At 69.1% G+C, this 54,473-nt stretch carries 57 protein-coding genes, 2 tRNA genes and 1 pseudogene (2 of these 60 cut by a window edge); 39 read left to right on the top strand and 21 right to left on the bottom strand.

Features of this window, described 5'->3' with window-relative positions:
- Positions 1 to 1,720, top strand: partial view of a thioredoxin domain-containing protein gene (locus P1K31_RS04080; RefSeq protein WP_276305004.1) — the 3' portion only. 380 nt of this gene lie to the left of the window's left edge; the window shows 1,720 of its 2,100 coding nt (coding positions 381-2,100); its start codon lies beyond the left edge, outside the window; it ends in the stop codon at positions 1,718 to 1,720.
- A 24-nt stretch (positions 1,721 to 1,744) separates the two neighbouring features.
- On the opposite strand, the gene P1K31_RS04075 is transcribed toward P1K31_RS04080, so the two are convergent.
- The 3 genes from P1K31_RS04075 to P1K31_RS04065 form a co-directional block, all read right to left on the bottom strand.
- A complete protein-coding gene (locus P1K31_RS04075; protein WP_276305003.1) occupies positions 1,745 to 1,993 on the bottom strand; it encodes a DUF8015 family protein in 249 nt (82 codons plus the stop codon).
- A gap of 49 nt (positions 1,994 to 2,042) precedes the next feature.
- Positions 2,043 to 2,420 carry a thioredoxin family protein gene (locus P1K31_RS04070; protein WP_276305002.1) on the bottom strand — a complete coding sequence of 126 codons (378 nt, stop codon included), beginning with the start codon at positions 2,418 to 2,420 and terminating at the stop codon, positions 2,043 to 2,045.
- 120 nt (positions 2,421 to 2,540) lie between these two features.
- Positions 2,541 to 2,978 (bottom strand): DUF488 family protein, N3 subclade, encoded by a 438-nt coding sequence (locus P1K31_RS04065; RefSeq protein ID WP_276305001.1) that lies wholly within the window; start codon positions 2,976 to 2,978, stop codon positions 2,541 to 2,543.
- Between the two features lie 101 nt (positions 2,979 to 3,079).
- Between P1K31_RS04065 and P1K31_RS04060 the strand changes: the two genes are divergently transcribed.
- Positions 3,080 to 4,069 (top strand): PLP-dependent cysteine synthase family protein, encoded by a 990-nt coding sequence (locus P1K31_RS04060; protein WP_276305000.1) that lies wholly within the window; start codon positions 3,080 to 3,082, stop codon positions 4,067 to 4,069.
- A gap of 42 nt (positions 4,070 to 4,111) precedes the next feature.
- Here P1K31_RS04060 and P1K31_RS04055 read toward each other — a convergent pair whose 3' ends face one another.
- Positions 4,112 to 4,597, bottom strand: a complete 486-nt coding sequence (locus tag P1K31_RS04055; RefSeq protein ID WP_276304999.1) for an acyl-CoA thioesterase — start codon at positions 4,595 to 4,597, stop codon at positions 4,112 to 4,114.
- Between the two features lie 283 nt (positions 4,598 to 4,880).
- Between P1K31_RS04055 and P1K31_RS04050 the strand changes: the two genes are divergently transcribed.
- From P1K31_RS04050 to purM, 5 genes are all read left to right on the top strand, one after another.
- A complete protein-coding gene (locus P1K31_RS04050) occupies positions 4,881 to 5,132 on the top strand; it encodes a HalOD1 output domain-containing protein (RefSeq protein WP_276304998.1) in 252 nt (83 codons plus the stop codon).
- A 72-nt stretch (positions 5,133 to 5,204) separates the two neighbouring features.
- Positions 5,205 to 6,692, top strand: coding sequence for a TraB/GumN family protein (locus P1K31_RS04045; protein ID WP_276304997.1), 1,488 nt, complete (start codon positions 5,205 to 5,207; stop codon positions 6,690 to 6,692).
- 1 nt (position 6,693) lies between these two features.
- Positions 6,694 to 7,308 (top strand): zinc metalloprotease, encoded by a 615-nt coding sequence (locus tag P1K31_RS04040; RefSeq protein WP_276304996.1) that lies wholly within the window; start codon positions 6,694 to 6,696, stop codon positions 7,306 to 7,308.
- A 42-nt stretch (positions 7,309 to 7,350) separates the two neighbouring features.
- Positions 7,351 to 7,719 (top strand): hypothetical protein, encoded by a 369-nt coding sequence (locus tag P1K31_RS04035; RefSeq protein WP_276304995.1) that lies wholly within the window; start codon positions 7,351 to 7,353, stop codon positions 7,717 to 7,719.
- Between the two features lie 69 nt (positions 7,720 to 7,788).
- Positions 7,789 to 8,808 carry a phosphoribosylformylglycinamidine cyclo-ligase gene (gene purM, locus P1K31_RS04030; RefSeq protein ID WP_276304994.1) on the top strand — a complete coding sequence of 340 codons (1,020 nt, stop codon included), beginning with the start codon at positions 7,789 to 7,791 and terminating at the stop codon, positions 8,806 to 8,808.
- A 25-nt stretch (positions 8,809 to 8,833) separates the two neighbouring features.
- Here the strand turns inward: purM and P1K31_RS04025 are convergent, their stop codons facing one another.
- The 3 genes from P1K31_RS04025 to P1K31_RS04015 form a co-directional block, all read right to left on the bottom strand.
- Positions 8,834 to 9,268, bottom strand: a complete 435-nt coding sequence (locus P1K31_RS04025) for a universal stress protein (RefSeq protein WP_276304993.1) — start codon at positions 9,266 to 9,268, stop codon at positions 8,834 to 8,836.
- Between the two features lie 107 nt (positions 9,269 to 9,375).
- Positions 9,376 to 10,092: an archaeal proteasome endopeptidase complex subunit beta gene (psmB, locus tag P1K31_RS04020; protein WP_276304992.1), complete on the bottom strand. Its 717-nt coding sequence runs from the start codon at positions 10,090 to 10,092 to the stop codon at positions 9,376 to 9,378.
- Between the two features lie 44 nt (positions 10,093 to 10,136).
- The gene (locus P1K31_RS04015) at positions 10,137 to 10,334 is read right to left on the bottom strand and encodes a hypothetical protein (protein ID WP_368410830.1); all 198 of its coding nucleotides are present in this window, start codon (positions 10,332 to 10,334) and stop codon (positions 10,137 to 10,139) included.
- Between the two features lie 272 nt (positions 10,335 to 10,606).
- On the opposite strand from P1K31_RS04015, the gene P1K31_RS04010 reads away from it, so the two are divergent.
- The 4 genes from P1K31_RS04010 to P1K31_RS03995 all read left to right on the top strand — a co-directional run bounded on the left by P1K31_RS04010 (position 10,607) and on the right by P1K31_RS03995 (position 13,254).
- A complete protein-coding gene (locus tag P1K31_RS04010; protein WP_276304991.1) occupies positions 10,607 to 10,972 on the top strand; it encodes a DUF555 domain-containing protein in 366 nt (121 codons plus the stop codon).
- Between the two features lie 60 nt (positions 10,973 to 11,032).
- The gene (locus tag P1K31_RS04005; protein WP_276304990.1) at positions 11,033 to 11,578 is read left to right on the top strand and encodes a CBS domain-containing protein; all 546 of its coding nucleotides are present in this window, start codon (positions 11,033 to 11,035) and stop codon (positions 11,576 to 11,578) included.
- Positions 11,579 to 11,746: 168 nt separating this feature from the next.
- Positions 11,747 to 12,382 (top strand): HTH domain-containing protein, encoded by a 636-nt coding sequence (locus tag P1K31_RS04000; protein ID WP_276304989.1) that lies wholly within the window; start codon positions 11,747 to 11,749, stop codon positions 12,380 to 12,382.
- A 122-nt stretch (positions 12,383 to 12,504) separates the two neighbouring features.
- A complete protein-coding gene (locus P1K31_RS03995; protein WP_276304988.1) occupies positions 12,505 to 13,254 on the top strand; it encodes an MBL fold metallo-hydrolase in 750 nt (249 codons plus the stop codon).
- A gap of 84 nt (positions 13,255 to 13,338) precedes the next feature.
- On the opposite strand, the gene P1K31_RS03990 is transcribed toward P1K31_RS03995, so the two are convergent.
- The 3 genes from P1K31_RS03990 to P1K31_RS03980 form a co-directional block, all read right to left on the bottom strand.
- Positions 13,339 to 13,584 (bottom strand): hypothetical protein, encoded by a 246-nt coding sequence (locus P1K31_RS03990; protein WP_276304987.1) that lies wholly within the window; start codon positions 13,582 to 13,584, stop codon positions 13,339 to 13,341.
- A 69-nt stretch (positions 13,585 to 13,653) separates the two neighbouring features.
- On the bottom strand, positions 13,654 to 14,760 hold the full coding sequence (locus P1K31_RS03985; RefSeq protein WP_276304986.1) for a DNA topoisomerase IV subunit A: 1,107 nt from the start codon (positions 14,758 to 14,760) through the stop codon (positions 13,654 to 13,656).
- A 3-nt stretch (positions 14,761 to 14,763) separates the two neighbouring features.
- Positions 14,764 to 17,151, bottom strand: a complete 2,388-nt coding sequence (locus P1K31_RS03980; protein WP_276304985.1) for a DNA topoisomerase VI subunit B — start codon at positions 17,149 to 17,151, stop codon at positions 14,764 to 14,766.
- A gap of 169 nt (positions 17,152 to 17,320) precedes the next feature.
- On the opposite strand from P1K31_RS03980, the gene gyrB reads away from it, so the two are divergent.
- The 11 genes from gyrB (at position 17,321) to P1K31_RS03925 (ending at position 31,152) form a co-directional block, all read left to right on the top strand.
- On the top strand, positions 17,321 to 19,237 hold the full coding sequence (gene gyrB / locus P1K31_RS03975; RefSeq protein WP_276304984.1) for a DNA topoisomerase (ATP-hydrolyzing) subunit B: 1,917 nt from the start codon (positions 17,321 to 17,323) through the stop codon (positions 19,235 to 19,237).
- Positions 19,238 to 19,322: 85 nt separating this feature from the next.
- Positions 19,323 to 21,812 carry a DNA gyrase subunit A gene (gene gyrA, locus P1K31_RS03970; protein WP_276304983.1) on the top strand — a complete coding sequence of 830 codons (2,490 nt, stop codon included), beginning with the start codon at positions 19,323 to 19,325 and terminating at the stop codon, positions 21,810 to 21,812.
- A 62-nt stretch (positions 21,813 to 21,874) separates the two neighbouring features.
- Complete coding sequence (locus P1K31_RS03965; RefSeq protein ID WP_276304982.1) at positions 21,875 to 22,333, top strand: DUF5793 family protein; 459 nt, start codon at positions 21,875 to 21,877, stop codon at positions 22,331 to 22,333.
- A gap of 405 nt (positions 22,334 to 22,738) precedes the next feature.
- On the top strand, positions 22,739 to 24,106 hold the full coding sequence (locus P1K31_RS03960) for a phosphohexomutase domain-containing protein (protein WP_276304981.1): 1,368 nt from the start codon (positions 22,739 to 22,741) through the stop codon (positions 24,104 to 24,106).
- A 151-nt stretch (positions 24,107 to 24,257) separates the two neighbouring features.
- Entirely contained in the window at positions 24,258 to 25,367 is a 1,110-nt protein-coding gene (locus tag P1K31_RS03955; RefSeq protein ID WP_276304980.1) for a BMP family lipoprotein, read from the top strand.
- Between the two features lie 39 nt (positions 25,368 to 25,406).
- Positions 25,407 to 26,996, top strand: a complete 1,590-nt coding sequence (locus tag P1K31_RS03950; RefSeq protein WP_276304979.1) for an ABC transporter ATP-binding protein — start codon at positions 25,407 to 25,409, stop codon at positions 26,994 to 26,996.
- Positions 26,993 to 28,300 carry an ABC transporter permease gene (locus tag P1K31_RS03945; protein ID WP_276304978.1) on the top strand — a complete coding sequence of 436 codons (1,308 nt, stop codon included), beginning with the start codon at positions 26,993 to 26,995 and terminating at the stop codon, positions 28,298 to 28,300. Before P1K31_RS03950 ends, P1K31_RS03945 begins: the two co-directional genes overlap by 4 nt.
- Positions 28,275 to 29,339: an ABC transporter permease gene (locus P1K31_RS03940; RefSeq protein ID WP_379793835.1), complete on the top strand. Its 1,065-nt coding sequence runs from the start codon at positions 28,275 to 28,277 to the stop codon at positions 29,337 to 29,339. Before P1K31_RS03945 ends, P1K31_RS03940 begins: the two co-directional genes overlap by 26 nt.
- A gap of 80 nt (positions 29,340 to 29,419) precedes the next feature.
- A complete protein-coding gene (cdd, locus tag P1K31_RS03935; RefSeq protein WP_276304976.1) occupies positions 29,420 to 29,827 on the top strand; it encodes a cytidine deaminase in 408 nt (135 codons plus the stop codon).
- A 46-nt stretch (positions 29,828 to 29,873) separates the two neighbouring features.
- Positions 29,874 to 30,680, top strand: a complete 807-nt coding sequence (locus P1K31_RS03930; protein WP_276304975.1) for a nucleoside phosphorylase — start codon at positions 29,874 to 29,876, stop codon at positions 30,678 to 30,680.
- A gap of 46 nt (positions 30,681 to 30,726) precedes the next feature.
- The gene (locus P1K31_RS03925; protein ID WP_276304974.1) at positions 30,727 to 31,152 is read left to right on the top strand and encodes a rhodanese-like domain-containing protein; all 426 of its coding nucleotides are present in this window, start codon (positions 30,727 to 30,729) and stop codon (positions 31,150 to 31,152) included.
- 457 nt (positions 31,153 to 31,609) lie between these two features.
- Here P1K31_RS03925 and P1K31_RS03920 read toward each other — a convergent pair whose 3' ends face one another.
- Both P1K31_RS03920 and P1K31_RS03915 read right to left on the bottom strand, forming a co-directional pair.
- Positions 31,610 to 32,788, bottom strand: a complete 1,179-nt coding sequence (locus P1K31_RS03920; RefSeq protein WP_276304973.1) for an NAD(P)/FAD-dependent oxidoreductase — start codon at positions 32,786 to 32,788, stop codon at positions 31,610 to 31,612.
- Positions 32,789 to 32,932: 144 nt separating this feature from the next.
- Positions 32,933 to 33,472: an HTH domain-containing protein gene (locus P1K31_RS03915; protein WP_276304972.1), complete on the bottom strand. Its 540-nt coding sequence runs from the start codon at positions 33,470 to 33,472 to the stop codon at positions 32,933 to 32,935.
- 90 nt (positions 33,473 to 33,562) lie between these two features.
- Here P1K31_RS03915 and P1K31_RS03910 point away from each other — a divergent pair, with 90 nt between their 5' ends.
- Entirely contained in the window at positions 33,563 to 34,477 is a 915-nt protein-coding gene (locus P1K31_RS03910) for an NAD-dependent epimerase/dehydratase family protein (protein WP_276304971.1), read from the top strand.
- Between the two features lie 28 nt (positions 34,478 to 34,505).
- Here the strand turns inward: P1K31_RS03910 and P1K31_RS03905 are convergent, their stop codons facing one another.
- Positions 34,506 to 35,789, bottom strand: coding sequence for a TIGR00341 family protein (locus P1K31_RS03905; RefSeq protein ID WP_276304970.1), 1,284 nt, complete (start codon positions 35,787 to 35,789; stop codon positions 34,506 to 34,508).
- Between the two features lie 157 nt (positions 35,790 to 35,946).
- On the opposite strand from P1K31_RS03905, the gene rocF reads away from it, so the two are divergent.
- The 9 genes and pseudogenes from rocF to P1K31_RS03860 all read left to right on the top strand — a co-directional run bounded on the left by rocF (position 35,947) and on the right by P1K31_RS03860 (position 41,986).
- Positions 35,947 to 36,849: an arginase gene (gene rocF / locus P1K31_RS03900; protein ID WP_276304969.1), complete on the top strand. Its 903-nt coding sequence runs from the start codon at positions 35,947 to 35,949 to the stop codon at positions 36,847 to 36,849.
- Between the two features lie 114 nt (positions 36,850 to 36,963).
- Entirely contained in the window at positions 36,964 to 37,614 is a 651-nt protein-coding gene (locus P1K31_RS03895; RefSeq protein ID WP_276304968.1) for a class I SAM-dependent methyltransferase, read from the top strand.
- A gap of 202 nt (positions 37,615 to 37,816) precedes the next feature.
- Entirely contained in the window at positions 37,817 to 38,182 is a 366-nt protein-coding gene (locus P1K31_RS03890) for a hypothetical protein (RefSeq protein WP_276304967.1), read from the top strand.
- Positions 38,183 to 38,193: 11 nt separating this feature from the next.
- A complete protein-coding gene (locus P1K31_RS03885) occupies positions 38,194 to 39,732 on the top strand; it encodes an alpha,alpha-trehalose-phosphate synthase (UDP-forming) (protein ID WP_276304966.1) in 1,539 nt (512 codons plus the stop codon).
- The gene (otsB, locus tag P1K31_RS03880; RefSeq protein WP_276304965.1) at positions 39,729 to 40,637 is read left to right on the top strand and encodes a trehalose-phosphatase; all 909 of its coding nucleotides are present in this window, start codon (positions 39,729 to 39,731) and stop codon (positions 40,635 to 40,637) included. Before P1K31_RS03885 ends, otsB begins: the two co-directional genes overlap by 4 nt.
- Positions 40,638 to 40,708: 71 nt before the next feature.
- Positions 40,709 to 40,779 (top strand) — tRNA-Gly (locus tag P1K31_RS03875).
- A gap of 103 nt (positions 40,780 to 40,882) precedes the next feature.
- Positions 40,883 to 40,966 (top strand): annotated as a pseudogene (locus P1K31_RS22030) (hypothetical protein); the annotation flags it as partial.
- Positions 40,967 to 41,209: 243 nt separating this feature from the next.
- A complete protein-coding gene (locus P1K31_RS03865) occupies positions 41,210 to 41,614 on the top strand; it encodes a CBS domain-containing protein (RefSeq protein ID WP_276304963.1) in 405 nt (134 codons plus the stop codon).
- Between the two features lie 87 nt (positions 41,615 to 41,701).
- The gene (locus tag P1K31_RS03860) at positions 41,702 to 41,986 is read left to right on the top strand and encodes a translation initiation factor eIF-1A (protein ID WP_276304962.1); all 285 of its coding nucleotides are present in this window, start codon (positions 41,702 to 41,704) and stop codon (positions 41,984 to 41,986) included.
- A gap of 172 nt (positions 41,987 to 42,158) precedes the next feature.
- On the opposite strand, the gene P1K31_RS03855 is transcribed toward P1K31_RS03860, so the two are convergent.
- From P1K31_RS03855 to P1K31_RS03840, 4 genes are all read right to left on the bottom strand, one after another.
- Positions 42,159 to 42,461 (bottom strand): hypothetical protein, encoded by a 303-nt coding sequence (locus P1K31_RS03855; protein WP_276304961.1) that lies wholly within the window; start codon positions 42,459 to 42,461, stop codon positions 42,159 to 42,161.
- A gap of 304 nt (positions 42,462 to 42,765) precedes the next feature.
- Positions 42,766 to 44,037 carry an MFS transporter gene (locus P1K31_RS03850; RefSeq protein ID WP_276304960.1) on the bottom strand — a complete coding sequence of 424 codons (1,272 nt, stop codon included), beginning with the start codon at positions 44,035 to 44,037 and terminating at the stop codon, positions 42,766 to 42,768.
- A 352-nt stretch (positions 44,038 to 44,389) separates the two neighbouring features.
- On the bottom strand, positions 44,390 to 45,202 hold the full coding sequence (locus P1K31_RS03845; protein WP_276304959.1) for an HD domain-containing protein: 813 nt from the start codon (positions 45,200 to 45,202) through the stop codon (positions 44,390 to 44,392).
- 78 nt (positions 45,203 to 45,280) lie between these two features.
- A complete protein-coding gene (locus P1K31_RS03840; RefSeq protein ID WP_276304958.1) occupies positions 45,281 to 45,760 on the bottom strand; it encodes a redoxin domain-containing protein in 480 nt (159 codons plus the stop codon).
- 93 nt (positions 45,761 to 45,853) lie between these two features.
- Here P1K31_RS03840 and P1K31_RS03835 point away from each other — a divergent pair, with 93 nt between their 5' ends.
- From P1K31_RS03835 to P1K31_RS03820, 4 genes are all read left to right on the top strand, one after another.
- Positions 45,854 to 46,177 carry a twin-arginine translocase TatA/TatE family subunit gene (locus P1K31_RS03835; protein WP_276304957.1) on the top strand — a complete coding sequence of 108 codons (324 nt, stop codon included), beginning with the start codon at positions 45,854 to 45,856 and terminating at the stop codon, positions 46,175 to 46,177.
- Between the two features lie 28 nt (positions 46,178 to 46,205).
- Positions 46,206 to 46,278: transfer RNA gene (locus P1K31_RS03830), tRNA-Arg, on the top strand.
- 538 nt (positions 46,279 to 46,816) lie between these two features.
- Complete coding sequence (locus tag P1K31_RS03825) at positions 46,817 to 47,503, top strand: helix-turn-helix domain-containing protein (protein ID WP_276304956.1); 687 nt, start codon at positions 46,817 to 46,819, stop codon at positions 47,501 to 47,503.
- 95 nt (positions 47,504 to 47,598) lie between these two features.
- Entirely contained in the window at positions 47,599 to 47,739 is a 141-nt protein-coding gene (locus P1K31_RS03820; protein WP_276304955.1) for a hypothetical protein, read from the top strand.
- 21 nt (positions 47,740 to 47,760) lie between these two features.
- On the opposite strand, the gene P1K31_RS03815 is transcribed toward P1K31_RS03820, so the two are convergent.
- From P1K31_RS03815 to P1K31_RS03800, 4 genes are all read right to left on the bottom strand, one after another.
- Positions 47,761 to 48,069, bottom strand: coding sequence for a HalOD1 output domain-containing protein (locus P1K31_RS03815; protein WP_276304954.1), 309 nt, complete (start codon positions 48,067 to 48,069; stop codon positions 47,761 to 47,763).
- Positions 48,070 to 48,312: 243 nt separating this feature from the next.
- Positions 48,313 to 49,350, bottom strand: a complete 1,038-nt coding sequence (locus tag P1K31_RS03810) for an MBL fold metallo-hydrolase (protein ID WP_276304953.1) — start codon at positions 49,348 to 49,350, stop codon at positions 48,313 to 48,315.
- Positions 49,347 to 49,634, bottom strand: a complete 288-nt coding sequence (locus P1K31_RS03805; RefSeq protein ID WP_276304952.1) for a ubiquitin-like small modifier protein 1 — start codon at positions 49,632 to 49,634, stop codon at positions 49,347 to 49,349. Before P1K31_RS03805 ends, P1K31_RS03810 begins: the two co-directional genes overlap by 4 nt.
- 1,149 nt (positions 49,635 to 50,783) lie before the next feature.
- Complete coding sequence (locus tag P1K31_RS03800; RefSeq protein WP_379793832.1) at positions 50,784 to 52,787, bottom strand: DEAD/DEAH box helicase; 2,004 nt, start codon at positions 52,785 to 52,787, stop codon at positions 50,784 to 50,786.
- Between the two features lie 176 nt (positions 52,788 to 52,963).
- On the opposite strand from P1K31_RS03800, the gene P1K31_RS03795 reads away from it, so the two are divergent.
- The 3 genes from P1K31_RS03795 to ppc form a co-directional block, all read left to right on the top strand.
- Positions 52,964 to 53,422: a 6-pyruvoyl trahydropterin synthase family protein gene (locus tag P1K31_RS03795; RefSeq protein ID WP_276304950.1), complete on the top strand. Its 459-nt coding sequence runs from the start codon at positions 52,964 to 52,966 to the stop codon at positions 53,420 to 53,422.
- A gap of 3 nt (positions 53,423 to 53,425) precedes the next feature.
- Entirely contained in the window at positions 53,426 to 54,202 is a 777-nt protein-coding gene (locus tag P1K31_RS03790) for a 7-carboxy-7-deazaguanine synthase QueE (RefSeq protein WP_276304949.1), read from the top strand.
- 223 nt (positions 54,203 to 54,425) lie between these two features.
- A protein-coding gene (ppc, locus tag P1K31_RS03785; protein ID WP_276304948.1) for a phosphoenolpyruvate carboxylase crosses the window boundary here: on the top strand, positions 54,426 to 54,473 show its 5' end (the start). It continues 2,640 nt past the right edge of the window; only the first 48 of its 2,688 coding nucleotides appear in the window; the start codon lies at positions 54,426 to 54,428; its stop codon lies off the right edge, out of view.

The following is a 54,473-nucleotide window of genomic DNA, read 5'->3' as shown; positions in this document are numbered from 1 at the left end:
CCCGAAGGAGCCACAGCGGGGGATGCCCGGCTTCCGCGGACTGCTCTCCGACATCGCCGGGTCGTGGTCCGACCCCGACGACCGCCGCGAGATGGAGACGCGCGCCGACCAGTGGACGCGCGCCATCGAGGACGAACTCGAATCCGTCCCCGATCAGCCGGGCGAGGCCCCCGGAACGGACTACCTGGACCGGGTCGCGGAGGCGACCGTCCGCGCCGCCGACCGCGAACACGGCGGGTTCGGACGGGGACAGAAGTTCCCCCAGACCGGTCGGATCCACCTGCTCCTGCGGGCGTACGATCGCACGGGGCGGGACGCCTACCGCGCGGTCGTGGAGGAGACGCTCTCGGCGATGGCCAACCGCGGGCTGTACGACCACGTCGGCGGCGGCTTCCACCGCTACACGACCGACCGCTCCTGGACGGTGCCCCACTTCGAGAAGATGCTCTACGACCAGGCCGAACTCGTCCGGGCGATGCTCGCGGGCTTCCAGGCGACCGGCAACGCCCGCTACCGCCACGTGGCCGACGAGACGCTCGCGTTCGTCGAGCGCGAACTCCGCCACGAGGGGGGCGGCCTCTTCTCGACGCTCGACGCCCGGAGCGGCGGCGAGGAGGGCACCTTCTACGTCTGGACGCCCGAGGCGGTTCGCGAGGCGGTGGACGACGGGACGGCCGCCGACCTCTTCTGTGCCTACTACGGCGTCACGGAGTCGGGCAACTTCGAGGGAGGGACGACCGTCCTCACGGTCTCCTCCTCGCTCGCCGACCTCGCCGAGGAGTTCGACCTCGACCCGGAGACGGTCGAGGCGAAGCTCGCCGCGGCGCACGACGACGTCTTCGAGGCGCGCGAGCGGCGCGAGCGCCCGCCGCGCGACGAGAAGGTGCTCGCCGGGTGGAACGGACTGATGATCTCCGCGTTCGCGGCGGGGTCGCTCGTCGCTGACGAGGGGTACGCCGACCGCGCCGCCGAGGCGCTCGCGTTCGTCCGCGAGCACCTCTGGGACGCAGACGAGGAGGTCCTCCACCGACGGTACAGGGACGGGGAGGTTGCCATCAGGGGGTATCTCGAGGACTACGCCTTCCTCGGGCGCGGCGCGCTGCACTGCTACGAGGCGACCGGCGAGGTCGAGTACCTCGCGTTCGCGCTCGACCTCGCCCGCGCGATCGAGCAGGAGTTCTGGGACGAGTCGTCGGGGACGCTCTACTTCACGCCCGAGAGCGGCGAGGACCTCGTCGCCCGCCCGCAGGAGCTCACGGACCACTCGACGCCCGCGAGCGCCGGGGTGGCCGCCTCGCTCCTGCTCGCGCTCGACCACTTCGATCCGGGTGAGGGGTTCGCCGACGTCGCCGAGGCGGTCCTCTCGACGCACGGGGACCGGATCCGCGGCGACCCGCTCCAGCACACGGCGCTCGCGCTGGCGGCCGACGAGTACGCGTCGGGACACGTCGAGCTCACCGTCGCCGCCGACGGGTTCCCCCGCGAGTGGCGCGACCGCCTGGCGACCACCTACCTCCCGCGTCGCCTGCTCGCCCCGCGACCGCCGGCCGACGACGGGCTGTCGTCGTGGCTCTCCGAACTCGGGCTCGACGACGCGCCGCCGATCTGGGCGTCGCGCGACGCCGTCGACGGGCCGACGGTCTACCTCTGTGAGGACTTCGCGTGCTCGCCGCCGCAGACGTCGCTCGACGACGCGCTGGCGTGGCGCGGACAGGGGTAGTCGGTCGCGAGTAAGCGGTCGCGATCAGGCGGCCGGCGTCGGCCGCGGGGGGTTGCGAAAGAGGCCGTCGCCGATGGCCAGGACGCCGACGATCGACGCCCCGAGCAGCGCGCGGTGGGGCGATACGGGGAACAGTTGCGCGACGAGGAGCGCCGCCGCGAACGCGACCGGGATGACGGCGAGGAGCGCGTCGTAGCGCGTCAGCGGCGGTCGTCCCTCGGCCGGGTCGTCCGATGCGATTCCGGTGTGCGTGGTGCCGTCGCTCTCCGGCATGAACTCTCACCCGTCGGGAGTATCCCGCCGGCGTCACTAAAAGATTGCGTCAGTCCCGCTCGGAGAGCGCCTCCGCGAGGTAGACGGCCGCCGGCACGTCCGCCGACTCGACGAAGCGGGCGAGTTCCTCGCCGTCGCGCTCGGCGACGACCGTCGGGATGTACTCGACGCCGTACTCCTCGACGCCGGGGCCGACCTTGTTCCCGTCGTCGTCCTTCTCGACGGGGAAGTCCTCGACCCGTTCGTCGGGGACGTCCGCGGCTCGCAGCGCCGCCGCGAAGTCGGGCAGTTGCGCCCGGCAGTCCTTGCACCAGTCGCCGCCCCACACCTTGTAGGTCACGTCGTCCGCCGCGCGGAGCGTCGCGACGGTCTGCTCGTACGCGTCGGCCGACCAGACCGGGTTCGGCGACATCGTCTCTAACCTCATTGCCCCCACTCGGCCGCCCGGGGGCTTAACCGTCCCGCTCGCCCGCCTGTCCCGCTCGTCTGCCCGTCGCTCCTCGTGCGCGTCGACGAGGACCCGCACGCCGCGGTCGCTCGCGCCCGGTCACACCTCCCTCGCGACGATCTCCCGGAGCGCGTGGCGGTGGCAGGCCTTCTTCTCGCCCTCGAAGCAGACGAGCACGACGTCCTCGCCCGACCCGACCCGCTCGGCGAGGTCCTCGATCGCCGCCCGCGCGTTCTCGCTCTCCGCGAGGTGCTCGCGGTAGCGCCGCTCGAAGTCGACGTCCTCCCACGCGGCGTTGTGCGCCCCCTCGTCGCAGAGCCCCCGGGCCTTGAGGTCCTCGTGGCGCGCCTTCACCTCGTCGAGCAGCTCCCCGGGCGGGCCGAGTTCGGGGCGGTTCTCGTCGACCGCCCCGCTGAACCAGCGGGTCGGCCGGCGGACGACCCCGACGAGCGTCTCCTCGCCCGAGAGGTCGACGAGGTCGTGCTGGACGGCGGCGAGGTACGTCTCCGCGAGCGTTCCCGCGTCGCTCCCGCTCATACCCCGATCTCCGCGCTCGGCGGGAAAAACCTGTCGCGGCCGGGCGGCGCGTTCTGCCGGTGTCCGCCACCCCTTTACTCGTCCGACCGGAAGTCACGGACATGGACGACTCCATCCTCGACACCATCGGGTCGCCGCTCGTGCGGGTGGCCTCGCCGCCCGGCGCGACGGTGGCGGCGAAGATCGAGTCGAAGAACCCCGGTGGCTCGGCAAAGGACCGCCCGGCGCTGGCGATGGTCGAGGCCGCGGAGCGCGACGGACGCCTCCGGCCCGGCGACCGCCTCGTGGAACCGACGAGCGGCAACACCGGCATCGGGCTGTCGATGGTGGCCGCCGCGAAGGGCTACGACGTCACGATCGTGATGTCAGAGGACATGTCGCCCGAGCGTCGCCGAATCATGCGCGCCTACGGCGCGGACATCGAACTCGTCGAGGGCGACATCTCGGAGGCGAAGGCGCGCGCGGACGAACTGGAGGCGGCGGAGGGCATGGTCCAGCTGCGCCAGTTCGAGAACGCCGCCAACCCCGAGGCCCACTACCGGACCACCGCGGAGGAGATCGTAGAGCAGGTCGAGGGGCGGCGCGTCGACGCGCTCGTCGCCGGGGTCGGCACGGGCGGTACCCTCTCCGGCACCGGCCGCCGCCTCCGCGAGGCGTTCCCCGAAATGGAGGTCGTCGCGGTCGAACCGGTGGACAACGCCGTCCTCTCGACCGGCGAGGGCGGGCGGGACGGCTTCCAGGGCATGGGGCCGGGGTTCGTCAGCCCGAACCTCGACCTCGACCTGATCGACTCGGTCGAGACGGTGAGCATCGAGGCCGCCGAGGCCGAGTGCCGCCGCCTCGCCCGCGAGGAGGGGATCCTCGTCGGGCAGTCCTCCGGCGCGTCGAACCTCGCCGCCCGGCGGGTCGCCGCCCGACTCGCCGACCCGGAGGCGGACTGCCCGGAGGCACCCGAAGCGCCGACCCCCGACCGGCCCTCCCAGCAGCGTCCCGTCGTCGCGTCGGACGGCGGGGGGGCGGAGTGTCCGCTCGTGATCACCGTGTTCTGGGACAGCGGCGAGCGCTACATGTCCACCGGCATGTTCGACTGAAGACGAGCGGTTCGTCGGCCGCGGTCCCTCGCTCGAGTACGACTACCCCTCCTCCAGCCGATCCACGACCTGCTCCAGTTGCGCCCGCCGCTCCGCGGCGGCCTCCTCGCGCATCGACTCCTCCTCCGCGGTCTCGCAGGCGACCTCGGGGACCGGCGTCGGCCGGCCGTCCTCGTCGAGCGCGACGAAGGTGAAGAACGAACTCGTCGTCGCGCGGTCGGGACTCTCGCTGCGGGGGTTCTCGGCGTGGACGTCCACCTTCACGTCGAGGCTCGTGCGACCGGTTGCGAAGACGTACGCCTCCACGACGACCACCTCGCCCTGTTCGATGGGCGAGATGAAGTCCACGTGGTCCATCGACGCCGTCACGACTTGGTTGCTCGCGAAGCGCATCGCGGCGACGGCCCCGCAGATGTCCATCCAGTTCAGCACCGCGCCGCCGAGCGCGCGGCCGAGGTTGTTCGTGTCGTTCGGCAGCAGGATCTCGGTCATCTCGGTGTACGACGCCGACAACGGTACCGGCTCCATGTCGCCCCCGTGGCGTCCGCGGGTCTTAGGTGCTGGTATCCCGAACGCCCGCGGATAGATACGGTATCAATAAAAACAAGAAATAGAGAATAACTCGAAACTTTATGTGTTAGCAGTGCCAAGCTGTGCCAACCGCCGCGCGAGGCGGCGGGAGCCAGTCGGCCCCCGGTTGCATCCGGGTACAGGGCCCGACGGCGGCGTGTCGTCGGGTCCGTACGACAGTAGAGGCAACCCACTGACCGGCATCCAAGAGCGTATGTCGCAAAATGCCCCCTCACAGACGGTGTACAGTCCAGCAAGCGTGGATATGGCGGTCGACCGTTCGGACCTGTCGGAGTTGCTCGTCTACGCGATGAAAGAGACGCTTGACGCCGACGCGCCGCGGACGCTGTACGACGTCATCGATCCGGACGCGCTCGACTCGCTGTTCGCGCCGCGCTACAACGGCGAACCCCGCGCGCCCGGGGAGGTGATCCTCGACTACGGCGGGCACACCTTCACGGTGGAGAGCACGGGATCCGTCGTCGTCGAGTAGAACGACCGTCCGTCGGCCACTTCTCGTTCGACGGCGATACTGGTATGAAGGCTGAACCGATAGCCAGTAGCAATGAGTGAGCAGGCCCCGGAGCGGGGGTCGGTACGTGTCGTCGGAACGGCCCACGTCTCCGCGGACAGCGTCGAGGAAGTCGAACGCGCCGTCGAGGAGGAACGGCCCGACGTGGTGGCCGTCGAACTCGACGAGGGACGCTACCGCCAACTTCGCGGCGACGGCCCGGACGACCTCGACGCTGGCGATCTCCTTCGGGGGAACACCGTCTTTCAGTTTCTCGCGTACTGGATGCTCTCGTACGTGCAGGCGCGACTGGGCGAGGAATTCGACATCAGCCCCGGCGCGGACATGCTCGCGGGGATCGACGCGGCGGAGCGACTCGGCCTCGGCGTCGCGCTCGTCGACCGCGACATCCAGGTGACGATCCAGCGCTTCTGGGCGCGCCTCTCCGCGTTCGAGAAGCTGAAGCTCGTCGGCGGACTCGCGCTCAACATCACCGACGCGCGGAAGCTCGGCGTCGCGACGGGGCTGTTTCTCGGCGCGCTCGTCGCTATCGTCGCCGAGTCGATCGCCGGGCCGTTTCTCGTCCCGGCCGTCGGTCCCGGCCTGCTGATCGCGCTCGCCGACGCGGCGGTCGTTGCGCTGGGACTCGGCGCGGCGCTGGGCGCGGTGCTCGCGGTCGTGTTCGGCGTCGTCGACGCCGAGCCCGAGGAGGTGGAGGAGTTCGACATGTCCGATCTCACCGACACCGACGTCGTGAGCGCGATGATGGAGGAGTTCCGCCGGTTCTCCCCCGGCGGCGCGGAGGCGCTCATCGACGAGCGCGACGCCTTCATCGCACACCGGCTCGTCTCGCTCCGCGAGCAGGGCCACGACGTGGTCGCCGTCGTCGGCGCGGGCCACCGCGAGGGGATCGAACGCTACCTCGCCCGGCCCGAGACGCTGCCGCCGATGGACTCGCTCGTCGGCACGCAGTCGGGGCGGCGCTTCTCGCTGGCGAAGGTCTTCGGCTACCTGTTCACCCTCGGCTTCCTCGTGTTCTTCGTGCTGCTGGCGATGGCGGGCGTCCAGGACTCGTTCCTGCTCGAACTGTTCGCCGCGTGGTTCCTCGTCAACGGCGCGTTCACGTTCGCGCTGGCGAAGCTCGCCGGGGCCCACTGGACGAGCGCGCTCGTCGGCGGCGCGGTCGCCTGGCTCACGAGCATCAACCCGCTGCTCGCGCCGGGCTGGTTCGCGGGGTACGTCGAACTGCGCTACACGCAGGTCAACGTCACCGACATCGCCACGCTCAACGAGATCCTGAAGGACGAGGAGAGCCCCCTCCGCGATCTCCTCGCGCGGATGCGCGAGGTGCCCCTGTTCCGTCTCATCCTCGTCGTCGCCATGGCGAACGTCGGGAGCTTCATCGGATCGGTGCTCTTCCTCTGGGTCCTCGTGCCGATCCTGTTCAGCGGTCAGGGGTTCGACAGCGCCGGCGAGATCGTCGCCCTCCTGCTCGATGGGGTCAGAAACAGCGTCGACCTCGTACTCCGGGGGGTGCTCTGAGGTGCGCTTCTCGACCCGGGAGGTGGTCGACCTCGGCGCGGCGTGGCTGGCGCTCGGCGTCGCCTTCGCGCTCTTTCTCGACCGGGGCCTGGCGTTCGGCCTGCTGTGGGGCGACCTCGCCGTCGCGCGGGCCGTCGAGCCTCTCCTCGTCAGCATGTTCACCGTCGGCGTGGGCTTTCTCCTGCACGAACTCGCGCACAAGGTGGTCGCGGTGCGCTTCGGTCAGCTCGCGGAGTTTCGGGCGGACTACGGCATGCTCGCGCTCGCCATCGGCGCGGGGCTCGCCGGGTTCCTCTTCGCCGCGCCGGGGGCGGTCTACCACGGCGGGCGGCCGATCACGAAGCGACAGGTCGGCCTCATCGCGCTCGCCGGCCCGGCGACCAACGTCGTCCTCGCGGGCGTGTTCGCGCCGCTGCTCGTCCTCCCCTCGCTCGGGACGGTGGGACAGCTGGGCGTGACCATCAACCTCATCCTCGCGGGGTTCAACATGATTCCCTTCGGCCCGCTCGACGGCCGGAAGGTCCTCGGGTGGAGCACCGTCATCTTCGCCGTCTCGTTCGTGATCTGCGCCGGCCTCGCGGTGCTCGCGCTGCTGTTCGTCGGAACGGGGTTCTAGGGGGAAGGTACTTGTCGATCCAGAATAACGAACCGGACAGGTATGCCCGCCAGACTGCGGGAGACGGCGTTCGACGGCGCGGTCGTCGCGGCGAGCGCCCTGCTGTTCGTCTCGTACGTACTGGGGCTGTTCTCGTCGTACGCCGCGCCGTTCGCCGCGGTCGTGCTCGTCGTCGCCGTGGCCGCCCTCGCCCCGCGCGCCGCGCGGTGGCTCCTCGGTTTCGGGGCGACCCTCGGCGTCTTCCTCGCCGGGTGGGTGGTTCCCCGCCTCGTCGCCGAGCACCCCGCGTTCGGCTGGACGCGCGGGGCGAGCCTCCCGTACGTCGCCGCCGCGCTCAGCGGTCTCGTGCTGTTCGCGCTGTTCGTCGCGTTCCGCCTCGTCGTCTTCGAGCGGCCGGCGCGGCCAACCTGATCCCCCCGCCAGCCTCCGCCTCCACCCCCTTCCGGTGGGCTTTTGTCCGCCCCTCTCGCCCTCTCGCGCATGAGCGAGGACGCCGGTGAGAGCGACGGCGGGAGCGAGAACGGCGAGGAGCGGATGACCTACTCGGGGGCGGGCGTGGACATCGCGGACAGCGAGGCGGCGACGGCGGCGCTCGTCGGCGCGGTCGGCGAGTTCGAGGGCGACTACGCGGGCCTCGTCGACATCGGCGACCGCTACCTCGCGCTCGCCACGGACGGCGTCGGGACGAAACTGCTCGTCGCCGAGGCGCTGGACGACTTCACCACCATCGGCATCGACTGCATCGCGATGAACGTGAACGACCTCGTCGCGGCGGGCGTCGAGCCCGTGGCGTTCGTGGACTACCTCGCGGTGGACGCGCCGGACGACGACGTGGCGGAGCAGGTGGGTCGCGGGCTCGCGGCGGGCGCGGCCGAGGCGGGCGTCGCGCTCGTCGGCGGCGAGACGGCCGTGATGCCCGACGTGATCCGGGGACTCGACCTCGCGGGGACCTGCGCCGGCCTCGCGCCGAAGGACGCGCTCTTCCCCGGCGCGGCCGAGGCGGGCGACGCGCTCGTCGGGTTCCCGGCGAGCGGCGTCCACTCGAACGGCCTCACGCTGGCGCGGAAGGCCGCCGCGAGGAACCACGAGTTCGCGGACCCGTTCCCGCTCGACGAGTCGCGCACGGTGGGGGAGGTGCTGCTCGAACCGACGCGCATCTACGCGGAGCTGCTCGCGCCCCTGCGCGAGCACGGCGCGCACGCCGCCGCCCACGTCACCGGCGGCGGGTGGACGAACCTGCTGCGGATGGGCGAGCGCCGCTACGTCGTCGACGACCCCTTCGACCCGAACCCGGTCTTCGAGTTCGTTCAGAACGAGGGGAACGTGGCCGACGAGGAGATGTACCGGACGTTCAACATGGGTACCGGCTTCGTGGCGGCGCTCGCCCCGGCGGACGCCGAGTCGGTCGCCGAGGCGACCGACGGTCGCGTCGTCGGTCGCGTCGAGGAGGCGGAGGGCGAGGCGGGGGCGGTAGAGATCCGGGGGTTGACGTTGTCGTAGGCGGTTCGTCGGGTGGGCTACCGACCTACCGGACGGTCACGACGGGCACGGGCGATCTGCGGGTGACCTCCTCCGCCACGCTCCCGAGGAGGGCCTTCTTCAGGGTCGACCGGCCGTGCGTGCCGACGACGACCATGTCCGCGTCGTGGTCCGCGGCGTATCGCACGATCGTCTCGTGGACCCGGCCGACGGCGACGGCGGTCCGGATCGTCGCCCCCTCGCGTTCGGCGATCGTCTCCGCCTGATCGAACAGTTCCTCCGCGTGCTCGCGTTCGGCGTCGAGCCAGTCCTCCCACTCGTGGGGGTCGTCGCCCCAGCCGCTCATCGCGGTCGCGTCGCGCTCCCGGTCGACCACGTAGAGGGCGACGATGTCGTCGTCCGGGAACTCGCTCGTGGCGAACGCCAGTCCGCGCTCGGCGAGCAGCGATCCGTCGTAGGCGACGAGAACCCGTCGGGCCATGGTGCACTCCACGCGGGCCGGGGACAAAGGTGAACCTCTACGTACAGCTCGCGATGGAACTCCCGCGGGGATGAAGGAGGGGTCGAGAGGGCGGGGGCGGAGGAGTGTTACAGGACCTCGCCGAAGTCCTTGTGCCCCCGGATCTCGACGCCTTCCCCGGTCACCTCGGCGAGGAAGACGCCGTTGCCCGAGCCGGTGTCGCGCTCGACGGCGGCCTTGACGGCGCTCGCGGCGACCTCCTTCGCCTCGTCGTTGGTCATGTCGTCGCGGTACTCGCGTTCGAGCGTCCCGTAGGCGACCGTCAGGCCGGAGCCGGTGACGGTGTAGTCGTCCTCCATGACGCCGCCCGCCGGGTCGATCGAGTAGACGTGGTGGCCCTCGTCGTCCACGCCCCCGAGGATGGGGTTGATGGCGAAGAAGGGGCCGCCCCGCGCGAAGTTACCCGCGAGCGTCGAGAGCGCCCGCATGTTCATGGGCTCGCCGCGGCGGGCTTCGTAGAGGTTCACCTCGGCGCGGAGCGAGCGGATGAACGACTGCGCGCCGCCGACGCTCCCGACGAGCGTGAGCGCGGCCGTCGGGTGGATCTGCTCGACCTTCTGGACGTTCTTGTTGGAGACGAACCGCCCGCCCAGCGAGGCGCGCATGTCCGTCGCGATGACGACGCCGTCCGCGGTCGAGATGCCGATGGTCGTCGTCCCTGTCTGGTTTACCTTCTCTAAGTCCTTCTCGGAGACGTCCGGCAGCTGGCCGATCTCCGGTTCGTAGATCGGAGCCTCGTAGTCGCGCCGGTCGAAGTCGAACGAGGACTGACTGTGGCGGTACATTACCACGGGCTATCCGTCCTGCGCTGATAAAAGCACCCCTTCGATCACTCGTCGGTCGATTCCGCGAACTCCCTCGATCGCTCGTAGGCGTCCCCCAGTCGCCCGATCGCCCGGTGGACCGGGAGGAACGGGAGGCCGACGCGACGCGCGACCATCGCTACCGGGAGCATGAGGATGCCCGTGAGGAGGGCGGCCTGATACAGGGCAAACAGGGTGACGGACCGAAGCCGTTCGAACACCATCTCGTATCAGTCCTCAGCCACAGATGAGCACATAAGCGTTGTGGCTCACCCGGTGCCACGACACGTCCACGCACGGTCGCTACGTATGGCGATTCAACCGTACTTGATCGGGGAGCAACCGCGCCGATCTACGACCTCCAGTTTCGCGTAACTGGCAGTTTAGCGATCGGCAATATCCGCATAAGTTATGGCGGAATTCGGCGTGACGTGCGCGGGCGAGGTCCGCGGGCGGAAACCACAAAGACCGATAACGCGCGGGACGAGGCGGACGTATGACGAACTATCTGGTGGCGATGGAGGCGGCGTGGCTCGTGCGCGACGTCGAGGCGATCGACGACGCCATCGGCGTCGCGGTGAGCGAGGCCGGCAAGCGATTGAACCGGAAGGACATGGACTACGTGGAGGTCGAGGTCGGCGGGACGCCCTGTCCGGCCTGCGGCGAGACGTTCGACTCGGCGTTCATCGCCGCCGACACCGCCCTCGTCGGTCTCCTGCTGGAGATGAAGGTGTTCAACGCCGACGGCGAGCAGCACGCCCAGCGCATCGCCAAGAGCGAGATCGGCGGCGCGCTCCGCGACGTCCCGCTGAAGGTCATCGAGACGTTCGAGATGCAGGACGAGGAGGACCGAGACCGGTAGGAACGCGGCGAGTTCCCGCCGAGCGGTACAAACAAGTATGAGCAGTAGTTATTTCTCCGCATGGAACTCCCCACCCCGCAGGACCTCCGCGAGCGACGGACGGAACTGGAGTTGACCCAGAGCGAACTCGCCGATCGGGCGGGCGTCTCCCAGCCGCTCATCGCCCGGATCGAGGGGAACGACGTCGACCCGCGCCTCTCGACCCTCCGGCGCATCGTGAACGCGCTCGACGAGGCCGAGGGCGACATCCTCCGCGCCGCCGACATCATGCACAGCCCCGTCGCCGCCATCGCCCCCGACGACAGCGTCCGCGGGGCGGTCGAAGTGATGAGCGACGAGGGCTACTCCCAGCTTCCGGTCGTCCACGACGGCTACCCGGTCGGCATCATCAGCAACAGCGACGTCCGCCGGGTGGGCGACGACGAGGGGCTCGGCGACCTCCCCGTCGCCGACGTGATGCGCGAGTCCATCACGACGGTCACCCCCGACGCGACGCTCGACGAGATCGACAACCACCTCGATCACCACGACGCCGTCATCGTCATCGAGGGCGGGCGGATGACGGGGATCATCACCGAGGCGGACGTGGCGGTCCACCTGCAGTGACGACGCTGACCTCGGACCGTCGCCTTCGTCTCGGAGGCGCGGAGTTCATCCATCCCCCTTCGTTCACCCCCGCTGTTTTATCGAGAAATCTCATTCGCGATTTCTGTAAAAAGTGTTACAGCAGTCGGACCGAAACGTCGTGACTGCCCGATCTCTCGGGGGGTCACCATGTCAAACGCTACTGGGGAACTCACGATCGCGTGTCACGTCCGGCCGACGCAGCTCTTGGAGCCGATCGACGCGCACGTGGAGACGCTGAAACGGTGCGAGCGCGAGGGACACATCGACGGATTGGTGTTGCGATCGTGGCCGAGCGAGGTCAGCCTCTCGGGATCGGTCACGTCGGACGAGACGATCGAGACCTTCCGGCGGTTCAGGCGGTGGGCCGAGCGCCAGGGGGTCAGCATCTGCCCGCCGTTCGAACGCCGGACCCGGGTCTCCGAGATAACGAACGAGCGCCGAGAGATACTCAGGACGCCGCTCGTGTGCCTCGCTATCTACGTGGACGACCGTCTCGGAGCGGTCTTTCCGCACACCGAGGGCGAGCGGACCTACGGCGTCACCGAGGTGACCGCGACGCTGCGCGCCGGCGACCTCCCGCCGCGCGTCGACGAGGCCTGCCGGTCCGAGCGGGTCGAGTTCGGTACGTGTCCCGACTGTGCGGAGCCGATCGTCTCGGGGCAGGGCGTCCTCGCCTGCCCCGACTGTCGCTGGACGGCGACGGTCGCACCCGGGGGGCGCTACCGCGACGTCCCCGGACTCCGCGACGCGTCGGCGCTGACGGTCGGCCGGCAGTTCGACTGACGGGATCGGGGGTCGTCGGATAGTCGGATCGCACGACGGCCCGCTCGACGGGCGGATGTGAGCGCGGCGCGTCCGCACCCCGGCCAGCCGGCTTTTTGCCCCGTCGATTCGTACGGCGGTCCATGACCGTCCACCACCGGGGGCTCGCGATCGACTGGTTCGGCTACGCCACGGTCCGGATCGAGACGCCGGAGGGGTTCGTCGCCTACCTCGACCCCGGGCGCTACGGCGTGCTGACCGGCGAGTGGGACCCCGACACGCCGGGCGTTGCCCACCCGCCGGGCCGGGACTACGCGCCCCGCGACGGCGACCTCGTCTGTATCACCCACGACCACCACTACGACTCGGACGGCGTCCGGCGCGTCGCGAGCGAGGACGCCACCCTCGTCGTCTACGAGGCCGTGGACGCGGCGAACGTCTCCCGGGACGTCGAACCCGTCGAGACCCTTCCCTACCACGTCGAGCGCGCGGGCTACGGCGACGAGGTCGCCTTCGACGGCGTCGAGGTGCGCGCCGTCCCCGCGTACAACGAGCCCGACGGCCCGCACACCCGCGAAGGGGGCGAGCCGTACCACCCCGAAGGGTTCGGCTGCGGCTTCGTCGTCGAGTTGGGCGGTGCGATCGCCCTCTGGCCGGGCGACTCGGACGTCCTCCCGGCCCAGGGGGCCGTCGACGCGACGCTCCTCCTCCCGCCGATCGGCGGGTCGTTCACCATGGACCGCGAGGGCGCGGCCGACCTCGCCGAGACGATCGCCCCGGAACTCGTCCTCCCGATCCACTACAACACGTTCGCGGCGCTCGAGACCGACTCCGGGGCGTTCGCGGCGGACGTGGCCGGACGCGGGATCCCGGTCGTCCTCGACGAGCGGTGACGTCGGCGCGCCGAGCGCGCGGCGCTCCCTCCGATCAGTCGTCGTCGGTCGCCGCGGATCGCCGTCACTCGTCGTCAACCGTCGTCAATCGTCGTCCGCCTCCGCCGTCGCCCACTCCATCGCGCGGTCGACCGCGGCCTCGACCTCGTCGAACGTCCCGAGGTCGGTCCACTCGTCGGTCGCGTCGTCGTAGAGCCAGACCGCGTGGGGCTCGCCCTTGTAGCGCTGGTCCTCGACGTAGAGCTCCCGCGATCCCTCCTCCTCCAGCCAGATGCACACCTGCTTGCCGCCCTCCAGGTCCCGGCGGCGGGTCCAGCCGTCCATTCCCATGTTTCCACGTAGGGGGGCGAACCGGAAAACGGTGATCCACGGCCGCGGGAGTCTCCCGACGCGCAGCGATCAGACGACGTCCATCTCCGAGAGCCGCTCGGGGAGGTAGGTGTCGGTGACGAAGTCGAGCCCGCGGGAGGCGAGCGCCTGCTGTTCGGCCTTCTTCCCGATGTCGAGCTGGAGCTCGATCTGCTCGGTCCAGTACTCCGACTGGAAGCGCGGGTCCTCGAGTTCCGACTGGAGGGCGTTCACGTCCGAGTCGCTGAGGGGGTCCGTCGGGAGTTCGTAGCGGACGATGTCCGACGGCTGGATGCCGACGAACTGCGCCTCGGGGGTGGCGAGGCGTTCGGAGAGGTGCGCGGACTTGATCGACCCGTAGGCCACCGAGCCGTAGATGCGGTAGGACCACGGGTCGCCGTCGGTGAACACCACCACGGGCAGGTCGAGTTCGTCGCGCAGGCGCTTGGTGATCCGCCGGGTCGCGCGGGCCGGCTGGCCCTTCAGGTGGACGATGATGACGTTGTAGTCCGTGTCGAAGCCGTTCTCGACCAGCCGATCGCGCATTCCGCCGGTCTCGACGCAGAGCACGAAGTCGGCGTCGTGATCGAGGAACTCGATGGTGTCGGGGTTGTTCGGGATCTGGTAGCCCCCCTCGCCGACGTCCTCCTGGCAGTGGATCTCGCGCTCGCCGCGGCGGGTCTGCTCGCGGAGGAAGAGCGGCCCCATGAGGGTCGCGCCGGACTCCTCCGGGCGCATGTTGAAGTCCTCGCGGGTGACGTCGGAGACGATCTCCAGGTCCTCGACGAGCTGGTTCGACTCGTCCTGGTCGCTGAACTGCGCGGCGTCGAAGTCCCACGACTCGCTCAGGTAGTACAGCTCACGCAGCGTCGAGGAGCGTCCCTCCTGGAGCTGGTTCGAGAGGAAGTCGATGACGTAGACGGCCTTCAGGAGCTTCTGCGCGCCGCCGACGGAGTTCGCCGAGCGCGTGGAGTGGCGGTCGCCGTAGACCCACACGCCCTGCTCCTCGTCGTACTCGATGTTCGACTTCGTGCGGGTCGGGATGCGCATCGCGGGCACCTCGCCCTGCGCGAACTGGTCGTAGAACTCCGCGGCGAGGTCGATGAGTCGTTCCCGCGCTTCCTCGTTCTTCGGGGTCTTGGGTGTGTCAGTGCTCATGGGTTACGCGTTGATGGTGAGTTTCGTCGTCTCGATCCCCTCGACGGAGATGTCGAACTCCGCCTCGTCGGTCACGTCGTACTCGAGGACGGCCCGCTCGCCGCTCGGGACGCTCGGGCTCCACTTGACGAACCACTCGCCGTCCATCTCGACGACGGTGGCTCCCTCCGGGTCGCCCGGGTCGGCGCTGACGATGTCGGTCACGTCGAGCGACGTGCTCGTCTCGGAGAAGTTGTGGACGACCACCCGGACGCGGCCGTCCTCGACCCGCCGCTCGACGAGGACGTTGTTCATGATGCGGGCCAGCGAGTCCTCGATGGCGAGCGGTTCGCGCTCCGTGACGGTCGAGAGCTTCTCGGCCATCCGCGGGAGGATCTCCGCGATGACGTCCTGCTTGCGGCGGCGGCGTTCCATCGACCGGCGCTTGTTCAGGTAGCGTTTGAGGTCGCGGGCGGCCTCGCGGAGGGCGAGTTCGATCTCGTCCTCGATGGCCGGGACGCCCGCGACCGCGTCCTTCGACTCGCTGGTGAAGGGGACGTTCGTCGAGGCGACGTGAACCATCAGGACGGCCGGGCCGTTCGGCATGCCGCTCCCGCCGGGCTGGTCGAGCCCGTAGTTGCGCCAGTTGATCCGCTTCACGACGCCCGTGACGGCGCACGCTCCCTGCTGGTAGACGAGCGGGACGCGGTTGGCAAAGCGGAGCAGGTCGACCCGCCCCTCGGCCCCGAGGTCGCCGCCGTAGGCGATGCCCGCCTCGATGATGAACGGGTCGCCGCCGTGGACCTCGGCGTCGCGGGTCGCCGCGGCGTAGAAGTCAGCGTCGAACTCCTTCCTGAGCCCCTCCTCGAGCAGTTCCGCGGTGATCGGCGCGAGGCAGTCGGTCGGCGGTGCGAGGATGTCGGTGACCCGCATCGCCTCGAGGAGGTCGCTCGCGGCGTCGCGGTCCTCCGCGACCTCGCTCACCTTCGGCACCTCATCGGGGACGGTCCGGCAGACGCCCCAGACGGCGTCGACGACGTTCTCCCGGGCGGTCTCCCCGAAGCTCACCCCCTCGCGCTCCCTGGTGCGTTCCGCGGCCCGCTCGACGCGGGCGACGAGCGTCGGGCGGGTGATCCGGTCGCGGCCGTCCTCGTCGCTCTCGAACGCGGTCGCGAGTCGCCGCGCGAGGGCGGCGACGGCCGCGTCGTCCTTCCGGCTGGTCGTCGCCTCGTCGACGATGCGGTAGAGGTCTGCCTCGCGGTCCGCGACGACCTCGTTCCACGCGGCCTCGACGGCCCGCTCGCGGACGGTGTCGCCGAAGGTGGTCCCCGTCTCCTCGGCGGCGCGGTCGGCGGCGTTGGCGACGACGGCGACGAGTTCGTGGTGGGCGAGGCGCGCGCGTTCGTTCACCACGTCGGCGACCGCCCCGGCGAACACCCCGGTCGCGTCCGCGCCCTTGCCGTTGACCGCCTCGGTGACGGCGGCCTCGACGTCCGACTCCTCGTGGGGCTCCGGCGGCCGCCAGCTCATCTCGCGGCCGAAGTGCTGGTCCCGGAAGTTCGCGAGGAGGCTATCGGCGGTCTTCTGGCCGACGCGGGTGAACTCCGACTGGAAGAACCCCGACAGCGAGTAGGAGTCGGTCCGCCCGAGCATCTTGATCAGCGTCCCGAGTTCGACGCCGTGGGGGTGGGGGCGGATCTCCTCGGTCTCGGCCGGGAGCTGGTCGGTCGCCCGCTCGAACTTCAGGTGGTCGTTCGGCTCGCGGAACTCGATGCGCGCGTGGGGGTTGACGATGGCGGTGTTCTTGACGTAGTCGTGGAGCTGCTGGCGGGCCCGCATGTTCGCCTCCATCTCCAGTTCGATGCGCGTCCCGTGGGGGCGCTCCCACGACGTGGTCGACTCGACTGCGATCTCCGGCTCGTTCTCGTCGGTGTCGATGATCAGCTCGAAGTACTGGGCCTCGGCGTCGCCCTGCGTCCGGGAGGTGATCTTCGCGGGCTTGCCGCTCGTCAGCTGCGAGTAGAGCACCGCGGCCGAGATCCCGATGCCCTGCTGACCGCGGTTCTGCTCCCGAACGTGGAACCGTGAGCCGTACAGCAGTTTTCCGAACACCTTGGGGATCTGTTCGCGGGTGATGCCGGGGCCGTTGTCCTCGATGACGAGTCGGTAGTAGTCGCCGGCCTCGACGATCTCGACGTAGATGTCGGGGAGCAGTCCCGCCTCCTCCGTGGCGTCGAGGGCGTTGTCGACGGCCTCCTTGACGGCGGTGACGAGCGCACGCGCTCCGCTGTCGAAGCCGAGCATGTGCTTGTTCTTCTCGAAGAACTCGGCGATGGAGATGGCTCGCTGGCCCTTCGCCAGCTCCTCGGCGACGTTACCGCCGCCGCCGAGTTCCGACTGGTATGACGTCATTCCTGTCTCCCCTTTGTGAACCCCAGCTTAAAACCTCCGCGCAAGCGTGGTGAAAGTGGCCCGACCGCCCCGAAAAACCGTGATACGGAGTAGCAACAGTAGTGTCACTGCGCCCGCGCGCGTGCGAGGGTTTTATCACCGATAACTACTAAGGGCTGGCAAGACGTTCATGTCTCACGAATCAGATTATAGCGCGGGTCAGATCCAGGTCCTCGAGGGCCTGGAGGCCGTTCGGAAACGGCCCGCCATGTACATCGGCTCGACGGACACGCGCGGGCTCCACCATCTCGTCTACGAGGTCGTCGACAACGCGATCGACGAGGCGTTGGCCGGCTACTGCGACACCATCGAGGTCACCATCCACGAGGACGACTCGGTGACGGTGACCGACGACGGGCGCGGCATCCCGGTCGACACGCACAGCGAGTACGACCTCCCCGCGCTCGAGGTCATCATGACCGTGCTCCACGCGGGCGGGAAGTTCGACAACAAGTCCTACCAGGTGTCCGGCGGCCTCCACGGCGTCGGCGTGAGCGTGGTGAACGCCCTCTCGAAGTGGCTCGAGGTCGAGGTGCGCCGCGACGGGGCGGTCTGGGCGGACCGCTTCGACCACGGCGAACCCGAACCGGACGCCTTCCGGCGCGTCCGCGAGATGGACGCAGCCGAGGAGACGGGCACGACCATCCGCTTCTGGCCGGACGACGACATCTTCGAGACGGTCGAGTTCTCGTACACCACCCTCGAGTCGCGGCTCCGAGAACTCGCCTTTCTCAACCCGGGCGTCGAGATCACGCTCCGCGACGAGCGCTCCGGCGAGGAGGCCACGTTCAAGTACGACGGCGGCATCCGCGAGTTCGTCGTCTACCTCAACGAGACGAAGAGCGCCCTGCACGACGACGTGGTCTACTTCGACGCCGAGCAGGACGGCATCCAGGTCGAGGTCGCCATGCAGGCGACCGACGGCGTCCAGAGCTCGATCCACGCCTTCGCCAACAACATCAACACGCGGGAGGGCGGCACCCACCTCACCGGGTTCAAGACGGCGCTGACGCGCGTGGTGAACGACTACGCCGAGCGGAACGACCTCGCGGCCGACGTGGACGGCAACCTGAAGGGCGAGGACATCCGCGAGGGACTCACCGCCGTCATCTCCGTCAAGCACCCCGACCCGCAGTTCGAGGGGCAGACGAAGACGAAGCTCGGCAACAGCGAGGTCCGCGGCATCGTCGAGAGCGCCATGCACGAGGAGCTGCGGACGTACCTCGAGGAGCACCCGAAGACCGCGGCGACCATCATCTCGAAGGCGGTCGAGGCGGCGAAGGCCCGAATGGCGGCGAAGAAGGCCGAGGAACTCACCCGACGAAAGAGCGCCCTCTCCTCGACCTCGCTGCCCGGCAAGCTGGCCGACTGTCAGACGCGCGACCCCGAACGGGCGGAGCTGTTCGTGGTGGAGGGCGACTCCGCCGGGGGGTCGGCCAAACAGGCACGAAACCCCGAATTCCAGGCGATACTCCCGCTGTTCGGCAAGATCCTCAACGCCGAGAAGCACCGCCTCGACCGCGTGCTGGAGAACGAGAAGATCCGCAACCTCATCACCGCCATCGGGACCGGCATCGGCGAGGAGTTCGACCTGGAGGAGGCGCGGTACCACAAGATCATCATCATGAGCGACGCCGACGTGGACGGCGCGCACATCCGCACGCTGTATCTCACGTTCCTCTACCGGCACATGCAGCCGCTGCTCGACGCAGGCTACGTCTACGCCGCCCAGCCGCCGCTCTACCGCATCCGGTACAGGGGTGAGACGTACGACGTGATGACCGAGGAGGAGCGCGAGCGCGTCGTCCAGGAGGTCTGTGGCGGGGAACCCGACCAGGTCCAGCGGTTCAAGGGCCTCGGCGAGATGAACCCGGAGCAGCTCTGGGAGACGACGATGGATCCCGAGAACCGCATCCTAAAGCAGATCACCATCGAGGACGCGGCCGCGGCCGACCGGATGTTCTCCGTCCTGATGGGCGACGCCGTCGAACCGCGCCGCGAGTTCATCAAGAAGCACTCCACGGACGCAGAGTGGGTGGACATCTGACGAGACGGTACACGACAATGCACACGAGTACCACCGAGACAGAGACGGGTATGAAACGAGACCGAGAGACTGCGGGGGCGGGTCGATGAGCGCCGACCTCCCGGGCGAGGAGCCGGCCGCCGCCGATCGGGTGAGCGCCGTCCGCGTCGAGGACGAGATGGAGCAGTCGTACATCGACTACGCGATGAGCGTCATCGTGGGGCGCGCCCTCCCCGACGCCCGGGACGGGCTGAAGCCCGTCCAGCGGCGCATCCTCTACGCGATGCACGAGGAGGGGATCACCTCGAACGCGGGCCACCGCAAGGCCTCGAACATCGTCGGGGACACGATGGGGAGTTACCACCCCCACGGCGATCAGTCGATCTACGACGCGCTCGCCCGCATGGCACAGGAGTTCTCGCTCCGCTACCCGCTCGTCGACGGCCAGGGGAACTTCGGCAGCGTCGACGGCGACCCACCGGCCGCCATGCGCTACACGGAGGCGCGGATGGCCCCCGTCGCGGAGGAGATGCTCCGCGACATCGAGCGCGATACGGTGGACTTCGAGTCGAACTACGACGACCGCCTGCGCGAGCCGACGGTCCTGCCCGCGGCGGTACCGAACCTCCTGCTCAACGGCTCCTCGGGCATCGCGGTGGGGATGTCGACGAACATCCCGCCGCACAACCTGGGCGAGGTGATCGACGGCGTCGTCCACCTCATCGAGAACCCCGACTGCACCGTGAGCGACCTGATGCAGTTCGTGCGGGGGCCTGACTTCCCGACCGGCGCGAAGATCGTCGGCCGGCAGGGCATCTACGACGCCTACCAGACCGGCCGCGGGAAGCTCCGCGTGCGCGCGGAACTCGAGGTCGACGAGGAGGAGGGCCGGATCGTCGTCACGGAACTCCCCTACCAGGAGAACAAGGCCCGGCGCATCGAGCGCATCGCGAACGACGTCAACAGCGGTCGCATCGAGGGGATCAGCGACCTGCGGGACGAGTCCGACCGCGAGGGCATCCGCGTCGTGATCGAGCTGAAGCGCGGCGCGAACGCCGACGTGGTGAGAAACCAGCTGCTCGAGCACCACCTCGAACGGACGTTCAGCGTCATCTCGCTCGCGCTAGTCGACGGCCAACCCCGCGTGTTGAACCTGAAGCAACTGCTCAGCGAGTACCTGAACCACCGCAAGGAGGTCGTCCGTCGGCGCAGCGAGTACCTCCTCACGGAGGCGGAGGACCGCGCCCACATCCTCGAAGGTCGCCTGAAGGCCCTGGACCACGTCGAGGAGGTCGTCGAACTCGTCCGTAACGCGGAGGACCGGGACGGCGCGAAGGCCGCCCTCCGGGAGCGGTTCGGGTTCTCGACGGCGCAGGCCGAACACATCGTTCGCATGCAGCTCGGTAGCCTCACGTCGATGGAGGCGGCGGAGCTGGAAGAGGAGTACGAGCGAGTCACCGCCGAGATCGAGCGCCTCGAGACGATCCTCGGCTCGGAGTCGGAGCTGCTCGGCGTCATCGAGGAGGAACTGCTCGAGGTGAAGGCGAAGTACGACGACGACCGGCGCACCGCGATCATCGAGGACACCGGAACCGTCACTCACGAGGACCTCATCCCGGAGGAGGAGATGGTCGTCGTGCTCACCGAGGGCGACTACGTGAAGCGGATGCCCCTCTCCTCGTTCGACCCGCAGCACCGCGGCGGGAAGGGCATCATCGGCACCCGCCTGAAGGACGGCGATCGGGTGAGCACCGTCTTCCAGGCGAGCACGCACGACTACCTGCTCTGTTTCACCAGCGCGGGTCAGGTCTACCAGCTTCGAACCTACGAACTGCCGGAGATGGGTCGCACCGCCCGCGGTCGGTCGGCGGTGAACGTCCTCTCGCTCGACCGCGACGAGCGCGTGACCGCGATCGTCAACACCGAGGACTTCGACGAGGACGAGTTCCTCACGATGGTGACCCGCGGCGGCTACATCAAGCGGACGCCGGTGGGCGAGTTCGACAACATCCTCTCGACGGGCATCCGCGCCGTCTCGCTCGAGGAGGGAGACGAACTCGTCGACGTGGCGGTCACCGACGGCGAGTCGGACGTCATCGTCGGCACGGAGTGCGGGATGGCCATCCGCTTCGACGAGACGGAGGCGCGGGCGATGGGTCGCACCGCGCGCGGCGTCAACGCCATCAAGCTGACCGAGGGGAACGTCGGGAACGAGAACCTCTCCGACCGCCGCGACTGGGAGGGCGACGCCGTCGTCGGCCTCGTCCGCGCGAAGGCGGACGACGACCGCGACCTGCTCACGGTGACGTGGCACGGGTACGGCAAGCGCACGCCGCTCTCGGCGTACCGCAGGCAGTCCCGGTACGGCAAGGGGCTCATCGACATCAAGACGAACGCGCGAAACGGCCACGTCGTCGCCCTGAAGACCGTGAGCGAGGACGACGACGTCGTCATCATGAGCGAGGGGGGACAGATCATGCGAACGTACGCGAGCGAGGTGTCAGAGCAGGGACGCAACACGATGGGCGTCCGCGTGATGCGCCTCGACACCCTCGACTGGGTCGCGAGCGTCGACGTGTTCGACGGCGAGGAGTAGCGTCGACGAAACCGCCCTGCGGCGTTACGTTCATGGCCCCCGATGGCCAACCCTCATGCAAGATGAGGCGAGATTACTTCACTCTCGAGGTCGACGGCGGGCCCGGGGACGGTGCGAAGCCGGTGGTCACGATCGAGTTCATCGGCCCCGAGGGACAGTTCGAGGACCGTCTGGTCGATGAATCGGGCGCGACCCTCGACTCGAAGCGGATCGACGTCACCTATCGGCTCCGGGAGGGGGAGATGGCACCCGAGGCGACCGGGGTCTTCGCGATGACCAACCGCATCACCGGCGACTACGTCTTCGAGGTGAACGTCGACGGCGACGCCGTCCTCGACCTCGTGCACGCCGCCCGCGAGTACGGGAAGGCGGCGGAGATCGACGACGGCCGCTATCAGGTAGCGATCCTCGCCGGCGACCGACAGATCGCCTCCTACGACAAGTCGACGTTCCTCGTCTACGACCCCGACGGCGAACTCCTCCGCCAGCACAGCCTCATCCCGAGCGGCGTGGAGCTCTAGAGGCACTTTTTTAACGGGGGTTCGACCGAGCGCCCGAAGGGCGCGAGGGAGGACCCCGCTAAAAACCTGTTCTGTGAAGCGCAGCTTCGCAGCAGCAGCGAGGCGCGAAGCGTCTCGCCCGCCACCGAAAAGGCCGCGGACGCTCCGCGTCCGCGGTGAACCGCTCGCTCACTTCGTTCGCTCGCGGATGCTCCGCCCCGATGATTACGCGCTCACGAGCGCCCGAATCGCCATTTCCCTACTGCCGCGAGTGGTCCCGGCGGGGCCGGTCATCGGGAGCGAACCATGACTTGCTCGCCCCTTAGCCGCCGGAGAGAGGACACGAATTGACATCCTCCCCGTTCTGAAGGGCGAGGGTTTCGCGCTGTAGAATCGCATAAGTACCTCCCGTGCGGGCGTACGGCCATGGAACTGTTCGGAACCGCGGGGATCCGCGGCGACGCTCGCGAGCGGGTGACCCCGGAGCTCGCGCTCGCGGTCGGACGCGCGATCGGCCGGGAGGCGGACGAACTCGTCGTCGGGCGCGACGGTCGCGAGACGGGGCCCGCGCTGGCCGCCGCGGTCGAGGCCGGGGCCGAGAGCGCCGGGGCGACGGTCCGCCGGGCGGGTCAGGTGCCGACCCCGGCGCTGGCGTTCGCCTCGCGCGGTCGCCACGGCCTGCAGGTGACCGCGAGCCACAACCCGCCGACGGACAACGGCCTGAAGCTGTTCGAGGACGGCGAGGAGTACGACGGCGAGGGCGAGGCGCGCATCGAGGCGCGCGTCGAGGCGGGCGAGGGGCCCGTCGCGTGGGACGAGTGGGGCGACGGCGGTCGCGTCGACCCCCTGCCCGACTATCGCCGGGCGGTCGTCGAGTACGCCCGGGAGCGCGGCCCCGCGCTCTCGGATCTGACGGTGGTCGTCGACTGCGGGAACGGGATGGGCGCGCTGGCGACCCCGCAGGTGCTCCGCGCGCTCGGGGCGCGCGTCGTCGCGCTCAACGCGAACGTCGACGGCCACTTCCCGGGGCGGCCGAGCAAGCCGACGCCGGAGACGCTGACCGACCTCCGCCGGTTCGTCGCGGACTACCCGGCTCCCGTGCTCGGCCTCGCGCACGACGGGGACGCGGACCGCATCGTGGTCGTCGGGCGCGACGGCGAGGTGGTCCACGAGGACACCGTCCTCGCGATCCTCGCCGAGCACTACGTCCGCGCGAGCGACGCCGCCGACCCGGTCGTCGTCACGACCCCGAACGCCTCCGGGCGGATCGACGAGCGCGTCGCCGCCGCGGGCGGCCGCACCGAGCGGGTGAAACTCGGCGCGCTCCACGAGGGTATCGCGGCCGCGCGCGCCGGCGGCGGGGACGTCGTCTTCGCGGGCGAGCCGTGGAAACACGTCCACACCGCGCTCGGGCCGTGGATCGACGGCGTCGCGAGCGCCGCGGTGCTGTCGACGCTCGTCGCGGGGGCGGCGTCGGCCGACGGCGCGGGCGGCCTGCTCGCGCTCCGCGAGCCCGTCACCGAGCGGCCGTACCGGAAGGTGAGCGTTCCCTGTTCCGACGAGCGCAAGGCGGGTGCGATGCGCCTGCTCGAGTCGCGCCTGCCGGCGGCGTTCCCCGAGGCGTCCGTCGAGACGGAGTACGGCCTCCGCCTGGGGTTCGACGGGGCGTGGACGCTCGTCCGCCCCAGCGGCACCGAGCCGTACGTCCGGATCTACGCCGAGAGCGAGGACGTGGACGCGCTCGTCGAGACGGTGGTCGACGCCGTCGAGCGGGCCGTCGCCGACGCCGAGTGAGGCCGTCCCCCCGGTGGAGACGTGCCGTCGAGGGTAGATTCGTCCACTGATCGTCGAAATAATAACGCGTGTGACGATGCGACAGGGCGGACTGTGAAACGACGTACTTATTCAGGGTCCGTTACGGATTCACGCATAGGTGTCTATAGCCATGGAGAGGCGTGATTTCCTGACGGGAGCGGGCATCGTAGCGGCGGCCGGCCTCGCCGGCTGCACCGGCGGACCGACCGGAGACGGCGGCTCCGGCGGCGACAACGGCAGCGGTAACGACTCGAACGGGACCGGCGGCGGCTCCGGCGAGGCCGAAGCGAACATCGGCATCGTCTACGCGACCGGCGGCCTCGGCGACGGCTCGTTCAACGATCAGGCCCGGCAGGGCATCAAGCAGGCGGAGGAGGAGCTGAACATCGCCTACGAGCAGCGCCAGCCGGACGAAGTCTCGCAGTTCAGCACGTTCCAGCAGGAGCTCGCTTCGAGTGGCGAGTACGACCTCGTCTGCTGCATCGGGTTCCTCCAGAAGGACTCGCTGTCGGAGACCGCACCCCAGTATCCCGAGCAGAGCTTCATGATCGTCGACGAGTCGGTCGACGCCGAGAACGTCGCGAGCTACGTCTTCCGCGAGGAGGAGGGCTCGTTCCTCGTCGGGCAGATGGCCGGACTGCTGACGACCCGGGAGTTCAGCGCCGGCGCGGGCGAGACGAACGGCGACCCGACGGTGGGCTTCGTCGGCGGCGTCGAGGGCTCGCTCATCGGCCGGTTCGAGGCCGGATTCGAGGCCGGCGTGAAGAACGCCGACCCCGACGTCGAGGTCCTGACGAGCTACGTCGGCGACTTCAACAACCCCTCGGGCGGCAAGGAGGCCGCCTTGGCGATGTACAACCAGGGGGCGGACATCGTCTACCACGCCGCCGGGAACACCGGGACGGGCGTCTTTCAGGCGGCCCAGGAGGCCGGGCGATTCGCCATCGGGGTCGACCGCGATCAGTCGGTGACCAAGGAGGGGTACGCCGACGTCATCCTCGCGAGCATGGTCAAGCGCGTCGACACGGCCGTCTACAACTCCGTGGAGGCGACCGTCAGCGGCGAGTTCGCCGGCGGCGAGACGACCACGCTCGGCCTCGAACAGGAGGGCGTCGCGGCCGTCTACGGCCAGCAGATCGGCGGCGACATCCCCTCCGCGGTCAAGGACAGCGTCGAACAGGTCAGAGAGCAACTCGTCGGCGGGGAGATAGAGGTCCCCACCGATCCGTCGCAGGTCTAACCGGTACAGGCAGGTGATGGAGTCCCACACAGACCGCCCATGACGAGCGCCGTCCACCTCGACGGGATCACGAAGCGATTTCCGGGCGTCGTCGCGAACGACGACGTCGACCTCGCCGTCGAGTGCGGCACGGTCCACGCGCTCCTCGGCGAGAACGGCGCGGGAAAGACCACGCTGATGAACGTCCTCTACGGGCTGTACCGCCCGAACGAGGGGCGGATCGTCGTCGACGGCGAGCCCCGCGAGTTCGACACGCCGAGCGACGCCATCGACGCCGGAGTGGGGATGATCCACCAGCACTTCATGCTCGTGGACCCGATGACCGTCGCCGAGAACATCACGCTCGGACACGAGCCCCACAAGTGGTTCGGCCTCGCCGTGGACCGCGAGCGGGCCGAGCGTGAGGTCCGCGAACTGAGCGACCGCTACGGGTTCGACGTCGATCCCGGGGCGCGCATCGAGGCGGTGGGCGTCGGCGTCCAGCAGCGCGTCGAGATCCTGAAGGCGCTGTACCGGGGCGCGGACGTGCTCGTCCTCGACGAGCCGACGGCCGTGCTCACGCCCCAGGAGGTCGATGACCTCTTTCGTGTCTTCGAGGAACTGACGGCCCAGGGGAAGACGGTCATCTTCATCACGCACAAGCTCGGCGAGGCGATGCACGCGGCCGACGAGATCACCGTCCTCCGCGACGGTCGGAACGTGGGCACCGTCGCCGCCGCCGAGACCGACCGCGAGTCGCTCGCCCGGATGATGGTCGGCAGGGAGGTCCTGCTCGACGTGGAGCGCTCGCCGGGGTCACCCGGCGAGCGCGTCTTCGGGGTCGAGGACCTGGTCGTCTCGGACGACCGGGGGGTCGAGGCCGTCTCCGGCGTCTCGTTCGAGGTTCGCGCCGGCGAGATCTTCGGCATTGCCGGCGTCGACGGCAACGGCCAGTCCGAACTCGTCGAGGCGGTCACCGGCCTCCGCCGACCCGACGCGGGGCGCGTGACGCTCGACGGGCGGGACGTCACCGACGAGTCGCGCCGCGAGCGCATCGCCGACGGCATGGCCTACGTCCCCGAGGACCGCCACGAGCGCGGCCTCGTGATGGACTTCGACCTCGTGGAGAACGGCCTGCTCGGGAACCAGCACCGCGAGCCGTACTCGCGCGGCGGGCGCGTCGACTGGCGGCGCGCCCGCGGCCACGCAGAGGAGATCATCTCGACGTTCGACGTGCGCCCGCCCGACCCGGACGCCGAAGCGCGCTCGCTCTCCGGCGGCAACCAGCAGAAGTTCATCGTCGGCCGTGAGTTCGCGCGCGACCCGACGGTCGTCGTCGCGACCCACCCCACGCGCGGCGTGGACATCGGCTCGACGGAGTTCATCCACGAGCGGCTCCTCGGACTCCGCGACGAGGGGGTCGGGGTGGTACTCGTCTCGGCGCACCTGGACGAGGTGCGTGGCCTCTCGGACCGCCTCGCGGTGATGCACGACGGCCGGATCATGGCCGTCGTCGATCCGGCCGTCGCGTCGGAGGAGGAGATCGGCCTCCTGATGGCCGGGGAGCGTCCCGAGCGTCCCGACGCGGGAGAGGGGACTGAGCTGAACCCGCCGCGCGATCGGGAGGCCGAGGCCGGGGGCGAGCGATGAGCGCCCGCGACCGGGGCGAGGCGATCCTCCGGCGGTTCGCGGAGTCGTCCGCGACGGAGCGGCTCCTGATCAGCCTCGCGGCGCTCGCGCTCTCGATCCTCGTCGGTGCCGTCATCGTCCTCGCGGCCGGTCGAACGGCGACGTGCGCGCGACCGGCGGTCACGTACGTCGGCGTCGGGTTCTGCTACGACCCGGCGGCGGTGTACGACAGGCTGTTCCTCGGGGCGCTCGGGAACCCGATCAACCCCTACTTCGACCCGCTGCACGGGCAGTTCGCGCCGCCGATCCAGACCGGCTGGTCGCCGTTCAACGCGCAGATGGCCCGGACGCTGGCCGAGACGACGGTGCTCCTGTTCACGGGGTTGTCGGTGGCGGTCGCGTTCCGTGCGGGGATCTTCAACATCGGGACGCAGGGACAGCTCGTCGTCGGCGGGCTGGCGAGCACCGTCGCCATGCTCGCGGTTTCACCCCACCTCTCGGGGGCGGTCGGGACGCTCGTCGTCCTGCCCCTCGGTCTCCTCGTGGGCGCGCTCTTCGGCGGCCTCTACGGGGCGATCCCGGGGGCGCTCAAGGCCTACGCCGACTCCAACGAGGTCATCACGACGATCATGCTCAACTTCGTCGCGTCGCTGGTCGCGCTGTACCTCGTGCGGACGTACTTCCAGGACCCCGACGCCGTGGCGACGAAGACCGCGACGCTCCCCGCGTTCGCCTCGTTCCCGACCGTCGCGTTCGATCCCCGAACCCCGTTCTCGCTGCTGGCGCTCGGCCTCGGCGTCGTTCTCGGCGTCGGCGTCTACCTGATGCTCGAACGCACGTCGTTCGGGTTCGACCTGCGGACGAGCGGCATCCAGCCGGAGGCCGCGGAGTACGGCGGCGTGAACGCGAAGCGCACCGTCGTCTCCAGCATGGCGCTGTCGGGCGCGCTCGGCGGCCTCGGCGGGACGGTGTACGTCCTCCTCTACTTCGGGTACTTCGGGGCCTCGGTCCCGTCCTACGGGTTCGACGGCATCACCGTCTCCATTCTCGCCGGGAACAACCCGCTGGGAGTGCTCCCGGCCGCGTTCCTGTTCGGCGTCCTGAAGAACGGGGCGCTGTCGGTGCAGGCGACCAACGTGCCGCCGGAACTGGTCGACGTGCTCCGCGGTCTCATCATCCTGTTCGTAGCCATGCCGGAGTTCTTCCGGCTCGTCGGCAGACGGGTGACGGCCGCCGGCGGACGCTCCGGGCGGACCGTCGCCACGGACGGCGGTACCGCGGTGGAGGGAGACGGGGGGGATGACGGAGGTGATCGCGGTGAGTAACGAGACGTTCGACCCGGTCGGTCGCGTCCGCGACCTCTCCGCGCGGGGGTACATCGCGCTCGCGGCGCTCGCGACGCTCGCGGCGCTCGCGCTCGCCGGGACTCTGTTCCCCGCCAGCGTCGCGGGCGTGCTGTACGCCGTTCTGACCAGACCGAGCACGGTCGAGGCGACGCTGCGCCTCTCGGTGCCGATCTGTCTGGCCGCCCTCGGCGGCATCTTCGCGGAGAAGAGCGGCGTGATCAACATCGGCCTCGAGGGGTTGCTCATCGTCTCCGCGTTCGCCGCCGTCTACGGGGCGGACGTGACGAACGGGAACGTCTGGGCCGGAATGGCGATCGGCACCCTCGCGAGCGTGCTGCTCGCGGCCGTCTTCGCCGTCGTCTGTATCGAGTTCCGCGCGGATCAGATCATCGCCGGGCTGGCGATCTGGCTCGTCGCGCTCGGGTTCGCCCCGTTCGCCGCCCAGGTCATCTACGATTCGAAGAACGTCGACCCGTCGAACGTCCCGACGCTGCCCGAGTGGCAGGTCGCGGGGTTCGACCTGAGCGCGTCGGTGTACCTCATGTTCGTCGCGGTGGCCGTCGCGTGGTACGTCCTCAACCGAACCGCCTTCGGCCGGTGGGTCGTCGCGAGCGGCGAGAACCCGAAGGCGCTCGACACCGTGGGCGTGAGCGTCCATCGGATCCGCTACGCCGCGGTCCTGCTCTCCGGCGTGTTCGCCGGTGTCGGCGGCGCGTCGCTCTCGCTCGGCCTCGGCACGTTCATCGGCGGCGGGCAGACGATGGTCGGCGGTCGCGGGTTCATCGCCATCGTGGCGTACCTGTTCGGGAACTACAACCCGATCGGGGCGTTCCTCTCGACGTTCCTGTTCTCCGGCCTCCAGTCCGTGCAGACGCAGCTCCAGTTCGGCGGGATCGCCGTCTCGGATACGCTCATCCAGACGATCCCGTACCTCACGGTGATCGTCGTGCTGGCGCTCGTCGGTCGGACGCGGATCCCGAAGGCCGCCGGCGAGCACTACGAGTCCGGCGAGGACTGACGGCAGACGGCGACGGCGTCCGTCGTCTCCGTCGTCCGCCGCGGCGGAGGCTATTTCCCCCGGCACCGTGAACGCCAGCCATGGACGCGACCGGACTCGTCGAACTCGCCCGGGAGGCCCTCGCGGACGCCTACGTCCCCTACTCAGGGTACCGCGTGGGTGCCGCACTCGAGACCGCCGACGGCACCGTCTACACTGGCTGTAACATCGAGAACGCGAACTACTCGAACTCGCTGCACGCCGAGGAGGTCGCCGTCGCCGAGGCGGTCAAGAACGGCCACGCCGAGTTCACGCGCATCGCCGTCACCTCCGGCGCGCGGGACGGCGTCACCCCCTGCGGGATGTGCCGGCAGACGCTCGTCGAGTTCTGCGGGGAGGACCTCCCGGTGCTCTGTGACGAGGGCGATTCGATCCGCGAGTACGCGCTCGGCGACCTCCTCCCGAACGCGATCTCGCTCGACACGCTCGAGGCCGCCGGCGAACGGTAGCGCGGTAATCCCCCGGCTATTTGTCCGCCGCCCCGGAACGACGGACATGAGCGACGCAGACGACGTGCAGTACCACATCGAGGCGGGGCCGGGCGACGTCGCCCGGACGGTCCTCCTCCCGGGGGACACCGAGCGAGTGGATCGGATCATCGCCGGCTGGGACACCGCAGAGGAGGTCGCCTCCCACCGCGAGTACCGCACCGTCACCGGGACGTACGAGGGGACGCCGATCTCCGTCACCTCGACGGGTATCGGGAGTCCGTCGGCCGCGATCGCCGTCGAGGAGCTCGCGGAGGTGGGCGCGGACACCTTCGTCCGCGTCGGTTCCTGCGGCGCGATCCAGCCCGGGATCGAGATCGGCGATCTCGTCGTCTCCTCCGGCGGCGTCCGGCAGGAGGGGACCAGCGCGGCGTACGTCCGCGAGACGTACCCCGCGGTCGCCGACCACGAGGTCGTGACGGCGCTCGTCGCCGCCGCCGAGCGCCTCGGCTACGACTACCACGTCGGGCTCACTGCCTCGACGGACTCCTTCTACGCGGGACAGGGCCGCCCCGGCTTCGGGGGGTACGTCACCGCCGAGGGGACGGCGCTGTTCGAGGAGATGCGCGACGCGAACGTGAAGAACTTCGAGATGGAGGCGAGCGCGATCTTCACGCTGGCGAACGTCTACGGGCTCCGCGCGGGGGCGGTGTGCGCGGTCTACGCGAACCGCGTGACCGACGAGTTCCGGGTCGAGGGGCAGCGCCGCGCCGTCGAGACGGCGAACCTCGCGGTCCACCTGCTCGCGCGGATGGACGCCGTCACGGCCGAGGCGGGGGCCGACCGCTGGCACGCCGGGCTCTCGCTCGACTGAGCGCCATCCGACAGACCTTTGTCACTCGTCCCCGCACCACACGGAGATGACCGAACTGCGCCGTACCGCGTGGGGGATGGCCGAGGCGGCCGAACGGAACGTAGAGCGCATCTCTATCGAGGACGTTCGCGAGGTGTACGACGACGAGGACGTGACGCTCCTCGACATCCGCGACGTGCGCGAGCTGTGGATCGAGGGGACGATCCCGGGCGCGAAGCACGCGCCGCGCGGGATGCTCGAGTTCTGGGCGGACCCCGAGACGAAGTACTACCGGGACTACTTCGACCCGCGGCGGCGCTACGTGTTGTTCTGTAACGAGGCGGGCCGCTCGGCGCTCGCCGCCGAGCGCCTGCGCGAGATGGGTTTCGAGGACGTGGCCCACCTGGACGGGGGGTTCACCGCCTGGCGGGAGGCGGGCTACCCGGTCGAGGAGGTCGAACAGCGCGACTACAAGAACCGGTCCGACGGGTAGGCCGGGCGGGCGAACGGGCGACCCCCCGCCAGGGGTCGCGGGGCGTGGCGTCGAGCACCCGCGAGTGAGGCCGACGGCCGAGCGAGCGGACGCGCCGAACGACCACGGGGAGAGCCGCGGTTCTGGTGGAGGTTTTGCTGCGGCCGCTCGCCTCGCTCCCCGGCAAAACCTCCTGGCGTACAGGCGACGTCGGCACCGCGACCGCTCCGCGGGACGCGACGTCGCACAACCGCGCTCGCCCCGCGGCGACTCTCAGGTCACGGGAAAGTCTGGTCCCGCTCTCAGTTATAAACGTTCGGCAGACTTCGAGCCGACAGCAGCCGCGGTACGCTCCGTGTCATACCGCGAGCGAGTGAAACGAGCGAGCGGCGTTTTTTGGTCCGGACTTTTGCGCCGAGCGGTTCCCGCAGCGAGGTCGAAGACCGAGCGAGGAAACCCGAGGCGTAAAAAGGTGGTCTTACATGTCCGGCCACGCCTTCGCGGCGCGACCGGGGCCGGTGATGGTGTTGATCCAGCGCGAGGCGACCGACTTCTTGAGCGCCTCGGCGGGGAACCCGCCGAACAGCTTCACCGGGAGCGAGAAGCCGTTGACCGGCTTGACGTCGTAGGCGACGGCCTCCTCGCCGACGGAGATGAGCGTCCCCTTGTCGACGTGCTCCCACTCCCTGAGCGGCTGTCCGTTCATCGCGCGCTTTACGTTCTCGCCGACGACCTCGGCCGCCTGCCAGGCCGCCTGTGCGGTGGGCGGGGCGGGGTCGCCGTTCAACTGCTCGACGAGCGCGGAGTCGCCGATGGCGAAGACCCGCTCGTCGCTCGTCTGGAACGTGGAGGAGGTGGTGAGGCGGTGGCTGCGCTCGTCCTGCCCGATGTCGAGGTTCTCCGCGACCCCCTGACCGGTGATGCCGCCGGTCCAGATGAGCACGTCGTACGGCAGTTCCGTGTCGTCGCCGATGTAGACCGTGTCCTCGTCGACCTCCCCGATGAACTCGCCGGTCATGATGTTGATGTCGCGCTCGCGGAGCATCTCGTCGAGCCGTTCCTGGAGTTCGGGTTCGCCCGGCGGGAAGACGCTGTCGAGGCCCTCGACGAGGTGGATGTCGATCGGCGCGCGGTGCCTGTCGCGGAACTCGGCGATCTGGCCGGCGGTCTGGATGCCGGAGAGGCCCGCGCCGCCGACGACGATCTGCGCGCGGTCGCTCCGGGAGGCCTCGCGTGCGGCCTGCTTGACGGCGTCGTGGATCGCGAGCGCGTCGTCGAGCGACTTGAGGGTGTAGGCGTGTTCCTGCAGCCCCTCGATGCCGAAGAAGGCGGTTCGCGAGCCGATGGCGACGACGCAGTAGTCGTAGTTGACGGTCGTTCCGTCGTCGAGTTCGATCTCGCGGTCGTCGGTGTCGATGCCGGTGACCTCCGCCTGGATGAAGCGGGTCGAGGGGGCCTTGATCTCCTCGACGGGGATGGCGATCTTCTCCTTGACCGACGGATCGCTGATGACGCGGTGGGCCTCGTGGAGCACGAGGTGGTAGTCCACGTCGGAGATCCAGGTGAGGTCGACCCGGTCACCGAGGTTCTCTTCGATACTCTTGACCGCGCCGGCCCCGGCGTACCCGGATCCGAGGACGACGACGTTTTCCGTCATGTCCACCCCTCCAACCCCCTCGGATACAAAGGCTTTGGAACGGTTATCGGCACTCTCGCCGTGGTATTCGGTCGCAAACGGACTCTCGAACCGACGGGTCGAGCGGGAGCGATAGTCGGGTAGCGGGGCGAACTCCGTCCCGGCTCAGTGCTCGGGCGCTTCCTCGCCGGACGGGGCTTCCATGCCGGTCGTCGAGACGATGAGGACGTTGTTCGTGTCGTCCTTGCCGTCGAGGACGCCCTCGATGCGGAGTTTCGAGCGCGGCGTCGGGCCGACGACGACGGTGTCGCCCTCGTGGAAGTCCTTGATGGAGCCGTGCAGGCGGATCTCGGCGCGACAGAGCTCGGGGTGGTGGACGCTCGTCAGGTCGATCTCCTGGACGTTCGCCCCCGAGACGCGCTCGCCGTTGTGGTAGAAGGGGACGTCCGCCGGTTCGTCGAGCTGCTCGAGTTCGAGCGCCTCGTAGGCCGTCGCCGTCGGTTTGTACCCGCCCTTCGGTCCCGGGACGCCCTCGACCAGCTGGAGCGCCTTCAGGCTCTGCATCTGGTTCCGGATGGTGCCCGGGTTACGGTCTACCTTCGCCGCGATGTCCTCGCCCTTTACAGCTCGCTCCGAAACCCCATACAGGTTGATGAGTTCCTGCAGTATCTCCCGCTGGCTCGAGGTGAGTTCGATTGATGACATAGCTTATCATTTGAAACTGCTCGCCATAAGTCCGACGGTGAGACGGGCGCAAGGCGGTATTACTTAGTGTTCCGACATGGGGAAGGGAGTATGGACGGCAAGCGAGTCCTCGTGACGGGTGGTGCCGGTTTCATCGGGTCGAACCTCGCAAACTACCTCGCGGCGTCGAACGACGTCGTCGCGGTCGACGACCTCTATCTCGGCACGCCCGACAACCTCGACGACGGCGTCGAGTTCGTCGAGGCGAGCGTTCTCGACGACGACCTCCCCACCGACGTGGACGTCGTCTTCCACCTCGCCGCGCTCTCCTCGTACAAGATGCACGAGGAGAACCCTCGCGTCGGCGCACGGGTGAACGTCGAGGGGTTCGTCAACACCGTCGATCAGGCCCGCGAGGACGGCTGTGACACGGTCGTCTACGCCTCGACCTCCTCGATCTACGGGTCGCGCACGGAGCCCTCCCCCGAGTCGATGCCCGTCGAGGCGCACACGGGCTATGAGGCCTCGAAGCTCGCGAGAGAGCGCTACGGCGAGTACTTCTACAACCACTACGGCGTGCGGTGTGCCGGACTGCGCTTCTTCTCGGTCTACCAGGGCTTCGAGAGCGGTAACGAGGAACACAAGGGCGAGTACGCGAACACGGTCGCGCAGTTCACCCACCAGATCGCGAACGGCGAGCGGCCCGTCCTCTTCGGCGACGGCTCCCAGACGCGCGACTTCACCCACGTCGACGACGTCGTCCGCGGGATCGAACTCGCCGCCGACCACCGCCTCCGCGGGATCTACAACCTCGGAACGGGCGTGAGCTACTCGTTCAACGAGATGATCGACATGATCAACGCCGAACTCGGCACCGACGTCGAACCGGAGTACGTCGAGAACCCCCTCCCGGTGTACGTCCACGACACGAAGGCCGACGCGACGAAGATGCGGGAGGCGACCGGCTGGGAGCCGCGGATCGACTTCGAGGAGGGCGTCGCGCGGGTCTGCGCTCCCTACAGATGACCAGAACGGAGCGACAGCGGTCCCGCACCTACTCCGAACGGAGGCGATCGGTGAACTGCACCTCGACGAGCACCGACCGTCCGGTCGCCTCCTCGATCTGCCGATCCAGGTCGGCGGCGAGCAGCGGGTAGCTCTCGCCCGCCGGGCGCGACACCACCACCGTCACCTTCGGCTGCTGGCCGAAATACTCGACCGTGCTGAGCTCGGTCTGCACCTGCGACACCTCGAGCTGTCGGTACTCCGGTCCCTCGATCACGGCCGACACGCCCTCGTTGACGTCGTTGTTGTACGCGACCTGGTCGGCGACCAGCCCCCCGGCGAGCGCGAACGTCCCGACGAGGAGGAGAAACGCCCCCGCGAGCGACGCGTACCGGCGGGCCCCTCGCACGCCGCCGGTCCACCCGTCGGGCCGGTAGCCGAGGTACCAGAGGACGAGGAACCCGGCGAGGTTCACCGCGACGGCGTTGACGACGAGCAGGAGGAACGCGCCGAGCGCGACCGAGGGTAACCCCCACGCGACGCCGATGCCGACGGCCGCCGCGGCGGGGATGAGCGCCGCCGCGATCATCACGCCCACGAGCGAGACGGGGAGCGCGGTGGCGAGGCCGAACGCCCCGGCACCGCCCGCACAGAGCGCGACGGACAGGGACAGCAGTCCGGGAGAGATGCGCTTGGTGATCTGGTTCACCGTCGAGACGTCGAGGACGGCGGTGACGAACTGACCGGTCTTGAGCGCGTAGCCGAACGCGAACGCGGCGACGACCGCCAGCCCGAGGCCGAGCGCCTGTGACTTCAGCCCGAGCCAGGTCATCCGGCGGTCGTCGAGCGCCATGCCGACGCTCGCGGTCATCGCCGACCCGACCTGCGGCGCGATGACCATCGCGCCCACCACGACCGCCGGCGAGTCGAGCAGGAGGCCCGCCGCGGCGACGATGGCGCTGAACACCGTCATCGAGTAGTAGGTGAGCGCGCCGCGGTGCATGTCGAACGCCTTCGCGCGGATCTCCTCGGTCGCGACGGCGTCGTCCTCCTCGACGCCCGCGACGAAGCGGTCCTCGAGGTCCTCGAAGTTGGCCGTCTTCGCCGTCTCCGCGCTGGCGATGACGGTGTACTGTCCGTCGTCGAACCCCGCCTCGCGGAGCTTCCCCAGGACGAACCCTACCGCCTGGGTCGGTAGCGGGAACTCCAGCAGCGCCGTCTCCCCGTCGTCGCTGGCGTCGCGCGTGAGCACGAAGTCGACGTTCTCCGCCTCCAGCACCGACACCGCCTCGTCGCACCTGGCGCGGGGAACGACCAGCTTGATCAGCCGCATGTACGGACACTCCCTCGACGGAGGGGTATAGTCGTTCTCCGTTCCGTCGCGTCGAATTCCGTTACATACTCGACGACGGTAGTGTTCGAACGTGGAGGGGGTCGCCGGTCGGGGTCGAACCGCGGTCCCTAAACCGACCGGCGGAGTACGCCCCGACATGTCACGACCCGTCAAGATCATCGGCGCGCCGATGGACCTCGGCGCGGACCGGCGAGGGGTGGACATGGGTCCCTCCGCGATCCGGTACGCGGGGCTCGCCGAGACGATCGGCGCGCTCCCGCGCGCCTGCATCGACGTCGGCGACCTCCCGGTTACCCACCCGGAGCAGGGGGACCCCGACGCCTCACCCGAGGGAGGACGGGCGAAGTACCTCTCGGAGGTCGAGTCCGTCTGCGTGGGGCTCGCCGAGGAGGTCGCCGCCACGCTCGAGGAGGACGCCGTCCCGCTCATACTGGGGGGCGATCACTCCATCGCCATCGGGAGCCTCAACGGGAGCGCCCGGACGGGGGACGTCGGCGTCGTCTGGTTCGACGCCCACGGCGACTTCAACACGCCCGCCACTTCCCCCAGCGGGAACGTCCACGGGATGCCCCTCGCGGCCGTCCTCGGGGAGGGCGAGTTCGCCGACGCCGAGTGGGCGCGCGCCCCGACCGTCGCTCCCGAGAACGTCGCCCTCGTGGGCGTCCGCAGCCTCGACGACGCGGAGCGCGAGGCCCTGTCCGACACCGACGTCACCGTGTTCACGATGACCGACATCGACGAGCGCGGCGTCATCGACGTGACCGAGGAGGCGCTCGACGTCGCCGGGCGCGGGACCGACGGCGTCCACGTCAGCCTCGACCTCGACTGGCTCGACCCGGACGAGGCACCCGGCGTCGGCACGCCCGTCCGGGGCGGCGTCACCTACCGCGAGGCCCACGCCGCGATGGAGGTCGTCGCCGAGTGCGACCTGCGCTCGCTCGAGGCCGTCGAGGTGAACCCCATCCTCGACCAGCACAACCGCACCGCCGAACTCGCGGTCGAACTCGTCGCGAGCGCGCTCGGCAGGCGGATCATCTGATCCCCGATCGCCGTCCTCGACTCCCCCGGAAGCGGGCGTCGGTCGACGCGCTCCACCGTCCGCGTGGGCGACCGGTGGCTACATCACGGTCGGCGGCGACCCTCCGGACGAAGGATGACCGACCGACGGGCGGTGCGAGACACGTACGACCGCATCGCGTCTCACTTCGCACAGACGCGGGAGTACCCCTGGCCCGAGGTCGAGGCGTTCGTCGAGGGAGCGGAGGGCGTGCGAACGGCGCTCGACCTCGGCTGCGGGAACGGGCGGCACGCCGAACTGCTCGCCGAGCGCGCCGAGCGCGTCGTCGGCCTCGACCTGAGTCGGGGCGTGCTGGCGACGACCCGCGAGCGCGCCGCGACGCGGGGCTTCGACCTCGATCTCGTGCAGGGCGACGCGTCGAGCCTCCCGCTTCGGACCGACGGCGTCGACCTCGCGGTGTACGTCGCCGCGTTACACCACCTCCCGTCGAGGGCGCTCCGCCGGGCCAGCCTGGACGACCTCGCGCGGGTGCTCGCGCCCGACGGCCGGGCGCTCGTGAGCGTCTGGAGCGTCACCCATTCGACGTTCGACGCGACCGAGGGTTTCGATACGACCGTCGGCTGGACGCTCCCCGGCGGCGAGGTGGTCGAGCGCTACTACCACGTCTACGACCCCGAGGAGTTCGATCGAGACGTGCGCGAGAGCGCGCTCGCCGTCGAGCGGTGCTACGAGAGCGGGGGAAACTGTTACGCAGTCGTTATGTCTACGCGCCGATCGCCCGGATAAACCGCTCGTTTATCTCCGGTGTCCCGACGTGGGTGCGTCTATCGGGGCTTGCTGCGGCGACGAGAAACGGTCGTTACCGTCGGCATTAACGGTCGAGAAGCGCGATACTCATCCTACGAGAGGGGGGATCCTACCCTACTTATTCGTCAGGCACCGGCAGGCAGAAGCGGAACCTTCCGGGATACGCTGCTAACGAATACCCATGGAAGACCCGCTTGCCCACATCGATCCGCCGCCCGGGTGGACGTGTGAGGCAGATCCGCACGGAGAGGAACTCCGGTTCCGCCACGAGACGGAACCGGTAGTCATCACCGTGGAGCGCTGTCGCGCCGACCACCACGTCCTCGGGGACGCCGACATGTGGAAGGGCACGGTCTCTCACGGCTTTCCCGACGCGCGGAACGAGACGACGTTCCACACCGCACCGACGATCGAGAGCGTGCTCGATCGTCTCCCACTGGTGTTCCGCCAGTTCGACGAGACCGGAGCGATGGCGAGTACGCCGTCCGGACGATATCCCGTTCGCACCGGCCGTCCGTCGTCCCGCTGGCTGGAACTGCGACACTGAGGTACGAATCGATGCAAGTACCTGATACGGACGTCGTGGAGGAGTCGAAGGGCGCGGCGACCGACTCGCTCGCCGGGGTGAACCTGCTCGTGGTGTCGAACCGTCAGCCGTACCGCCACGAGTTCGCCTCCGCGGCCGACGAGGAGGTCGTCGTCGAACGACCTACCGGCGGGTTGACCGCCGGGCTGGATCCGGTGATGCAGTCCACGGAGGGGACGTGGATCGCGTGGGGCGACGGCGAGGCCGACGAGGCGGTCGCGGACGACGACGACTGCGTCGTCGTCCCGCCCGAGGACCCCGCGTACACGCTCAGACGGATCTGGCTCGACGAGGAGGCGGTCGACGAGTACTACTACGGGTACAGCAACCAGGGGCTCTGGCCGCTGTGTCACTCCGCCCTCACGAAGACCCGCTTCTCACAGCGGTTCTGGGACACCTACCGGGCGGTGAACGAGCGCTTCGCGGCCGCGGTCGCGGAGCAGTGCGCCGGCGACCGGTCGTGGGTCTGGTTCCACGACTACCACCTGGCGCTTGCGCCTCGCATGCTCCGCGACCGCGGGGAGTCCGAGGCGCTGCTCGCGCACTTCTGGCACATCCCGTGGCCCGGCCCGGACGTGTACCAGGCCTGCCCGCAACGTCGAGAACTGCTCGACGGACTGCTGGCGAACGACCTCCTCGGCTTCCACGTCGATCGGTACGTGGAGAACTTCCTCGACTGCGTCGAGGATCTGTTGGAGGGGGCCGTCGTCGACCGGGAGAACGACGCGGTCCGGTACGACGGTCACCGGACGCTCGTCCGGGCGTTCCCGATGGGGGTGGACGCGGAGCGCATCGACCGTCAGAGCGCCTCCGACGAGGCCGCGGGCTTCTGGTGGGAGTTCGCCCGCGAACACGACCTCGTCGATCCGGAGCGACAGCTCGTCCTCGGGGTCGACCGCCTCGACTACGCGAAGGGCATCCTCGAACGGTTCGACGCGCTGGAGCGGCTCTGGGAGAACCACCCCGAGTGGCGCGGTCGGTTCACCTACGTCCAGAAGGGGACCGAGACGCGCACGGGTATCCGCGAGTACCAGGAGTACCAGAACCGCATCGAGGAGGCCGTCGAGCGGCTGAACGAACGGTTCGGGACGGACGACTGGCGACCGGTCGTTCCGCTCGGAGAGCGGCTCTCCGAGGAGGCGCTGGCCGGCCTCTACCGCCACGCCGACGTCGCGCTCGTGAGTTCCATCCGCGACGGTATGAACCTCGTCGCGAAGGAGTACGTCGCCGCCCAGCGCGACGTGGACGGCGTGCTCGTCCTCAGCCGCCACGCGGGGGCCCACGACGAGCCGACGTTCGCCGAGAACGTCCTCACCACCGACCCGCTCGACACCGACGAGTTCGCGGAGACCATCCGGACGGCGCTGTCGCTCCCCCGGGAGGAGCGCCGCCAGCGCATGGAGCGACTCAGGCGACACGTCCGGACGTACGACCTGTCGTGGTGGATGGACGCCGTCTTCGAGGCGATGAACGCGATAGAGTCGGAGTCCCGTCGCCTCCACGACCGATGACGACTGACGAGTGGCTGTCGGCCGGAGAGTCGCGCTCGGCGTCGGACCCGGAATCGGAGTCGGAGGCGGAGGCCGAATCGGGGGCGGGGGTCCCCTCGCTGTGGAGTATCTCGGACGCCGTGGCCGACCGCCTGGCGGACGCGGAGGGGCTCCTCGTCTGTCTCGACTTCGACGGGACGCTCGCTCCGATCGTTCCGCGACCCGAGGAGGCCGCGATCCCCGCGGCGACCCGCAAGCGGATACGGGCGCTCAACGCGCTCGACGGCGTCCAGGTCGCCGTCGTCAGCGGGCGCGCGCTGACCGACGTCCGCGAGCGCGTCGGCCTCGACGGCCTCGTCTACGCCGGCAACCACGGGCTGGAACTCGAACGCGGGGGGGATCTCACCGTTCACCCCCTCGCGTCGGCGTCGCGTCCCGCGCTCCGGCGCGCCTGCCGCGCCATCCACGCCCGCCTGGGGACCATCCCGGGCTGTCGGGTGGAGGACAAGGGCGTGACCGCGACGGTCCACTACCGCGACGCCGCCGACGCCGCCGTCCCCGCCATCGAGGAGGTCGTCTCGACCGTCGCCGGGGCGGAATCGCTGCGCGTCACCGACGGGAAGGCCGTCTTCGAGATCCGCCCGCGCATTCCCTGGGGGAAGGGGCGGATCGTCTCGCTGCTCGCGGCCGAGGTGGGCGGCGGCTGGCTGCCGATCTACGTCGGCGACGACACCTCCGACGAGGACGCCTTCGGCGTTCTCGCCGACGGCGTCGGCATCGGCGTCGTCGTCGGCTCGCCGTCCGCGACGGCGGCCGCCGCGCGCCTCGACGACCCGGACGACGTCGCGACGTTCGTCGGCTGGCTGACGGCGCGATGGGCGGACCGTCCGGTCGAGGTGATCGACGCGGAAGGGAAACGCCCTTAACGCGAGCCGCGAAAGCCTCGAGTACGCATCGGCGGTTCCGCGCGCGACGGGGCGGCGGGTGCGGGAGACGCGCACCGATAGTCTAGTGGTAGGACATGGGCCTTCCAAGCCCATAGCCCGGGTTCGAATCCCGGTCGGTGCACTTCTGCGAGGAACGACGGTGACGAGCGAAGGCACTCCGCCGGCGATTCGAATCAGGGAGTGAAGCGTGTCGACTAGCGGAGCGACCGCGGTTCATCAACGAGGTGGCCGTCCGCGAGCACGACCGCCCGCTTTCCGAGATACCACCGGCGGTCGTCTGCGAACACTACCACGAGCTCTACGACGTGCACGTTCCGGCGCTCGCGGCCGTCGGCGTGCTCACCTACGATCAGGAGCGGGACCTGGTCGCGCTCGACGGCTACGGCCCCGCACAGACCGCCCTCGACGAAGCCCACCTGCTCGCCTACGCCCCCCACCGACCCCCCGAGGACCGAGACGGCCTCCCGATCGAAGCTCGAACGTCTCCTTTTCAGCGACCCGCGGGCCGTTCCGATGACAACGACTATGTGACCCTCGTGCTATCGTCACGCATGGACGATGTCTTCGTCGCGCAGTTGATGTCCTCGATCACGTACACCGTCTCCCCCGACACGCTCGTGGAGGACGCGGCGCAGACGATGCTCGCGAACGACATCGGGTCGGTCGTCGTCACCGACGCCGACAACCGCGTCGCGGGGATCCTGACCACCACCGACTTCGTCCGGATCGTCGCCGAGAGCCATCCGAAGGCCGAGACCGCCGTCTCGGCGTACATGACCGCGGACGTAATCACCACCACGGCGCAGACGCCGGTCCGCGACGCCGCGGACGAGATGATCGAACACGGCTTTCACCACCTGCCCGTGGTCGACGAGACGGAGGGCCTCATCGGGATGATCACCACGTCCGACCTCACGGCCTACGTGTCTCACGTCCAGACGCCCGACCCATCGTAGCGGCGAGGCGAGGTGGGCCGCGACCGGCGTGTCACGCGCTACCGCGAGTCCCCCACGACTTAACCGTGCCTACTGCATAGAGCAGGTGTGAGCGAGGAATCAGGGCGTCGGAACCTCCGCATGCCCAACAGCGATCAAGTGTTCGCCGTCGTGACCGAACATCTCGGCGGAAACCACGTCCGCCTCCACTGCGAGGACGGCAAGACGCGACTCGGACGGATCCCCGGGCGAATGAAGTACCGGATCTGGATCAACGAGGACGACGTGGTCCTCGCCGAGCCGTGGGACTGGCAGGACGAGAAGGCGACCATCGAGTGGCGCTACACGGGACAGGACGCCGCGCAGCTCCGCGCCGAGGGTCACATCCAGTGACATCGCTGCCGATCTGAGCATCGAAACGCCGGACGCTACATTCTAGCCGCGGTCGAAGCGATAGACGCCATCGGATAGTCTACACGCTCTACGTACGTATCCAGCGCGTCGTACCGCACGGTACCGCGTGCAGTGTGGGTCGGAAGAATTCGGCCAGTTCGCTACGATCGTCTCAGTCGGCGTTCGGAGGCGCGGCCTCGGTGGACTGTCGCGCGCCGTTCGACCCTCGGGTCGGGTTGAAGGGGTGCGGCGAGCGGATCGCCGCGATGAGGCTCCACATGATCCCCGTGAGGAACGCCCCGGCCGCCGAGAGGGTCATGCCGAGGGAGAAGAACGTGACGCCGTAGACGATCCCGATCGTCGCCGACGGGGCGCTCGTCCCGAGCGGCACGTTCGCCATCGAGTCCCGCAGGGTGGGGACGAGGACGAACAGCGAGGAGACGCTTCCCGCGAGGAAGATCAGATCCTGCCACATCACTCTTCCACCTCAGCGTGTGCTACTGCCGTGTGCCAATCGTATCGTGCCATCACCTAGACGGAGGAGATACGCTACTGAAAAGATTTACTCATTGTTGCGTAAATACTTTCATTACGGTTCTATTTGCCACCACGTGACGCACTTCCGTACCGCTTGGATCCGAGGCGGGGCGCGAGTGAGGCGACCTCGATCGTCCCCGCGTGACGTCGCGCATCGGTTCGATCCGGCGGACACGACACAGCCTCCCCGCCGGCGGTCCTCGTTCGCCGCTGTGCCCGGCGTCGGACGGTCCCGGTGGCGGTCAGTCCGCTCGGGCCGGCGCGGCGATACCGTCGGGATCGGCGGTGTACATGAACGCGAAGACGCCGCTGGCCAGGGCGATCAGTCCCGCCGCGAGCGCGAAGGCCGTGAACACGCCGCTCGCGTCCCAGACGACGCCGACGGTCACCGGGCCGGCGACCTGACCGACCTTCCAGGCGATCGAGCGCAGCGACATGCTCGCGGCGACGGCGTCGAACCGCTGGCCCTCCTCGACGAACAGCGCCATGCTCGCCGGGAGGCGGACGCTGTCGGCGACGCCACAGATCCCGTAGGCGGCGAACAGGACGAAGAAGGCGGGCGGCAGGGCCCGTCCGGCGACGGCGACGCTCGGCAGCACGCCCTCCGCGTGGCCCGCGAGCGGGATGACGAGCGCGCCGACCGCGTAGAGCAGCGCCCCGGCGAACACGAAGCGGTGTTTGTTCCCGACGCGATCGGTGAGTCCGCCGACGAACCCCTGCGTGAGCCCCTTCGTGACCTTCCCGCCGGCGAGGATGCCGCCGACGAGAAACGGGCTCATCCCGAACGCGTTGTGCGCGTAGATGGGCAGGAAGAGCAGGACGGCCATCTTCCCGAACGAGAGGCCGAAGCGAAAGACGACGAGCGCGCGGACGGTCGATCGCCCCACGAGTCGCCTGATCGTCTCCAGCCCGGTCGCCTCCTCGGGATCGGTCCGGCCGCCGGGGTTGTCCCGGAGGAACGAGTAGAGCAGGAGGAACGCCCCCGTGGAGACGACCGTGAGCGCGCCGTACGTCGCGCCGAACCCGTAGACGGCCAGCAGGTACCCCCCGACGAGGTCCCCCGCGAGCGAGGAGAACGCCCCGACCTGGTTGTAGGTGCCGAGCCACTGGCCGCGCTCGCCGGACGGGCTGATCTCGCCGACGACGGTCGTTCCGGTGATCCACAGCAGGCTGGCGCTCACCCCCTGCAGGACGCGCACGAGGATGACGTCGACCACGCCGGAGACGAGCCAGAAGCCGACGAAGACGACGACGTTGAGCGCGAGCCCCGCCAGGAGGTAGCGCTTCGCGTTGCCGGTGTCGATCTTTCGCCCGAGCGGGAGGACGATGAGCAACTGGGCGAGCGCGAAGGCCGTCCCGAACAGCCCCTCGACGGTGCTGGTCGTGTGGAACTGGTCGGCGTAGAGCGCCAGCGCGATGGCGATCGTCGAGTACGCCTGCGCGCGGGCGAAGGCCGTGCCGCTCAGCGCGAGGAACTCGCGGTCGCGGAGTACGCTCAGTGACCCCCCAGACACGTTGCCCGTACCTCCGTGCGCGAGTCGTTTAAGCCCATCACTCGCGGAAGTGAGTGAAACACGGTACCGCAGTGCAACGAAGGTGCGAACAGGTGACACCGGGCATCGGTCGCCGTGACCGGTCGCCGGGATCGGACGCCGGACACGGACACCGGGCACGGACGCCGGACGATCGCGAGGGGACGCGTCACGCTACCGCGGTACCCCCCGCGGCGACGGGTCACAGTGATTATCGTAAGTCACCACAGAAACCTCGCCACACGGCGTTACGAGAATCCCCGAATAGTTACGATAATCACTATCAGGTCATACGTCGGGTGGCCCCGTCATCGCACGAGAACGTTCGCCCGACTCAGAGTTCGATGCGCTCGACGAGTCGGTCACCGCCCTCGTGGACGTTGATGGCCACGATTCGGATGTCGTCCTCGATGAGCGAGTCGTGGAGCTTCGACTTCAGCAGTTCGTCCACCTGGTAGACGCCCGCGGCGTCGGTCATCTCGATCTCGACGAGTACCGGGAAGCTGTCGCCCTCGCGCAGGGTGACCGTCTGGATCGCCTGGCTGGAGAGCGTGTTGATGCCGCGGCCACCCTTCTCGTAGGGGATGCGCGAGCGCCCGCGCTCCATGTCGAGCGCGTCGGCGACGCGGACGACGCCCGCCTCGCGCGTGAGCGGCTGTTCCTCGGTGTGGTGACACAGGATGGCGTGGAGCACCTCACCCTTCACGCGGACGCAGTCGGCGAGGTCGTAGAACTCGGGCAGGATCCGGTCGAGGACGTCGGCCGCGAGCGGGATGGAGTAGTAGGGGTGCTCGTCGCGGTGGACGACGTGGCCGATGTCGTGAAGCTGAGCGGCGAGTGCGATGATGACGCCCTCGTCGGCCTCATCCAGGTCCTGCTGGCTCGCGCCGTTGAACTCGACGCCGCCGGCCTTGAGCAGATCGTACAGACAGAGCGCCCGGTTGCGCACGATGGCGATGTGCTTGCGCCCGTGGTCGTTGTAGCCCTTGCGGTCGACGGGGTTGACGTTCTGCGCGTCGAGGTACGTCTGGATCTCCTCGTCCCGGTCCATGTACGCGAGGACCTCGTTCAGGCGCTCGTCGGGGAACGCATGCTCGGCGTCGGGGTCGTAGGTCCGGCCGCCGTTGCCGCGGTCTGCTGTACTCATGTGTAGGGACCTAGACGGCCGCGAGAAAATGACTTTGGCTATCGGCGGGCGCTCTGCTGGGGGATAGCTTCGACGGGTCTACGCGGCCGCGACGGCCGCGTCCTCGACCTCGTCGTAGTCCGGTTCGACGCCCGGATCGTCGCTGACCCACGCGTAGGTGACCTCGCCGTCCGCGTCGATGACGAACACGGCGCGCTTCGCGATGTCCTCGACCCCGAGTTCCTCGAAGTCCATCGAGACGTCGTACTGCTCGACGAGTTCGTCGTTGGCGTCGCTGATCAGCGGGAAGGTGAGGTCGAGTTCGTCGTGGAAGGCGTTGAGCGCGAACGGGGAGTCGACGCTCACCCCGTACAACTGGACGTCCTGCTCGGAGAAGGCGTCGATGCGATCGCGGAAGGTCGCCAGTTCGTGCGAGCAGACGCTCGTGAACGCGCCCGGGAAGAACGCGAGGACGACGGGACCGTCGTCCAGCGCCTCCGACAGGGTGAACGTCTCGATGTCCTCTCCGGTCGCGAGCGGTGCGGTGAAGTCCGGTGTCGTGTCTCCTACGTCGACCATGTACACCTCCGCGTACGGACGAATCGTACATAAGATCGGCTACTCGTTCCGAGCAAAAGGCCTATAATCGGCAGTTCGTAAAGGACAGTATACATGGCAACCACCGTAGTACCGCTGTTTCCCGGGATACCGGGGGGGCCGGAACTCCTGATCATCCTCCTCATCATCATCGTGCTGTTCGGCGCGAACAAGCTCCCGCAGCTCGCCCGCTCCAGCGGGCAGGCGATGGGCGAGTTCCAGAAGGGCCGCGAAGAGGTAGAACAGGAACTCCAGCAGATGCGCGAGAGCGGTACGACGTCCGACAGCGACGACGAGACGACCGAGGACACCGCGACGACGTCGGTCACGGAGCCCGAGACCGAGGCGGAGTACGGGACGGAAACCGAAACCGAGGCGGAAACCGAAAAGCAGAACTGATTTTTTCTCTCCCCGGGGACTTCTCGTGGGGCGTGTGGCCTAGTGGACAGGGCGAGAGGTTCCTAACCTCTCGATCGCGGGTTCGAATCCCGTCACGCCCGCTGTTGTGCCGAACGAAGTGAGGCCAACAACGAACCGTACGGATTCGCAACCGCTCCGGAACGATAGCGACGCCGTCGAAAAGACAGGAACGGCGGCGGACTCGTCGTGGGCACGGTTGACGGTACGTCCGCCGATGAGCATGAGAGGGGTCGGATGGCACACGATTTGGTTACGTCACCCCTCGTTTCGAAGATAGCTACCTATCTGCATATGCGTGTCGCCTGCTGGTGCCGTCTGCGCCGCCGGAACTGTCGAATTCAGGGTAACGTACCGCAGTTCGACCAGTCGCGGGAGAGGGTGGAGCCGGGCCGACCTCGAGACTATAGCAGCCCCGACGAGGCGGCGCGCGGATTGACGAACGCGCGCCCGGGTCCCGTCGGCGAACGGTTTTCCGGCGTCCGATCCCATCAAAACGAGACGAATGACGAAATTAACCGCCAATAGCGAGCCATAATCGCTGAAAAGAACACAAGAATATCGTCGAGTTCAGCTATTTTAGCAATATAGCTTAATACCGCCTGTATTAAAAACCTCCGCATGAGCACTCTCGTGACCGGGAGTCTGTCGGCGGACTCGTTCGCCCTCGCGGAGACGTTCGACGCCGTTCCGGACCTCGCATTCGAGTGTGAACGGATGGCCGCGGCGGAGGGCGCGCCCGCGTCGCTCCTCTGGATGCGGACGGCGCGGCACCCGCGCCTCGCGTCGGCGCTCCGGAACGACCCCGACGTCGAGGAGACCGTGGTCGTCGTGGGCCGGAGCGCCCGTCGACTCTATCGGGTGTGGTGGCGGCCCGATGTCACCGCCAAACTCGATCGGCTGCTGCGGAACGACGCGATCCTCCTCAAGGCGTGGGGGAACGCCGCCGAGTGGACGTTCCGCCTCCTCTACCCGTCGCGAGATGCCTGTTCGAACGCGCACGAGCACAACCGGGAATACGACCTGGACTACGACGTCAAACGGATCCAGGACGGCGAGGAGATCCAGACGCTCCCATCGCGGGGACTGACCGACGCGCAACTCGAGGCCCTGCTGATCGCGACGCGCGCGGGCTACTTCGAGGTACCGCGGACCGCCAATCTCGAGGAGGTAGCGGCGGAGCTCGGCATCTCCCACCAGGCGCTCTCCGAACGCCTCCGCCGCGCGCAGGAGACCCTCGTCAGGGAGACGTTCTTCACCGACGACGCGGAGTCTGACCTCGAGGTAGAGCGCCCGCGTCGGGCGTGACCCGGCGTCCATTCGACGCATCTCGGCGGGTCGCCGTATGGGCCGGGCGAGCGCGTATCCGTGCGACGATGCTCGAGGTGTGTCGAGTGCCGATCATGGCCTGCGAGTGCTTCGACGAGTGCGCCCCGCCCTCGGCGTACGTCACGCTCGGCGCGGACGTCGAGGGCTACTACGAGCGATTCGGCCTCGAACGCCCCCGTGACGACCAGTACGGGATGGCCCTGACCGTCGAGTGACGGCGGACCGGCCCGTCGCGCTCAGTGCTCGATTACGAAGACCTCGTCGGCCGTGACGACGACGGCGTACTCATCGTACGCGAACTGCATCGCGGTCACCGCCGGAGGCGTCGCATTCGACGTGGGCTGGAACAGTGCCGTCAGTGCGTCGGGATCGACGTACTCGAACAGCGGATCGAGATCGGTCGCGTCGGTGCCGGTCACCTCGACGAGCGCGTCGATGACCGCATCGATCACCGGATCGCTCGATGCCCAGTCGACCGATGCACGTCCTCTGATGACGCCCGTGTCGTCGTCGGAAATGTATTGTTCTACTGATCTAATCGACATAATGGTATTACTCTGTCCGTGTATATCAAGATATGTGTCCCGTTTCAGCGTTTGAAACTGACGGCGATTTCGGTTCGTAGAGGACTTCACGTTGCCGGATAGCCCGCCGATAGCGACAGACATTACCACACGAGACGGGCCTTCAGGCGAGTCGGACCTATGTATTGGTAATCAATCTCTCATATTACCGATGTCGTGAATCGGGGGTGCACCTGTGACGCGCGGTTGCTCGTTCGACCCGGTTCAGGTACTGGGTTCCGGGCGGGCGTCGGAGTCGGAGACGTCGGGGAAGAGCGCATCGAGGTCGGCGTCCGCGTCCGCGATGGCGTACCTCCCATCCGTGTTCTCGACGACGCCCGCGCTTTCGAGGTGGTGGAGGTGCGCGTACGCCTCGCCGGGGCCGTGGAGGATGTGGATGCTCCTGAGTTCCCCGAAGAGGTGGGCGCTGACCGTCCAGGCGTCGGCGGGGCCGTGCTCCTCGAGCACCGCGAGGACGCGGTCGGTCCGCTCGCGGTGGTGCACGACGATGTCGGCGGCGCGACCGGCGGGGTCGACGATCGGACCGCGGTGTCCCGGCCACGCGCGGGCGTACCCCGATTCGACGATCTCCGAGAGCGTCTCGAGGTAGCGTTCGAGCGGTCGCTCGACGCGGACGTCCGCGCCGCCGACGTTCGGCGTGTAGTAGGGGAGGAGCGCGTCGCCGCTGAACAACTCCGCGCCGGCCGCGCCGGACGGTGCGCGGTACTCGCTCTCGACGGTGAACCCGGAGAGCCCCTTCGTGTGTCCCGGCAGGTGGACGGCGGTGAGTTCGCGGTCGCCGGCCTCGAAGGAGTCGCCCGCCTCGAACGGTTCGACCTCGGCGGGGTCGCCCGCGATGGTCGACTCTCCCCCGAGGAAGTCGAACAGTTCCTCCCGGGGCGCGTCGGGCATCCCCCACGTAGCGAGCAGGTCGCGCTGCCGCGCGGTCATCGCCGCCTGTGCATCCGGGTCCTGCTCGATCAGGGGCGCGTCCGCGCGGTGGGCGCGGACGACTGCGCCGCTCGCCGACTGGATCTCGCCCGCGAGGCCTGCGTGGTCCGCGTGCCAGTGAGTGAGAAGTACCTGCTCGACGTCCTCGAAGGCGAGGCCGCGGGCGTCGAGTCCCTCGTGCAGCTGCCGGCGCGTGTCGGGCGTCGACACGCCCGTGTCGACGAGCGTCGTCACCGCGCCGTCGAGGACGTACGCGTTGTTCAGCCCCTCGAAGGCGGTGTTTCCGAGGCTGATGGCGTCGACGCCCCTCACGCGCGACCACCCGCGACCGACGGGACCGCGCCGACCGTGTCGCCCGCCGAGAGGCGGGTCTTCCCCCCGGCGAGGTCACGAACGTTCTCGCCGTTGACGAGGACGTTGAGGTGGGGGCGGAGTCGACCGTCGCCGTCGAAGACGAGCGACCCCAGGGGGGGGTACTCGTCTGTGACCTCCCGGAGGGCGACCTCGACGGTGGCGGCCGCCGGAACCTCGCGGGCGAGGCGGCGCTCCCCGACCGCGTCGCGGAGCGTCCCGTAGAGTTCGAACTGGACTGACATGCACCACTCTGACGGGCGAACCGATATAACCCCGTCGGCGTGGGCATCGATCTCAAGGCTATCGGCACCCGGTGACAACCGCACGCCCGGAGCGAGTGACGACCCCGACGGCGCGATTTGACGACCTGCCGGCGTTCGTCTCCCTCTCCAGATTGGGCCCCGTCACGAGCGGGAACCACGCCGACCGCTACGCGACCTGATCCCAACGGCGAGCGACCAGCCGAACGTCCGGGTCGAGAGAGCGATGCACGTCTCCGGGAGGACGCGGGGCGGTCGCTCGCCGACGGGATCGTGGCGATCGTCGACCGGACGTGAGTCAGGTCGACGACCCGGCCACAGGTGGGGATGTACTCGCGGACCGGGCGCACCTGCCCGTTCGCACGGGCGCCCGCTTCGTGACGGCGCGTGGGTGTTCCACCCGGTCGGGAGCACACGGTCCGCGAACACAACGCACTCGTCGCGTGGGGATGCAGAAGGCAGTGACGAGTGCAATCTCTCCTTGACGGCCCCGCCGTATAACGGTTGTGTAATGTTATCATTTATCGATCTATGGGTGCCGTACAGTATCGGGGGATCGCGACCACACCTGTACACCACAGTTCGACCACGTCTATCGGTCGTCGGACGCCGGCGCGTCGGAGGGAAAGCGGGGTCGACCGCGGCCGTCCCGAAGTGATCCGGCGAATCGCGGAGCCGGTACTCCGACTCCGATTACGGGAGACAGTTCGCACGAACGACTTGCGGCGATCGAGTCGGCTTGTCGGCCACTGAAACGGCGCGCACACCAATCGCGAGTACGGCGCAGTACGTAGCCGACACCGACGTCGACCGGCGACGGCCGGCCGCCGCCGGAGGCGAGAGAACGCACGGATCGGCGAGAATCCGGACTGGCTCGATAGCGGCGAGGATGGAGTAGGAGATCGCCGGCGCGGAAGCGACGGGCGACCAGCTGTGTGATGCCGGCTTCGCCATCGTCGACACGTGGGGAACCCCCTCCTCGCTGGAAGCGGACGGGAGAAACGAGGAGGAGGACGCGCCGTGGACGTTCTTCTCCGCGCGGCTCGACGCGTGAGCGGGTCGCCCATCCCGGTCCGAAGCTTGCCACACCCGACCCGAATCGACGCGGGGAGGACAGTCCGACCGGTCGTCCTACCTCGGCCCGTCGCCGTCCCCCTCCGACCGCTCTTCCTCCGCATCGCCCGCGCCCTTCCCGCCGTCCCCCTCGACCGCCATCGGCGCGTCGCCCTCGTTCACGCGGATCCCCTTGCCAGCGAGGTGGCGAAGCTGGTGGCGGGCGTAGTCCTCCTCGACCGTGCCGCGCGTGGCGAGGACGTACAGCAGGGCGCTTCCCGCCGGTCGCATCGTCCGGCCGGCGCGCTGTGCGCCCTGCCTGCGCGAGCCGCCGAGGCCGGAGGCGACGACGGCGACCTCCGCGTTCGGCAGGTCGATCCCCTCGTCGCCCACCCGCGAGACGACGAGCACCTCGCGATCGCCGTCGCGGAACTCCCTGAACAGCGCGCTGCGCTCGCCGTGGCGCATCTCGCCGGAGATGAACGGCGCGTCGATCGCCTCGGCGATCGCGCGCCCCTGATCGAGGTACTCGACGAACACCAGCGCCTTCTGCCCGGCGTGGCGGGCGAGCAGCGCGCGCACGGCGTCGACCTTGGCGGGGTTCATCGCGGCGACCTGCCGGCGCTCGTGGCCCTCGCTACTCACGTACTCGTTGCGCGCCATGTCGTCGGCCCACGGGACGTAGCGGATCTCGACCTCCGGCTCCGCGACGAACCCCGCCTCGAACAGCGCCGACCAGTCGGTGCCGATGGGCGGCCCGATGAGCGTGAATATCTCCCGCTCCCGGTCGTCCTCCCGGATGGGCGTCGCCGACAGCCCGAGGCGGTGCTTCGCCTGCAGGTCGGCGGAGCGCCGGAAGACGGCGGATGGTATGTGGTGACACTCATCATACACGATCAGGCCCCACCGCCGCTCGTCGAACAGGGTTCGGTGGCGGTCCATTCCGGCGGTCTGGTAGGTGGCGATCGTCACCGGGCGGATCTCCTTCTCGCCGCCGTGGTACTCGCCGATCTGGTCGGGTTCGAGCGCGGTGTCGGAGAGCAGGCTCCCGCGCCACTGCTCTGCGAGGTCGCGGCTCGGGACGAGGATCAGCGTCTCGCCGCCGACGCTCGCCATCGCGCCCATCGCGGCGACCGTCTTGCCGCTGCCCGGCGGGCCGACGAAGACCCCCGAGCCGCGCTCCTCGAAGCGCTCGACCCAGTGGCGCTGGTAGTCCCGCAGGTCGAGGCGGAGGTCCACGTCCAGCGGATCGCCCGTCTCCAGGTCGCGCTGGTCCTGGACGGGATAGCCCGCCTCGTAGAGGATCCGCTTTACCTCCCCGATCGCCTCGTCGTTGACCCAGCTCTCCGTGTCGGAGACGTCCGCGCGGAGGTGCTCGCCCGGTTCGAGCCTCTGTCGGGCGACGTTGCCCATGAGTTCGGGGCTGGAGGCGGAGAGCAGCGTGTAGCCGTCCGGGTGGGTGACGAGCGCGAACCGCCGGGCGCGGGTCCACTGGCGCTCGACCCACTCCTCCAGGTGGGGCGAGCGTTCGGGGAGCACCCCGCGCATCGTCCGCAGGAGGCCGTCCAGGTGGTCGTAGGGGGCCTGCCAGATGTCCTCCTCGCGGATGCGGTAGATGTACGCGCCGTCGCGGGTGGAGTCCACGAGGTGGGCGAACTGGGCGAGCTGCGCCCGCGTGAACTGTTGGGGATGCTCGACGACGAGTTCGCGCCGGTCGGGGAAGGCGATCACGTGCTCGCGCTCTGCGAGCGCCTGGAGGTGGGTGGGGTACCAGACGACCGGGTCGGCCGTGACGTCGACGCGCTCCGCGCGCCCCGCGCCCGCGAGGGCGTCGAGGCGCTCGACCGCCTCCGCCTGCGAGACGCCGAGGATCCGGGCCGCGTCGCTCGCCGTGACGACCGGGCGACCCAGCTCCTGTATCACCTCGTGAAACCGATCCGCGCTCAACCCCCCCGCCGCGTCGTCTGCCTCGGAGTCGGACTGCTCAGACACTACCGGAAATAGGGCCGCGGTTCCCAAACCGGTTGCGTCCTCGCGCGGCAGCGTTACCTTAGAAGAGTGGTGGACGGATGGCGGCGGCATCGCCAGGCACTGCGTCGAGACGGTTTCACACGTCCAGAAAGCCCCACCCGGCGTTGAATGGGTGGCGGGGCTTTCTGGCTACTCTCGGTCTCCGCATCAGCGGAGTCGACGCTACGGTAACGGTGCCCTCGCGCGACCCGTATACGCTTAAGTGCGCGTTGCGATAATCTCGAGGTATGGGCGAAGGAGTACTCGGAGAGCAGGACCGGGACGCGCTCGCGTCGGCCGGCGAGCGCGTCCTGCGGGTGGGGCGCGATCGACCGATCCGCATCAGCGCGGGCCACCGCCTGCTCCACCACGACGGGAAGTGTTCGCGGCCGCACGGCCACAACTACGAGGTCTCGGTGACGGTGCGCGGCGAGCTCACCGAGGAGGGGTGGATCGTGGACAAGGGCGAGGTGACGGACGTGATCGACGAGTGGGATCACGCCTTCCTCGTCGAACGGGGCGATCCGCTGATAGAGGCGTTCGAGGCCTCGGGCGACGGGGACGCGCTCGTGGTGCTCGAACACCCCCCGACCGCCGAGGTGATGGCGGTCGTGCTGGAGGGGCGCCTGCGCGATCACCTGCCGGAGACGGTTTCCGAGGTGTCCGTCACGGTCGCCGAGACGGGCGAGCTCTGCTCGGGGCGCTGAGCCGTGCCCGTCAACGCCGACCGCGAGACGGTGCCCGCCACCGGCGACGAGGGGGACCTCCCGATCAACGAGCTGTTCTACTCGCTGCAGGGGGAAGGGAAGCTCGCCGGCGTCCCCTCAGTGTTCGTCCGCACGAGCGGCTGCAACCTCCGGTGCTGGTTCTGCGACTCCTATCACACCTCCTGGGAGCCGACCCACGCCCGGATGACCGTCGATGACGTGCTCAGGGAGGTGCGCGCCCGCGAGCGCGCGGAGCACGTCGTCCTCACCGGCGGCGAGCCGCTCGTCCACGAGGCGAGCGTCGAGCTGCTGGAGCGACTCGCCGACGCGGGCTACCACACCACCGTCGAGACCAACGGGACGATCCACCGCGACGCGCCGATCGACCTCGCGAGCGTCAGCCCGAAACTCGCCTCCAGCACGCCGACGCCCGAGAACGCCCCGGAGGGCGCGGACGCCGGCGCGTGGACCGAGCGCCACGAGGCGCGGCGGATCGACCTCGCGTCGCTCGCGCGGTTCGTCGAGGACTACGAGACGCAACTGAAGTTCGTCGTCACCGGTCCCGACGACCTGCCCGAAGTCGTCTCGCTCGTCGAGGAGGTGCGCGCGGCGGCGGCCGCGCCGGTTCCGAACGACGACGTGCTGCTCATGCCCGAGGGGACGACCCGCGAGGCGCTGGCCGAGCGACGTACCGAGGTCGCCGACCTCGCGCTGGAGTACGGCTTCCGCTACACGCCCCGGCTCCACGTCGACCTCTGGAACGACGCGCCCGGGACGTGACACCTCGCGCGCCCGGCTCGCCTCGTCGGCGGGCGCGGCGAGCCGACGCGCCGACTACGCGACCGGCCCATCCGGTATGGGATGGAAGATAATGATGAATGCGAACGCATCGTCAATTTGAGTGGACGCATATTCGGGAAGATCGCTCGATAGCTATCGTTTTACATGAACGTGTCCCGAACCCACAGCCTTTTCAATCGTGGGTGAGCTTGCCACGATAGGGATGGTTACGCACAACAGAGACGCGGAGCGGGACGTGAGCGATCTCACG

Source organism: Halomarina halobia (assembly GCF_029338575.1).
Lineage (GTDB): Archaea > Halobacteriota > Halobacteria > Halobacteriales > Haloarculaceae > Halomarina > Halomarina halobia.
Note: the sequence above shows the minus strand (reverse complement) of the source record. Positions and strands in the feature narration are given on the sequence as shown.

What these genes read in the sequence shown, in the direction of transcription:
- P1K31_RS04075 (WP_276305003.1), bottom strand. Translation starts at nt 1,993, where the DNA reads ATGCCGGAGAGCGACGGCACCACGCACACCGGAATCGCATCGGACGAC.
- P1K31_RS04070 (WP_276305002.1), bottom strand. Translation starts at nt 2,420, where the DNA reads ATGAGGTTAGAGACGATGTCGCCGAACCCGGTCTGGTCGGCCGACGCG.
- P1K31_RS04065 (WP_276305001.1), bottom strand. Translation starts at nt 2,978, where the DNA reads ATGAGCGGGAGCGACGCGGGAACGCTCGCGGAGACGTACCTCGCCGCC.
- P1K31_RS04060 (WP_276305000.1), top strand. Translation starts at nt 3,080, where the DNA reads ATGGACGACTCCATCCTCGACACCATCGGGTCGCCGCTCGTGCGGGTG.
- P1K31_RS04055 (WP_276304999.1), bottom strand. Translation starts at nt 4,597, where the DNA reads ATGGAGCCGGTACCGTTGTCGGCGTCGTACACCGAGATGACCGAGATC.
- P1K31_RS04045 (WP_276304997.1), top strand. Translation starts at nt 5,205, where the DNA reads ATGAGTGAGCAGGCCCCGGAGCGGGGGTCGGTACGTGTCGTCGGAACG.
- P1K31_RS04035 (WP_276304995.1), top strand. Translation starts at nt 7,351, where the DNA reads ATGCCCGCCAGACTGCGGGAGACGGCGTTCGACGGCGCGGTCGTCGCG.
- purM (WP_276304994.1), top strand. Translation starts at nt 7,789, where the DNA reads ATGAGCGAGGACGCCGGTGAGAGCGACGGCGGGAGCGAGAACGGCGAG.
- P1K31_RS04025 (WP_276304993.1), bottom strand. Translation starts at nt 9,268, where the DNA reads ATGGCCCGACGGGTTCTCGTCGCCTACGACGGATCGCTGCTCGCCGAG.
- psmB (WP_276304992.1), bottom strand. Translation starts at nt 10,092, where the DNA reads ATGTACCGCCACAGTCAGTCCTCGTTCGACTTCGACCGGCGCGACTAC.
- P1K31_RS04015 (WP_368410830.1), bottom strand. Translation starts at nt 10,334, where the DNA reads ATGGTGTTCGAACGGCTTCGGTCCGTCACCCTGTTTGCCCTGTATCAG.
- P1K31_RS04010 (WP_276304991.1), top strand. Translation starts at nt 10,607, where the DNA reads ATGACGAACTATCTGGTGGCGATGGAGGCGGCGTGGCTCGTGCGCGAC.
- P1K31_RS04005 (WP_276304990.1), top strand. Translation starts at nt 11,033, where the DNA reads ATGGAACTCCCCACCCCGCAGGACCTCCGCGAGCGACGGACGGAACTG.
- P1K31_RS04000 (WP_276304989.1), top strand. Translation starts at nt 11,747, where the DNA reads ATGTCAAACGCTACTGGGGAACTCACGATCGCGTGTCACGTCCGGCCG.
- P1K31_RS03995 (WP_276304988.1), top strand. Translation starts at nt 12,505, where the DNA reads ATGACCGTCCACCACCGGGGGCTCGCGATCGACTGGTTCGGCTACGCC.
- P1K31_RS03990 (WP_276304987.1), bottom strand. Translation starts at nt 13,584, where the DNA reads ATGGGAATGGACGGCTGGACCCGCCGCCGGGACCTGGAGGGCGGCAAG.
- P1K31_RS03985 (WP_276304986.1), bottom strand. Translation starts at nt 14,760, where the DNA reads ATGAGCACTGACACACCCAAGACCCCGAAGAACGAGGAAGCGCGGGAA.
- P1K31_RS03980 (WP_276304985.1), bottom strand. Translation starts at nt 17,151, where the DNA reads ATGACGTCATACCAGTCGGAACTCGGCGGCGGCGGTAACGTCGCCGAG.
- gyrB (WP_276304984.1), top strand. Translation starts at nt 17,321, where the DNA reads ATGTCTCACGAATCAGATTATAGCGCGGGTCAGATCCAGGTCCTCGAG.
- gyrA (WP_276304983.1), top strand. Translation starts at nt 19,323, where the DNA reads ATGAGCGCCGACCTCCCGGGCGAGGAGCCGGCCGCCGCCGATCGGGTG.
- P1K31_RS03965 (WP_276304982.1), top strand. Translation starts at nt 21,875, where the DNA reads ATGAGGCGAGATTACTTCACTCTCGAGGTCGACGGCGGGCCCGGGGAC.
- P1K31_RS03960 (WP_276304981.1), top strand. Translation starts at nt 22,739, where the DNA reads ATGGAACTGTTCGGAACCGCGGGGATCCGCGGCGACGCTCGCGAGCGG.
- P1K31_RS03955 (WP_276304980.1), top strand. Translation starts at nt 24,258, where the DNA reads ATGGAGAGGCGTGATTTCCTGACGGGAGCGGGCATCGTAGCGGCGGCC.
- P1K31_RS03950 (WP_276304979.1), top strand. Translation starts at nt 25,407, where the DNA reads ATGACGAGCGCCGTCCACCTCGACGGGATCACGAAGCGATTTCCGGGC.
- P1K31_RS03945 (WP_276304978.1), top strand. Translation starts at nt 26,993, where the DNA reads ATGAGCGCCCGCGACCGGGGCGAGGCGATCCTCCGGCGGTTCGCGGAG.
- P1K31_RS03940 (WP_379793835.1), top strand. Translation starts at nt 28,275, where the DNA reads ATGACGGAGGTGATCGCGGTGAGTAACGAGACGTTCGACCCGGTCGGT.
- cdd (WP_276304976.1), top strand. Translation starts at nt 29,420, where the DNA reads ATGGACGCGACCGGACTCGTCGAACTCGCCCGGGAGGCCCTCGCGGAC.
- P1K31_RS03930 (WP_276304975.1), top strand. Translation starts at nt 29,874, where the DNA reads ATGAGCGACGCAGACGACGTGCAGTACCACATCGAGGCGGGGCCGGGC.
- P1K31_RS03925 (WP_276304974.1), top strand. Translation starts at nt 30,727, where the DNA reads ATGACCGAACTGCGCCGTACCGCGTGGGGGATGGCCGAGGCGGCCGAA.
- P1K31_RS03920 (WP_276304973.1), bottom strand. Translation starts at nt 32,788, where the DNA reads ATGACGGAAAACGTCGTCGTCCTCGGATCCGGGTACGCCGGGGCCGGC.
- P1K31_RS03915 (WP_276304972.1), bottom strand. Translation starts at nt 33,472, where the DNA reads ATGTCATCAATCGAACTCACCTCGAGCCAGCGGGAGATACTGCAGGAA.
- P1K31_RS03910 (WP_276304971.1), top strand. Translation starts at nt 33,563, where the DNA reads ATGGACGGCAAGCGAGTCCTCGTGACGGGTGGTGCCGGTTTCATCGGG.
- P1K31_RS03905 (WP_276304970.1), bottom strand. Translation starts at nt 35,789, where the DNA reads ATGCGGCTGATCAAGCTGGTCGTTCCCCGCGCCAGGTGCGACGAGGCG.
- rocF (WP_276304969.1), top strand. Translation starts at nt 35,947, where the DNA reads ATGTCACGACCCGTCAAGATCATCGGCGCGCCGATGGACCTCGGCGCG.
- P1K31_RS03895 (WP_276304968.1), top strand. Translation starts at nt 36,964, where the DNA reads ATGACCGACCGACGGGCGGTGCGAGACACGTACGACCGCATCGCGTCT.
- P1K31_RS03890 (WP_276304967.1), top strand. Translation starts at nt 37,817, where the DNA reads ATGGAAGACCCGCTTGCCCACATCGATCCGCCGCCCGGGTGGACGTGT.
- P1K31_RS03885 (WP_276304966.1), top strand. Translation starts at nt 38,194, where the DNA reads ATGCAAGTACCTGATACGGACGTCGTGGAGGAGTCGAAGGGCGCGGCG.
- otsB (WP_276304965.1), top strand. Translation starts at nt 39,729, where the DNA reads ATGACGACTGACGAGTGGCTGTCGGCCGGAGAGTCGCGCTCGGCGTCG.
- P1K31_RS03865 (WP_276304963.1), top strand. Translation starts at nt 41,210, where the DNA reads ATGGACGATGTCTTCGTCGCGCAGTTGATGTCCTCGATCACGTACACC.
- P1K31_RS03855 (WP_276304961.1), bottom strand. Translation starts at nt 42,461, where the DNA reads ATGTGGCAGGATCTGATCTTCCTCGCGGGAAGCGTCTCCTCGCTGTTC.
- P1K31_RS03845 (WP_276304959.1), bottom strand. Translation starts at nt 45,202, where the DNA reads ATGAGTACAGCAGACCGCGGCAACGGCGGCCGGACCTACGACCCCGAC.
- P1K31_RS03840 (WP_276304958.1), bottom strand. Translation starts at nt 45,760, where the DNA reads ATGGTCGACGTAGGAGACACGACACCGGACTTCACCGCACCGCTCGCG.
- P1K31_RS03835 (WP_276304957.1), top strand. Translation starts at nt 45,854, where the DNA reads ATGGCAACCACCGTAGTACCGCTGTTTCCCGGGATACCGGGGGGGCCG.
- P1K31_RS03825 (WP_276304956.1), top strand. Translation starts at nt 46,817, where the DNA reads ATGAGCACTCTCGTGACCGGGAGTCTGTCGGCGGACTCGTTCGCCCTC.
- P1K31_RS03820 (WP_276304955.1), top strand. Translation starts at nt 47,599, where the DNA reads ATGGCCTGCGAGTGCTTCGACGAGTGCGCCCCGCCCTCGGCGTACGTC.
- P1K31_RS03815 (WP_276304954.1), bottom strand. Translation starts at nt 48,069, where the DNA reads ATGTCGATTAGATCAGTAGAACAATACATTTCCGACGACGACACGGGC.
- P1K31_RS03805 (WP_276304952.1), bottom strand. Translation starts at nt 49,634, where the DNA reads ATGTCAGTCCAGTTCGAACTCTACGGGACGCTCCGCGACGCGGTCGGG.
- P1K31_RS03800 (WP_379793832.1), bottom strand. Translation starts at nt 52,787, where the DNA reads ATGCCGCCGCCATCCGTCCACCACTCTTCTAAGGTAACGCTGCCGCGC.
- P1K31_RS03795 (WP_276304950.1), top strand. Translation starts at nt 52,964, where the DNA reads ATGGGCGAAGGAGTACTCGGAGAGCAGGACCGGGACGCGCTCGCGTCG.